Here is a 56636-nt window from a genome sequence, read left to right on the forward strand (position 1 = left end):
CCTGTTCGGCGGCGCCGAGCGTCTGCGGCTCGAAGCCTCCGTCTTCTTCGCGCCGCGCATCGACGGCACCAAGGTCCAGCGCTTCGGCGATTTCGAGCCGACCGATCTCGGCGCCCGCTTCTCGGCGAGCTTCCTGAAACCGGCGCTCGGCGGCAGCCGCAACGACTTGCTGATCGATGCGACCGGGGTGCGCGAGCGTGTCGGCACCAACCGCTATGGCGGCTACACCGCGCGCTACGCCAATATCACCACCGCGATCCGCCATCGCTTCAGCGACGTCTTCTCGATCCAGGCGGGCATCGAGGCCGAGCGCGGCCAGACCAGCGACGTGCTCGGCCAGGTCGACTACACGCTGGTCGGCGTGCCGCTGTCGCTGCGCTACGATTCGACCGACAATCAGCTCGATCCGACCCGCGGCATCAGGGCCGTCGCCTCGGTCACGCCCTATGCCGCCTTCGGCGACAACGCCGCGCCCTTCGTCCAGAGCAAGGCCTCGATCTCCGGCTATTACGCGCTCGACGAGGATGCCCGCTACGTCCTCGCCGGCCGGGTCGGGCTGGGCTCGATCGTCGGCGCCGACCTCGACGAGGTCCCGGCGACGCGGCGCTTCTATGCCGGCGGCGGCGGCTCGGTCCGCGGCTATGCCTATCGCACCCTCTCGCCGCTCGGCCCGCTCAATCACCTGACCGGCGGGCGCAGCCTGTTCGAGGCCTCGGTCGAGGCGCGCATCAAGATCACCAACACGATCGGCATCGTGCCCTTCTTCGACGCCGGCATGGCCTTCGCGTCGGAATTCCCGAACTTCAAGGAGAAGGTCCAGTACGCGGCCGGTCTCGGGCTGCGCTACTACACGCCGATCGGGCCGATCCGGCTCGACGTCGCCGCTCCGCTCAACCCGCGCAAGGGCGACAAGCCCGTCGCGCTCTATATCAGCATCGGGCAGGCCTTCTGATGGGCGCGCTCCGCATCTCGCGCCTGCTCGCCGGCCTCGCGGCATTCGTCATCGCCGCGGCCGTGGTCGTCTTCACCGGCCTTGGCGGCTTTGCCCAGAACGCCGGCGAGCGCGGCGTGCTGGCCGATCTGATATCCAAGGCGCTCTCCACCGACGGCAGCCAGGTCTCGATCGGCGCCGTCGACGGCGCGCTCTCCTCGGACGCCTCCATCCGCGACATCGTCATCTCCGATCGCGACGGCCCCTGGCTCCGGCTCGATCGCGCCCGGCTGGTCTGGACCCGCTCGGCGCTGCTGCTGCGCCGTCTCGAGGTCAACCGGCTGGAGATCGGCAAGCTCGAGATCCTGCGCAAGCCGGTGCGGGAGCCGGGCGCACCGCCGCCGGCCGACAATTCGCCGATCCTGCCCGAATTGCCGCTCAAGGTGATCGTCGAGGCGTTCCAGCTCGGCGAGCTGGCGCTCGGCCCGACCGTGATCGGCGCGCCGGCCCGGCTGTCGGCGACCGGCGCGGCCCGCCTCGGGCCGCCCAATGAAGGCCTCGATTTCCGGCTTGCCGGGCGTCGGCTCGACATGGGCGGCACGCTCGACGTCACCCTGCGCTTCGTGCCGCAATCGACGCAGCTCCAGCTCGCGGTCAAGCTCGACGAGCCGGCTGGCGGCCTGATCTCGACCATCGCCGACCTGCCTGACCGGCCGCCGGTCAAGCTCGACCTCACCGGCGACGGTCCGCTCGACCGCTTCCGCGCGACGCTCGCCTTCACCGCCGGCCCGACCATCGGCGCCAATGGCACCGCCGATCTCACTCGCCAGGGCGCGGGGCGGCGGCTCCTGCTCGCACTCGATTCGCGCATTGCCGGCCTGATGCCGCCGCCGGTCGCGCCGGTCTTCGAGGGCTCGACCCGGCTCGACGGCACTGTCGGGTTGGCCGATGACGGCGCCGTCTCGGTCGACCAGATGGCTCTGGTCTCGGCGCTGGCGCGGCTCGACGTGAACGGCCTCTACGGCGCCGACAAGAACCTCGACTTCAAGATCACCGCCGCCGCGCGCCCCAATGCGGAAGGGCGCACGGTCGCCTCGGGCGCAGAGATCGCCAAGCTCGCCTTCGACGCGACGATCAACGGGCCGGCGGCCGGCCCGCGCGTCAAGGCCAGCCTGCAGGCGGAAGGCGCGAGCGTTCCGGCAGGCAAGCTCGGCAAGCTCGACTTCAGCTTCACGGCAACGCCGACCGGCGCCCTCAATGACCCGGCGACGCGCACCGTGCTCGTCTCCGATGGCGAGGCGTCCGGCGTCGCGCTCGCCGATCCCGGCCTGGCGCGCTTCATCGGCGACCGCCTGCGCTTCACCTTGCGCGGCACGGCCTCGGAAGGCGGTGGCGGTGAGTTCGAGACGCTGAAGCTTTCTTTCGGGGGGGCCGAGCTCGCCTATGCCGGCCGCCTCGATCCGGCTCGCATCCTCGGCAAGGTGCAGGCGCGGCTGCCGGATCTCTCCCGCCTCAGCACGCTCGCCGGTCGTTCGCTCAAGGGCGCGGCCAATGTCGGCGCCGATGTCGATGCCGAGCCGAAGAAGAAGCTCTATGCCGTCAAGCTCGATGGCGGCGCCGAGTCGCTGACGCTCGGCCAGGAGGCGCTCGATCGCCTGCTCGCCGGCAAGCTCACCCTCGGCGGCGAGATCCGGGTGCCCGCCAGCAGCGGCCTGGTGGTCAATGGCCTGCGCGTCGCCGGGGCCCATGTCGCGGCGACCGCCGACGGCGCGCTCGGCGCGCAGGGCTCCAGCTTGCGTGCCAACATCGCGATTCCCGATCTGCGCCGGGCCGATCCGAAACTCTCGGGGCAGGGTGCGTTCGACGCGACGCTGACCGGGCCGCTCGACAAGCTCGACGCGACGCTGAAGGCCGGGATCAGCAACGCCACTGCGCTCGGCCGGCCGGTGCCACGCTTGGCGCTCGATGCAACCTTGCGCGATCTGCAGGGTGCGCTCTCCGGCGACGCCAAGCTTTCCGGCGAGGTCGACGGCCGCCCGGCCACCGGTGCCTTGCGCTTCGCCAAGCGCGATCCCGGCGGCTGGGCGCTGCCGCAGCTCGACATCGCCATCGGCTCGGTGACGCTGAACGGTGCGCTCGATCTCGACGCTTCCAATCTCGCCGAAGGCAATCTCAAGCTCGCCGCCCGCAATCTCGATGATCTCTCGGCCTTGGCGCTCGCCAAGCTCGGCGGCCGGATCGAGGCCGATGTGAAGCTGGCACGCCCGACCGGTGGCCAGAATCTCGATCTGAAGGCCAGCGCGCAGAAGCTTGTCGCGCCTAGCGTTTCGCTCGATCGGCTCGATGCCGACATCGCCATCGTCGACGCGCTGCGCAAGCCTCTGATCAACGGGACGGTCCAGATCGATCGCGCCGTCATCGCCGGCGAACCGGTGAGCGCGATCCGCCTGGTTTCCAGGGGTGGGGCCGACGCCAGCGACATCAGCCTCGATGCCAATGCGCGCGGCTTCTCCCTCGCCTCGAAGGGCCGGCTTTCCGTCTCTGATCCCCTACGCTTCGACCTCGCCAGCTTCACCGCGACCCGCGACGGCCGCAAGATCGCGCTCGCCAAGCCGGCGAGCTTCACCGCGATCGATGGCGGTGTTTCCATCCGCGATCTCGCCATCGCGCTCGATGGCGGCAGGATCACGCTCGACGGCCAGGCCGGCAAGGCGCTCGACCTGCGCTTTGCCGCGCAGAATGTGCCGTTGTCGGCCGCGCGCCTGGCGTCGCCGACGCTCGACCTCTCCGGCACGCTCGATGCGGAAGCCACGATCAAGGGCACGCCCGAGGCGCCGACCGGCCCTTGGCGCCTCCGCATCGCCCGCCTCGTCGCGCCGCAGACGCGCTCCGCCGGGCTACCGCCGATCGAGATTTCGGGGCAGGGCGCGCTCAATGGCCGGCAGACCAGCCTCGACGCCAGCCTGAATGCCGGCCGCTTCGTCAGCCTGACGGCCAAGGGCACCGCGCCGCTCGGCGGCGAGGGCGCGCTTGATCTTTCCATCCAGGGCCGCGCCGATGCGGCGCTCGCCAACACCCCGCTCGCCGCCGACGGCCGGCGCCTGACCGGCCAGCTCGCGCTCGACCTGCGCGCCGGCGGCACGCTCGCCGCCCCGCGGCTTTCTGGCGGTGCGACGCTCTCCGGCGGCAGCTTCAGCGACGCGCTCCAGGGCGTGAAGCTGACGGGGATGGAGGCGCGCATTGCGGCCAATGGGCCCGAGCTCGTCATCGAACGCTTCGCGGCGCAGACGCCGGGCGGCGGCACGCTCTCGGCCCGCGGCAACGTCAAGCTCGATCCGGAGGCCGGTTTCCCGGGTACGATTCGCATCGAAGGCCGGCGCGCCCAGCTCGTCGACAGCGGACTGGTCCGGGCGGTCACCGATCTCAATCTCGACCTCGCCGGCCCGCTGGCACAGCGGCCGCGCATCGGCGGGCGCATCGATGTCGTCACCATCGAGGTCGCCGTGCCCGATCGCCTGCCATCCAGCTCGCGGCCGGTCGACGGCATCCGACACGTCAACGCCAAGGGCCAGGCCGCCGCCCGCCTCGCGGCCGAGCGCCGGGCGCGCGCCGTCGCGAATCGCAAGGGCGCCCGCGCGCCGGCCTTCGACGCGGTGCTCGACATCACCGTCTCGGCGCCGGGGCGCGTCTTCATCCGTGGGCGCGGCATCGATGCCGAGCTCGGCGGCGACCTGCGCGTCGGCGGCACCTCCGGCGCGCCGCAGCTGACCGGTGGCTTCGATCTCAGGCGCGGGCGACTCAATCTCGCCAGTCAGCGCCTCGATTTCAGCAAGGGCCGCGTCACCTTCTCCGGCGACGTCATGCCGACGCTCGACTTCGTTGCCGAGACCCGGGCTGCCGACGTGACCGCGCGGATCATCGTCTCCGGCGAAGCCTCTGCGCCCGAGTTCACTTTCACCTCCTCGCCGGAGCTGCCGCCGGACGAGGTGCTGTCGCGCCTGCTCTTCGCCCGTGCCTCCGGCTCGCTCTCGCCGTTCCAGGCCTTGCAGCTCGCCCAGACCGCGGCCCAGTTCTCCGGCGCCGGCGGCGACGACGTCTTCGAGCGCATCCGCCGCTCGCTCGGCGTCGACAACCTCGATGTCCAGATGGGGCCGGGCGGGCCGACTGTCGGCGTCTCCCGCTCGATCTCCGACAACATCACCCTCGGCGTGAAGGCTGGCGCCAAGCCCGAGGACAGCGGCGTCTCGGTCGGCATCGACGTGACCCGCCGCCTGAAGCTCCAGGCCGAGACCAATGCCGACGGCAGCGCCGCGGTCGGCGTCGGCGCCGAGTGGGAATACTGACGTCCCGCATTCGCTCCGGCGCGCCGGAGCCTCCTTCGTCATTCTCGACAAGCGGCGCAGCCGCGATGGATTCCGGCGCTTCGGCCGGAATGACGGTGAGATTTGTTCTGGTATGCGGCGCCGTCAGGCGACTCAGGGGCAGGCCCGGACGCGCGAGATTCGCCGGCGAGGCGGCCCGTAAAGCTCGCAAACGGCCCTGTTCGGTTAACGCTCTCTTAAGTTCGCCGGTCAAAGCGTGGCTCGACTGCAACACCGGGGGGTAAAGCGGGTCCTTGGCGGGGACTGTGGCGTGATCGTGGTTGATCGGCGGCCGGGCATTCGTAATGGTGACTGTGCGGCGGGACGTTCCCGGTCGCTGTTTTTCGTCTTCGCCTCCGAACGGTTCGGGGACGCGGGCGAAAGACCGGGAATAAGCGAGTTCGCCGGATAGGTCTCCTGGGGCTGCCGGTTAAGGAACGCGCCGAAGCCCGAGGGTCTCGAAACTCTTTTGGAGGTAATCAAATGAAGCTCGTCAAGAGCCTCCTCCTCGGTTCCGCCGCCGGCATCGCCGCGGTTGCCGGGGCTCAGGCCGCCGACCTTCCTTCGCGGAAGGCCGCTCCGGTCGAGTACGTTCGCGTTTGCTCCGCTTATGGCGCGGGCTTCTTCTACATCCCGGGCACCGACACCTGCCTGCGCGTCGGTGGTCGTGTCCGTGCTGAGTACACGGTCGGCACCCGCTACGGCAGCAGCCAGGACGCCTACGGCACCCGCGCTCGTGGCCGTCTGAACATCGACGCCCGCACCGCGACCGCCTACGGCACGCTGCGTACGTTCTTCCGCTACGAGCTGACCAACAGCTCGGGCTTCTATGCCGGCACCATCGGCGGCAACCAGGGCATCATCGCCCCGGGTCAGGCTCGTAACGGCGCCGGCGGCGCTGGCACGGCTTCGCTCGTCGACCTGGCCTTCGTCCAGTTCGGTCCGATCACCGCCGGTCGCGCTCAGTCGTTCTTCGACTTCTATGCGAACGACCTGACCTTCTCGACCTTCCGTACGGCTGACTCGCGCCTCAACCTGTTGGCCTACACCGCCACCTTCGGTTCGGGCTTCTCGGCCACGGTTTCGTTGGAAGATCGCAACACCGGTACCGGCCAGCGTGAAAACGGCGCCTTCGGCCGCTTCACCGGCGCTGGTCTGGCTCTCGCCGGTCAGGACTTCCCGGATGTCGTCGCCTCGCTGCGCGTCGATCAGGGCTGGGGCTCCGCTCAGCTGTCGGGTGCTCTTACCCAGCGTAAGGTCCTCTCGACCGTCGACGGTCTCGGCAACATCGTCCAGAACAGCGCGGACGAGTACGGCTGGGCCATCCAGGGTGGTGTGAAGATCAACCTGCCGATGCTTGCGGCTGGCGATCACATCTTCCTGCAGGCCGCCTATGCTGACGGCGCTCTTGGCTACCTCGGCTGGGGTGGTCAGTACGGTTCGGGCCGCCTGAGCTCCTCGGTCGCTGGCAACCAGCTCGTGATCGGCGACATCGGCGTGACCGCGCTGGGCAACACCAAGAACTCGACCGGCTGGTCGGTCGTGGCCGCCCTGCGTCACTTCTGGACCCCGACCCTGCGTTCGGAGCTCGTCGCTTCGTACTCGGAGCTGAAGCTGGGCTACACCCAGGCTGCTGGCTTCTACGCTGCCGGCGCCCCGATCCGCTCGCTTGATCCGAAGGAGCTCATCGTTGCTGGTAACCTGATCTGGTCGCCGGTTTCGGGTCTCGATATCGGTGTCGAGGTGCTCTACACCCGCACCGAGCTCGCCTCGCGCGTTCTGCCGGTCGACAACAACGGCGCTCGCGTCGCTGGCTTCGGCATCAAGAACGACGACGCTTGGGCTGGTCGCCTCCGCATCCAGCGCGACTTCTGATCGATCTTCCGATCGTTCAAGGGAAGCCCCGGGGAAACCCGGGGCTTCTTTCGTTTTGGGGCTGAGCCTCACAGCGCGGAAACCCGATCTGATCACCACAAGGGCAGACGGTCCCTTGCTTGACTCAAGGATGCGATGGGGCGTGATTGGAATGGGTTTGCAGGCATCGGGATTCGGTGCGGGCGGCCCTTGGACAAGGCGGGGATTTCGGCATGGCGCGGCAGGCCAGTTGGCTCTGGGGGCTTGTTCCGCTGTCCCTGGTCTGGGTAGCCGCCAATGCGCTGAATACCGAGCCTGTTCGCCGCGACATCGAGGCGAGGGCACTCGCCGCGAGCGCGGTGGCGGGATCCGCATCGGGAGCGCGCGGCGTCTCGGTGCGTGTCAGTGGGCGCGACGTCTATCTCGACGGCGAGGCCGTCACGGCCGATGGCGCCAGCAAGGCGCTGGCTCAGCTGCAATCGGAATTCGGCGTCCGGCGCGTGCTCGGCGGGCTGACACAGGTCATCGCCCAGAAACCCTATAGCTGGTCGGCGATGCGGCAGGGCAATCTCGTGACGCTGTCCGGCTTCGTGCCGGACGAGGCGACCGCCATGGCGACGCTGTCGGCGGCGCGGGCACTGGCACCGGATCTGAAGATCGACGACCAGCAGAAGGTCGCTTTCGGCGCTCCGGTCGGTTTCGCCGAGCTCGCGGGCGCACTGATGGGCGATCTCGGCCGCCTCTCCGCCGGCAAAGTCGCCCTCGACGATGCCCGTTATTGCGTCGAAGGCACCGCCGCGACGCCAGAGAGCTTCCAGGCCTTGCGCGAGGCCGCTGCGGCTGCCGCTCCGAAGGGCTTCACGCGCGTCGACTGCATGCTCGCTCCGGCGACGGTGAGCCCTTATCGCTGGAGCGCTGAGAAGAGCGCATCCGGCGCGATCTCGGTCAGCGGCTATTACCCGTCCGATGCGATGCGTCGCGAAATCACTGCGCTGCTCGGCCGGGCTTTCCCTTCGGGCGCTGCGGTGAGCGATCGCATGCTGCTGGCGGCCGGCGAGCCGCCCGCCTTCGCGACCAGGGTGACGCGCGCCATCGCCGATCTCGCGCGCCTGCGCAGCGGCAAGGCCGAGATCGAGGGCGACGCCTATCGCATTTCCGGGCAGGGTCCTGCAGATCACGAGGCTTGCGAGGCGCTGAAGCTGAACATCGCGCAGGGTGACGGCCCCGATTCGGTCGCGCTCGCCAGCATCGCATGCCCACCGCCTCCGCCACCGGCGCCCAGGAGCGAGCCGGTGCCCGCTCCAACGACCGATGCGCCGCCGACACCGAACGCTCCGACACCGAGCACGCCTGCACCGGCCAGCCAGCCTTCGGCTCCGATCGCTCCGGTCCCCGCCGCGCCGAGCCCGGCTGCAACCACCGAGCCGCAGCCTGCGCCGCCTGTCGTACCGCGGCCGCTGCAATGGCGCGCTGAGAAGTCCGAAACCGGTATCGTCCTCTCAGGCGCCGCGCCTGATGCCGCGGCCAAGGCGGCCGTGCTAGCGGCGGCGCGTGCGGCGCTGTCCGGCGGCGAGGTCGTCGACCGGACGGTGATCGAGGCGAGCTCGCGCGGCGGTCCCGACTATGGCGAGGCGACGCGCTTTGCCCTCGGTCTTCTCGGCAAGATGGCACAAGGCAGCGTCTCGCTGGCCGGATCGGCGCTTAGCCTCACCGGCGCGGCGGCGGACAAGGCCGGCTGGCAGGTTTTGGAGGATGCGCTGAAGGCTAAGGCGCTGCCGGCGGGGCTCTCGCTCTCGGGCCGGCCGGCGCTCACCTTGCGCAGCTATGGCTTCAGTGCCTCGATCGACAAGTCCGGCGGCTATCTCAACGGCTACCTGCCCGATGCCGCGGCCAAGGACGCGATCGCGGCCTTGATCGAGGCGTCGCCCTTGCGCGGGCGTGTCAGCGACGAGACCGAAATCCTGCCGGCGGCGCCGACCGGCTTCGGGGTCGCGGCGCGCGGCGTGGTCCAGGATCTGCTGCGGCTCGACCTGGGCTCCGCCAGCGTGGTCGATCGCGAGGTCAATGTCCGCGGGCTGACCTGCCGCGGGCTGATCCGCGACGAGGTCGCGACCAATCTGGCCAGCGGCCTGCCGGACGGCTTTTCCGGCAGGGCCGAGGTCGGCATGCGCCAGACCGGCTGCGTCATCGATCCGCCGAGCACCTGCCAGAACGAGCTCGATGCGCTGACCCAGCGCTATTACGTGATGTTCGGCCAGGGCACCGCGGTCGTCACCCTCGATCCGGTGACCGAACGGGCCATGACCGAAGCGGCCGCCATCCTCAAGCAGTGCCCGGTCTCGCGCGTCACCATCGAGGGCCATGCCAATCTCGATGGCGAGCGCAGCGGCTTCAACAATCTCGACCTGTCGAACCGGCGGGCATTGCGGGTTCGCGAGGAGCTGATCCGCCGCGGCATCGGCCCCACCCAGCTCGAGGTCAAGGGCTACGGCACCGACCGTCCGCTGGTCGCCCATGGCGATCCGGAGGCGCGGGTGAAAAACCGCCGCGTCCAGTTCACCGTGGCGAAGTAGGAGACCGGCGATGCTCTATCTCGCGACACAGTTCGCCTGGTTTCTCCTCGCCGCCTTCGCCATGGGCCTGGTCTTTGGCTGGCTGACCGGCCGGGGCGGCCCGCGCGGCTTCGCCAGCGGCCCGGTCGTTGGCCTCGCCATGCTCTGGGCCGCTCTGGCTGCGCTGGTCTGGCTCCGGCTGGTCAACGATCAGGCGGCGTTCTGGATCGAGACGGCGCTGCTCTATCTGCTCGCCTATGCCGCCGGCTGCCTGATCGGCAGCCTGTTCGCCGGCGAAGGCGAGGCGCTCCCGGCGCTCGCTGCGCCGGCACCGCGCCTCGCCTTGCCGCAGCCGGCCCCGGCGCTCCCGGCACCTATGGCGCAGGCGAAGACCAGCGAAGCAGAGGCCGGCGAACCGGCCCCGATGCCAAAGGTCGACGGCGAGGACGCGATCGCCGGCAGACGCCCCGCCGGCTTCACCGCCGCTCGCGGCGGGCAGGCGGACGATCTCAAGCTGATCAAGGGGATCGGCCCGCAGAACGAGACACGCCTGCATGCGCTCGGCATCTGGCATTTCAGCCAGATCGCTACCTGGACGCCCGAAAACGTCGAATGGGTCGGCACCTATCTCGCCTTTCCCGGTCGGATCGAGCGCGAGGACTGGGTGGCTCAGGCAGCCGCGCTGGCGCGAACCGCAACCACGGTCGAGCCTGTGACGGCGGCTCCGCTCTCCGGCGCAGCGCTCGAAGGCAAGCGGCCGGGCAACCTCCTGCCGGGCGCGCGCGGCGGCAAGCCGGACGATCTTGGGCTGATCGACGGAATCGGCCCGGCGATCGCCGAGACGCTGAACACGCTCGGCATCTGGCATTTCGACCAGATCGTCGCGCTCGGACCGGGCGAGTTGCGCTTCCTCGCCCATCACACCGGCTTCCCGGGCCGTGACGTCGCGGAGCAATGGCAGGCCGAGGCCAAGATCCTCGCCGGTGGCGGCGAGACCGAGCATTCGCGGGCCGTCAAGGCGAAGAAGCGCAAGAGGAAGCGCTGAGTTTCGCGTCATGGTCGGGCTTGTCCCGACCATCCACGTCTTCACCCTGCCGATCGAATGCGGTGTTCATGACGTGGATGCTCGCCACAAGGGCGAGCATGACGGAGAACGGGCCGAAGCCGTCAAGCCGCCTGCTTCTCTGCCTTCGCGATCAGCCGGCCGATGCGGCGGACCATGTCCTTGCTGCCGAGCAGGGGGGCATGGCCCTGGCCTGGCGCGGTGAAGATCTCGCAGCGAGGATGGCGCTGCCCCATCTCCTCCAGCGTCTTCTCGGCCAGGAGATCGGAGTTCTCGCCGCGGATCGCCAGTACCGGGACATGGTTCAGCGCCGCGAAATAGGGCCAGAGCTCTGGCAATGGCGCTTCAAGGTCGAGCTCCTCCAGCGTCTTCAGCAGGCGGGGATCATAGTCCGGCACCAGCGCGCCATTGCGCTCGGTCCAGGTTCGGCGCGCCATGATCTCCCATTCGGCCTCGCTGAAGAGCGGGAACTGCTGGTCGGAGAGCCGTTTCAGGATCTCGGCGCCTTCGGCGAAGCTGCGCGGCGTCGGCAGCTTGCCGACATAGCCGCGGATGCGCAGCAGGCCGCGCGCATCGATCACCGGTCCGACATCGTTGAGCACTGCGCCGCGGATCGCCGCCGGTTGCGCCGCCGCCAGCGCCATAGTCAGGAGCCCGCCGCGCGAGGTGCCGACGAAGACGGCTTCCTCGACACCGGTGGCGGCGAGCACCTGCATGAGGTCGTCGAGCTCGACGCGGATGTCGTAGTCGTGCCAGTCCTTGGCGTAGTCGGAGCGGCCGCGGCCGCGATAGTCGAGCGCGAGCACTCGCCGGGGACCTTCCTCCGCGAGGGCAAGGGCGAGCTCGTGGAAATCGGCCGAGGTGCGGGCGAGGCCCGGCAGGCAGATGATCGGCAGGTTCGGCGCCGCCTGTGGCCCGTATTCGCGGACATGCAGCTTCAGCCCGTCACGGGCGCTGATGAAGTGGGGGCGGAAGCCGGTATCGGAGTTCATGCGGGGGGAGACTCGAGGGGCAGGGCGTCGTTTCGCACCTAACCATGGCGATGATTGAGGCGGAAGGCAGGTTCTCCTCAGCCCTCATCCTGAGGAGCAGCCGCAGGCTGCGTCTCGAAGGATGTTCCAGCTATCTCGGGAGCCTCCTGAGCATCCTTCGAGACGCCGCTTTGCGGCTCCTCAGGATGAGGGCTGAGGGAGTTCAAAGAGCCCTACGACGCACCCCAGCCCTTCAGCTTGGCGATGCAATGGTTGAAAACCGCGAGTTCTTCCTGTGTCAGGGCGGAAACGAAATCGCGCTCCATGACCTCGCCGAGGCGGTCGGCCTCCTGCCGGACGCTCTCGCCCTTCGCCGTCAGGCGCAGCGCCACGCGGCGCGCATCGGCGCTTTCGAGGTCGCGCCGGATATAGCCCTCGGCAATGAGCTTGCGCAGATGCTTCGACACCAGCGTCTGCTCGATGAAGCTGGCCTCCGACAGCGCCTTGGACGACAGGCCAGGCTGGTCGCCGATCGTCCTGATCACGCGCAGCTCGCGAATGTTCAGGCCGAGCTTCTCCTTGTAGACCCGCGAGGCTTTCGCCATCGCGGTCTGGTTGACCTGGTCGATCCGAAAGGTCAGGAACGGTTCGGGCAGGTCGATGCTCCTTCTGGCAGGCTGATGACCGTCCTACCCGATTTCGCCGGCCCGGCTCAACGCCGGGCCTCGCCACGATCGGCCTGCCAGAGCGCGAGCAGGGCCAGGACCGTGCAGGCGATCAGATAGTAGGACGGCACCATGTCCGAGCCGGTCTTGGCCACCAGCCAGGTCAGGGTGAAAGGCGCAAGCCCGCCGAACAGCAGCACCACCATGTTGTAGGCGATCGACATGCCGGTCGAACGCACGGTAGTCGGGAACATCCCGGCCAGCAGCCCCGGCGTCGGCGCCCAGATCGCCGCGATCGGCAGGGCGCAGATCGCTTGCACGATCAGCAGCCGCTCGAAGCTCGGCACCGTCACGACATAGGACAACAGCGGATAGGACAGCAGCGCGAAACCGAGCATGCCGCAGAGCCAGACACGGCGCGGGTGCCAGCGATCGGCGAGCTGGCCCATGATCGGCACGAAGATGAAGAGCAGGATGCCGCCGATCAGCGAGCTCAGCATCGCGCTGGTGAAGGGCAGCTTCAGTTGCCGCACGACATAGCCGGGCAGGAAGATGAACCAGACATAGTTCGAGGCGGTACCGGGGATCATGATGGCGCAGCTGCGCAGCAGGGCGCTGCGATGCTCGGCCAGCACGGTCAGGAACGGCGTCTGCCTGACTTTCGGGCCGCTATCCTTCTCGTATTCCGGCGATTCATCGACGAAGCGGCGGATATAGAAGCCGAGCGGCGTGATCAGCGAGCCCAGCAGGAAGGGCACGCGCCAGCCCCAGCTCTGCAGCGCTTCGGGCGTCATCAGCGTCGAGAGAGCATAGCCGGAGAAGGCCGCGAGCGCGAGCGCCAGCGCCTGCGAGCACATCTGGAAGCTGCCATAGAGCATCTTCTTCCGCGGCGGCGCGTATTCGACCAGCATGGCGGTGGCGCTGGCGAATTCGGCGCCGACCGAGATGCCTTGCAGGATGCGCGCGACGATGACCAGGATCGGCGCCAGCATGCCGATCGTGGCATAGCTCGGCGTCAGTCCGATCAGCACGGTCGAGAATCCCATGATCAGGATCATCACCGTCAGGATCGGCTTGCGGCCGAAGCGGTCGGCATAGGTCGAGAGCAGGACCCCGCCGACCGGCCGGACCAGGAAGGAGATCGCGAAGGTCGCCGCCGTCAGCAGTGCCGAGACCAGCGGGTCGGAGCTCGGGAAGAAGACCTGCGCGATGATCGTCGAGAAGAAGCCGTAGACCAGGAAGTCGTACCATTCGAGCCCGTTGCCGATCACCGAGGAGATCACGGCACGGCGAACCATCGAGGCCGAGCGCGGCTGGGCGGATTCGATCGTGGCGGCGGTCATGCGCTCGCCCCTTCCATGGCCTGGCGCGTGGCGATGCGGGCAAGGATGCTGGCGCCGACCGGCAGCAGGCGGTCGTCGAAATCGAAGGTCGGGTGGTGGCACATCGCGCCGGGCTGGCCGAGGAAGATGTAGGCGCCCGGCCATTGGTCGAGCATCAGCGCGAAATCGTCGGAGAAGGGCAGGGGCTTCAGGTCAGTCTGGACATTGCCAGCGCCGAGCACCTCGCCGGCTGCGGCCGCTGCGGCCGCAGCCGCGCGCGGATCGTTGACGCAGGGCAGGCAGCTCGCCTTCTGGCTGCAGACGATCTTGCAGCCCGACATCACCGCGAAGCCCTGGCAGATCGCGTCCAATTTCTGGAGGATCACTGCCTCGACCGCCGGATCATAGGTCCGGATCGTGCCGCTGAGCTCGGCCGAGGCGGGAATGATGTTCGGTGCGGTACCGGCCGTGAGGCGCCCGAGGCTGATCACCGCCGGCGCCAGCGGGTCGACATGCCGGCCGACGATCGAGGAGATCTCGGTCGCGAGCCGGGCCGCGACCTGCAGCGGGTCGATCGTGGTGTGCGGGGCTGCGCCATGGCCGCCGACGCCGTCGATCCTGATCTCGAAGGCGGCGATGCCGGCGAGCGTCGGGCCGGGCCGCACCGCGGCGGTGCCTTCGGCATAGAGCGGGATGGTGTGGAGCGCATAGACCTCCGAGCAGGGGAAGCGCTCGAACAGACCGTCCTCGATCATGCGCTTGGCGCCGAGCCCGACCTCCTCGGCCGGCTGGAAGATCAGGTGGACCTTGCCGCGCTTGGGCGGATTGGCCGCGAGGTGCCGGGCAGCGCCGAGCAGCATGACCGTGTGGCCGTCATGGCCGCAGCCATGGAAGCGGCCGGGCGCGGTCGAGCGGTAGTCGGCCCCGGTCTCCTCCTCCATCGGCAGGGCGTCCATGTCGGCACGCAGGCCGATGGTCGGGCCGGGCGCGGCGCCCTCGATCACGCCGACGAGGCCGGTGCCGCCGAGGCCGCGATGGACGGTGACGCCGAACGAGGCCAGCGTCTCAGCCACGAAGGCCGAGGTCCTGACTTCCTCGAAAGCGGTTTCGGGATGGGCATGAAGGTCGCGGCGCCAAGCCTGCAAAGTCGGCGCATGCGCGGCAATGTCCGGCAGCATCTGAACTCCTCCCTTGTGCGTTTGGAAGGGCAGATACTTGAAAGTTTCAAATATTGCAAATGGCAGGGATGATTGTTGCGGGGAGGGCACTTGCGACGCAGCGAAGCGCAAGGTGCGGTTCAGGACACGGAGTGCGATGGGACGAGGAGCGCCATTCCCTCTCCCCCTGCGGGAGAGGGCTAGGGTGAGGGGTCGCACGACCTTTCCGTCATGCTCGCCCTTGTGGCGAGCATCCACGTCTTGAACACCGCATTCGTCAAAGGAAGACGTGGATGGTCGGGACAAGCCCGACCATGACGGAAAGGCCAGCGCGACCCCTCATCCGTCAGCACGTCGCGCTGCCACCGTCGCCCGCAAGGGGGGAAGGGAATGCTCAGTCCCGCTTGCCGCCCCGCTTCAGGTCGTAGTCGATCATATAGGCGGTGCGCTGGTTGAGGCGCTGGCGGTAGACCTGCAGGTTCTCCATCACCCGCTGCACGTAATTGCGCGTCTCGGTGAAGGAGATGCGCTCGACCCAGTCGACCGCGTCGACCTCGGGCGTGCGCGGATCGCCATAGGCCGCGATCCATTTCTTCACATTGCCGGAGCCGGCATTATAGGCGGCGAAGGTCAGGATGTAGGAGCCGCGCCAGTCGCCGAGCAGGTCGTTGAGATGGGCCGCGCCCATCTTGGCCGAATAGAGCGGGTCCTTGGTGAGCTTGTCGAGCTCGAACGGCAATTGCGCCCGCTTTGCCGTCTCGCGCGCGGTCGCCGGCATCATCTGCATCAGGCCGAGCGCGCCGGCATGCGAGACCGCGGCCGGATCGAAGGCGCTCTCCTGCCGGGCGATGGCGTGGACGATGGCGCGCTCCATCGGATCGCCGACCGACGGGAATTCCGGCACGCCGAAGGTCGGGAAGGCGGCTTCGTCGAGCGGGAAGCCGCGCTGCAGCGCGAGCTTGCCGATGGTCAGCAGGGTCTTGGCGTCGCCGCGCTGGCGGGCGATGTCGGCGATCGCTTCGAGCGCGGCGGCGTCGTGCAGGCGCTGCGACAGGTCGATCAGCAATTGCCCAGCAAGATCGGGCGCCTCGATCGCATAGAGCAGCTTGGCCGCCTTGAAGCCGGGCAGATGCGCCAGCGGCGCCGCGATGGTGCGCCGCACCGGCAGGTCGGTGAGGCCGAGCCGGGCACGGGCGAGCTGGCCGTAATAGGTGATCGAGTGTTCGGCGGCGCGGGCGTAGAAGGTCTTCGCCTCGTCGGTTTTGCCGAGCGCGTCGGCGGCGCGGCCTTGCCAATAGGTGGCGCGCGCCACCGAGATCGGCGTCTCGGCGATCTTGGCGGCCTCGGCGAAATGCTTGGCCGCCCGCTCGGCATCCTTCTCGAAGCGCAGCGCGATCCAGCCGGCATGCCATTCGGCATCGATGCGCTCGGCCGTATCCTCGGCGCCATGGCCGGCGGCGACCGCATAGGCGCCCTTGGCGTCGCCCTCGTCGAGCAGCTTGCGGGCGATCAGCCGGCGCTCCTCCCACCAGCCATCACCATCGCCGAGCACAGCCGGGTCGCGCGGCACGTCGGCGATCGCCTTGGCGGCGTCGGCCGGCTTGCCGGAGCGGCGGGCCTGCTGCGCCTGCAGGAAGGCGAAGGAAATGTCCTTCTTGAGGGGCGCCGGTACGGCGTCGATCTGCTTCTGCGCGATCGGTCCCTTGGCCTTGGCGCTGGCGAGGCGGACCTTCGCGAGGGCGACATAGTCCTGCGAGACGCGGGCGGCGTTGCGCAGCGCCTCCTCGCTCTTTCCGGCGAAGAGATAGCGCTCGGTGCGCAGGCGATGATCGGCGGTGCTGAGCTTGTCGCCGAAATTATCGAGCACGATCTTTTCGAGCCCGGCGCCGAGATGGTCCTTGAGCCAGGTCCGGCGCGCGAGCGCCAGCGCCTCGTCCGTCTTGCCCTCGGCGGCGAGGGCCCGCGCCAGCGCGACGCGTCCGGCCGGACTGATCGGCTCGCGGCCATGGAAGAAGGCGCGGACAATCTCGGGTGAGCGCCGGTCGTTGACCAGCGCGGCTTCGGCCCGCCGGCGGAACGGCGTCGTGCCGGGGTAATTCGGGAAGGCGTCGAGGAATTCGGCGATGCGCTCGAAGCTGACGACGTTCGACAGGCTGCGCAGCGCCACCCATTCGAGCATGCCGCGCACCGCCTTGTCGTCGATGCCGCGGGCGATGGCGTCGCCTTCCTCGAGCTTGCCGGCGCGATAGGCCGCGACCGCCTTCTTCAGCGGTTCGAGATCGATGCGCTCCTCCGGCCGGAGGAGCGCGGCCGGCGGCACGGGCGATGCGGGCGGCTCGCTCTGCGGCGCGAGCGAGGCCGTCACGCCGACATCGACGCTCGCTGGTCCGGTATCGTCGCTCGTGTTGACGCGCGCCAGACGCTCGATCTGCAGCGGATGCGAGCCGTCAGGGCCCGCAGAGCAGGGTCCAACCGCAACAAGGATAAGCGTCAGGCCAGCTCCGAAGAACCGTCGGCCCGGCGATAGCGCCATCAAGGGGTCCCCCCAAGCAAGCCGGATCGTAGCAGTAGGCCATGCTCCCGCAGGGAGCTTTACGAAGTCCTAACTATGCGGCCACGATTTTTGATGGGTTGCCGGCTTTGCGGACTGCAGCTGAAAGGCTATGTCTGTCGCCCGTTTCACGCTGAACTTTGTCGTTTTCAGGACCGTCCATGACCAAGCATGCGCCACTCACCGGTTCGATGCCCGCGCTGGTGACGCCGTTCAAGGGCGGAAAGATCGACGAGGCGACGTTGCGCGCCCTGGTCGACTGGCAGATCGAGAGCGGCTCGACGGCGCTGGTTCCCGTCGGCACCACCGGCGAAAGCCCGACGCTCAGCCATGACGAGCACGGTCACGTCACCGAGATCGTCATTGACCAGGCCAAGGGCCGGGTGCCGGTCATCGCGGGCGCCGGCTCGAACAACACCACCGAGGCGATCTCGCTGGCGAAGCATGCCGAGAAGGCCGGAGCGCACGCGGTGCTCGTGGTCACGCCCTATTACAACAAGCCGACCCAGGAAGGCATGTACCAGCACTTCAAGGCGGTGAACGATGCGATCGGCATCCCGATCATCATCTACAACATCCCGCCGCGCTCGGTGGTCGACATGTCGGTCGAGACCATGGCGCGGCTCTATGAGCTCAAGAACATCGCCGGCGTGAAGGACGCGACCGCCAATCTCGCCCGCGTCTCGCAGCAGCGCCATGTGCTGGGGCCGGACTTCATCCAGCTTTCGGGCGAGGACATGACCGCACTGGCCTATATGGCCGCCGGCGGCCATGGCTGCATCTCGGTCGTCGCCAATGTCGCGCCGAAGCTCTGCGCCGATCTGATGGCCTGCGCGCTGAAGGGCGACTATGCCGGTGCCCTGAAGCTCCAGGACCGGCTGGTGCCGCTGCACGACGCCATCTTCAAGGAGCCCGGCCTTGCCGGCGCCAAGCACGGGCTGAAGCGCCTCGGCCGGATCGAGGAAGAGGTCCGCCTGCCGCTGCTGCCGGTGACGCCAGCGACCGGCGAAGTCATTCGCAGCGCCATGGTTCACGCCGGCCTGCTGAATGCTTAAGTGAGGTAGCCGGCGATGCCGACTACCGGAGAGTTTCGATGAGCAAGCCAGATCCAGAGCGCTACAAGCTTGCGGCCGACAACCGCAAGGCGCGCTACAGCTATGCCATCACCGAGACGCTTGAGGCCGGCATCGCCCTGCAGGGCACCGAGATCAAGTCGCTGCGTGGCGGCAAGGCGACGATCGGCGAGAGCTATGCCGGGCCGATGGGCAACGAGCTCTTCCTGTTCAACGCCCATATCCCGGAATATCTCGAAGCCAACCGCTTCAACCATGATGTCCGCCGGCCGCGGAAGCTGCTGCTGCATCGCCGCCAGATCAACAAGCTGATGGGTGCGATCCAGCGCGAGGGCTTCACCGTCATCCCGCTCAAGGTCTATTTCAACGACAAGGGTCGGGCGAAGGTCGAGCTCGGCCTCGGCAAGGGCAAGAAGCTGCACGACAAGCGCGAGACCGAGAAGACCCGCGACTGGAATCGCGACAAGGCGCGAATCCTGAAGACGGGCGGGTGAGGGTGCTGGAGCATTTTCGAGCGAAGTGGATCCGGTTCGCGTGAAGAAAATGCGATAAAGCAGGAATCTAGGGCAATTCCACGATTCAGAGAATCGTGAGATTCCTCTAGCCCGCCGCCGCTGTCAGCTGACTTCGCCGGACTCCACGAAGCCTCCATCCGGAGCGGAGTGAGGCAGGGACCAGCCGAAATAGACCTCCACCTCGACGATCTTGCCGTCGCGGATCGTCAGGATCTCGGTATTGCGGAAGCCCTTGCCGTCGCTGGCCTCGCCGTCATAGGTCACGAAGACCGTCTCGCCGATCGCGATGAGATGCTTGAACGTACAGGCGCGAATGCGTTCGCTGTTCGGCCAGCACCGCTCGAAATAGGTCTCGCGATCGAGCCGGTTGTCGAGCGGGCTGGTGAAATGGAAATCCTCGGCGATGAGAGCTTCGAGCGCGGCCCGGTCCTTGTCGACATAGGCCTGATAAGAGGCGCGCGCGATCTCGCTGACATCGTCCGGCATGGCCGCTCCTGGCTTTTCCCGCTGCAACCACAACGGGAAAAGCCGAGGAAGGTTCCGCCGGTCAGCCGTTCGCCTTCTTGAAGTTCTCGTTCGCCTTGTCCCAGTTCACCGTCTTCCACCAGGCAGCGAGGTATTCCGGCCGGCGGTTCTGGTATTTCAGGTAGTAGGCGTGCTCCCAGACATCGACGCCGAGCACGGGCTTGGCGCCGAGTTCCAGCGGCGTGTCCTGGTTCGCGGTCGAGATGACGGCGAGCTTCTTGTCCTTGCCGACGACGAGCCAGGCCCAGCCCGAACCAAAGCGCGTGGCGCCGGCCTGATTGACCCGTTTCGTCAGCTCGTCGAGCGAGCCGAAGGCGCCGTCGATCGCGCTCTTCAGCTCCGCGCCGGGCTGCTGCGCCCCGCCCGGCGTCATCAGCTCCCAGAAGAAGCTGTGGTTCCAGTGGCCGCCGACATTGTTGCGCACGGCGGTACGGACGGCTTCGGGCGCGGCGCTGAGATCGGCGAGTACCGTCGCGATCGGCGTGGTGCGCAGGGCTTCCCATTGGCCGGCGGCGGCATTGGCGCCGTTCACATAGGCCTGGTGATGCAGCGAATGGTGGATGCGCATGGTCTGCGCGTCGATGGTCGGCTCCAACGCCTCATAGGCGTAGGACAGCTTCGGCAGGGTGAAGACCGGCGGCGGGGCGGCCGGAGCCGGTGCAGTCTGCGCCAGTACCAGCGCCGGGCGGGCGATGATGAGGGCGGATGCGGAACCGGCCACAAGGCCGGTGAGAAAGCTGCGGCGTTCCAAGGCATGCCCTCCGGATGTCGTTGCGGAAGCAGAGGTTGCGCGAGTGGCGGTCGGGGTCAAGTACCCGCCGGGCTGCGCGACCGGCTCACACATCGACAACGCGGCAGGGCAGGGTCGGTTCAGCTCTCCGGCGTCTCGTCGCCCTGGCGGATGCCGTAGCGACGCTCCAGCCCGGGATTGCCTTGCCCCGGGGCGCGGGCGGCCCGCTCGGCCGGGTCGCGCCCGACCTTCTGCATCAGGGTGGCGAGCTCGACGAACTCGTCGCATTGCCGGCGCAGATCATCGGCGACCATGGGCGGGTTGGTGTTGATGGTCGAGACCACCGAGACCTTGACGCCCTTGCGCTGCACCGCCTCGACCAGCGGGCGGAAGTCGCCATCGCCCGAGAACAGGTAGATGTGGTCGAGATGGGGGGCGAGCTCGAGCATCTCGATGGCGAGCTCGATGTCCATGTTGCCCTTGACGCGCCGGCGGCCGGTCGCGTCGGTGAATTCCTTCGCCGCCTTGGTGATGACCCGGTAGCCGTTGTAGTCGAGCCAGTCGACGAGCGGCCTGATCGAGGTATATTCTTCGCTCTCTACCAGTGTCGTGAAGTAGAAGGCTCTGATCAGATTGCCGCGGCCCTGGAATTCCTTGAGCAGACGTCGGTAATCCATGTCGAAGCCGAGCTGCTTCGACGTCGCGTAGAGGTTGGCTCCGTCGATGAAGAGCGCGATGCGCGGTTCACCTGCCATGTAATGGCTCCTAGCTTAAATACGGTCGATCAATAAGAATCGGCACGGATCAAGGTTGAATAATGTCAGGCTGATGCTCCAAATCGAGCGGTCCTTCGGTGTTTATGTGGTGAATGCGACGTGCCGCGCAAGATTGTGATCGAATTTTGCCATTTGCGCGTGCGGACACGCAGGTATTCAGCTTTTTGGAAAGTCCAGCCCCATCTCGCGATAGCGCTCCGGATCGTCGCTCCAGTTTTCGCGAACTTTGACGAAGAGGAAGAGGTGGACCTTCGCCTCGGCCGCTTCGGCGATCTCGACGCGAGCCTTTTGGCCGATCGCCTTGATCGTCTGGCCACCTTCGCCGAGGACGATCTTCCGCTGGCCCTCGCGCTCGACATAGATCGTCTGCTCGATCCGGACCGAGCCGTCCGGGCGCTGCTGCCAACTCTCCGTCTCGACGGTCGAGCGATAGGGCAGCTCGTCATGCAGCCGCTCGAAGATCTTCTCGCGGGTGATCTCGGCGGCGAGGAAGCGCAGCGGCGCATCCGAGATCTGATCCTCCGGATAGAGCCAGGGGCCGGGCTTCAGCCGGGTCTCGAGCCAGCTGAGGATATCCTTGACGCCATAGCCGGTCAGCGCCGCGACCATGAAGGTCGTCTCGAATTTGGACTGCTCGTTCACCGCTGCGGTGATGGCGAGCAGCTTCTCCTTCGGGATCGTGTCGATCTTGTTGAGGATCAGGAACTTCGGCTGCTTCAGCTGGGCGAGCCTTTCCAGCAGCGCGGTGTTCTCCTCATGGTCGAAGCGGCCGACATCGATCAGCACGCCGATCAGGTCGGCATCGGTCGCGCCGCCCCAGGCGCTGGTCACCATGGCGCGGTCGAGCCGGCGCTTGGGCGCGAAGATGCCGGGCGTGTCGACGAAGATGATCTGCGTCGGCCCCGACAGGGCGATGCCGCGCACCTGGGTGCGCGTCGTCTGCACCTTGCGCGAGACGATCGAGATCTTGGCGCCGACGAGCTGGTTGAGCAACGTCGACTTGCCGGCGTTGGGCGCGCCGATCAGCGCGACGAAGCCGCAGCGGGTTTGCTGGTCGCCTTCAGCCATGGTCGGCCTCCGCCCCTTCGTTCCACAATCCTTGCCGTCGCAGGAAGGCTTCGGCCGCCGCCTGCTCGGCCAGCCGCTTCGAGCGCCCTTCGGCTTCGGCTTCCGCCAAGGAGCCGATCCGAACCGCGATGCGGAAGATCGGCGCATGGTCGGGACCGGAGCGGCCGCGCTCGGCATAGGTCGGGGTCGGATGGCCCTGGCCCTGCGCCCATTCCTGCAGCGCGGTCTTGGCGTCGCGCAGCGGCGTCGCCGGCGTCAGCAGCCGCTCGCCGAAGCCGGCCTCGACCAGCTTGCGCGCCGCGCCATAGCCGCCGTCGATGAAGACCGCGCCGATGATCGCCTCGCAGGCATCGGCCAGGATCGCCCTGTTCTTGCGGGCTCCCGAGAGGATCTCGCCCTCGCCGAGCCGTAAGTGCGGGCCGACATCCCAGGCGGCCGCGACCGCGGCGCAGGTCTCCTTGCGCACGAGATCGGCGAGGCGGCGCGACATGTCGCCTTCCTCGGCCTGCGGATAGGTGGTGAACAACATGTCGGCGACGGAGAGGCCGAGCACGCGGTCGCCGAGGAATTCAAGCCGCTGGTAGCTCGCGAGCCGGCGCGGATCGGCGCTCATATGGGTGAGTGCCGTCTCCAGCAGGGCCCGGTCGCGGAAGCGGTGGCCGAGCTTGTCCTCGAGCCGCGAGAGCTCGGGCAGCTTGCGGCCGCTATCGGTCGTCTTGCTCACTTGATCGTCGAGAACATGCGGTTCCAGCGCACTGTCCAGGGCCATTCCCAGATGCGCCAGGCCGACGCGCCCTCGTCGATCGAGAAGAAGATGATCTCGGCGCGGCCGACGAAGTTCTCGAACGGCACATAGCCGACGCTGCGGTCGCGCGAATCGAGCGAGTTGTCGCGATTGTCGCCCATCATGAAGAAATGGCCGGCCGGCACCGTGTAGACCGGCGTATTGTCGAAGGTGCCGGTGTCGCCCTCGCGCTCGATGATCTGGTGGCTGACCCCGTTCGGCAGGGTCTCGCGATACTGGATCGCGGGGGTGGCGCGGCCCCAGGCATCGGTGGTGACGAAATCGGCGATCCGCTCGCGCTTCACCGGCGTGTTGTTGATGTGCAGGACGCCGTCGATCATCTGGATGCGGTCGCCCGGCAGGCCGATGACGCGCTTGATGTAATCGGTCGAGCCGTCGCTCGGCAGCTTGAACACGGCGATGTCGCCGCGCTTGGGCTCGGCGGCCCAGATCCGGCCCTGGAACAGCGGCGGGCTGAACGGCATCGAATGCTTCGAATAGCCGTAGGTGTATTTCGAGACGAACAGATAGTCGCCGATCAGCAGCGTCGGGATCAGCGAGCCCGAGGGAATGTTGAAGGGCTGGAACAGCAGGGTGCGGATCACCAGGGCGATGAGCAGGGCCTGGACGACGACCTTGACCGTCTCGAGGATGCCGCCTTCGTCCTTGGTCTTGCTCTTGATCTCGGCGTCGTTCGCCACGCGCGGGCTCCTGCTGGCTGCGTTTCAAGTGCGCGGTCTAGCCGACTATCGTGCGTCGGACAACGAAGGCGCGATCTGGCAAGGCAATATGGGTGGGATGGACGGCCCTTGCATGGGCCGAAGGCACGCCGTGCCGATACTCCTATCGGCCGGCGCCGAAAAGCCCCGCATGGTGCCCGCAGCGCAGGGCGCCCCTGCGGGCGCTGCCGAAGGCAGGCCCGGTCGCAGACGGAGGCAGCGCAGAACCGCGGCCTGCGGCGACCTGTGACGATAGGGAGGCCGCCCTGCATCGGCGCGACTTGCCCTTACGTCTGCGCCAGATTGACGCTGGGTTGCGCCGCGATCACAGTCCTGTGATCGCAACCAAAGGGCGAATCGACATGAGCACGAGAAACTATGTCGCAGAGGTGATCGGGACCTTCTGGCTGACCTTCGCCGGCTGCGGCAGCGCCGTGATCGCGGCGGGCTTTCCGCAGGTCGGCATCGGGTTGCTTGGCGTCTCTCTCGCGTTCGGTTTGACCGTCGTCACCATGGCCTATTCGATCGGCCATATCTCCGGCTGCCACCTCAATCCGGCCGTCACGATCGGCCTCGCCGCCGGCGGGCGCTTCCCGGCCGGCCAGGTGGTGCCCTACATCGTCGCCCAGGTCGTCGGCGCCATCCTCGCCGCCACCGTGCTCTATTTCATCGCGGTCGGCGCGCCCGGCTTCGACCTCGCCAAGGGCTTCGCCTCCAATGGCTATGGCGAGCATTCGCCCGGCAAATACGGACTGGCCTCGGCCTTCCTGACCGAGGTGGTGATGACCATGATGTTCCTGTTCATCATCATGGGCGCGACCCATGGCAAGGCGCCGGCCGGCTTCGCCCCACTCGCCATCGGCCTCGGCCTTGCCTTGATCCACCTCGTCAGCATCCCGGTCACCAACACCTCGGTGAACCCGGCCCGCTCGACCGGCCCGGCGCTGTTCGTCGGCGGCTGGGCCCTGCAGCAGCTCTGGCTGTTCTGGGTGGCGCCGATCATCGGCGGCGTGCTCGGCGGCGTCATCTATCGCTGGCTGAGCGGCGAGTCGCAGGACCAGGTCACCGGCTGACGCAAGACCGCGCGATATCCGCGCTCCGAGGTCAGGCCTTGATGGGCCTGGCCTCGATCACCACGAAGGCTTGGGCCAGAGGCGGATCGTCGGTCAGTGAGACATGCACGACCGCCTCATGGCCCGGCGGGAGCATCTCGGCAAGTCGCGTCGCAGCGCCGCCCGTGAGCCGCATGGTTGGCCGCCCGCTCGGCAGGTTCACCACCTCCATGTCGCGCCAGAACACGCCGGAGCGGATGCCGGTGCCGAGCGCCTTCGAGCAGGCCTCCTTGGCGGCGAAGCGGCGAGCATAGGATGCAGCGCGCGTGGCGCGCCGATCGGATTTTGCCTGCTCGCCCTCGGTGAAGATGCGCTGCGTGAAGCGCTCGCCGAAGCGGGCGAGCGAATTCTCGATGCGGCGGATGTCGCAGAGATCGGAGCCGATGCCGAGGATCATGCTGCGGCTTTAGAGCATACCGGCTCGGCTGAAAACATCCCGTCATTGCGAGGAGCGCAGCGACGAAGCAATCCAGGGGCGGCAGAGCTATACGCCTGCTGGATTGCTTCGCTGACGCTCGCAATGACGATCAGCTGGCGGCGCGGCCTTCGTCCATCGCCCGCCGCATCACGGCGATCGCCGTCTCCAGCCCGACGAAGATCGCTTCGCCGATCAGAAAATGGCCGATGTTGAACTCGACGAAGTCAGGGACGCCGGCGAGCTTGCGGGCGGTGTCGTAGTCGAGCCCGTGGCCGGCATGGACCTCGAGGCCGAGCGAGGCGGCGAAGGCCGCGCCATGGGCGAGCCGCTGGAACTCGGCTTCCGCTTTCTCGGCATGGCCGTCGGCGACAGCATGGCACCAGGTGCCGGTATGCAACTCGACCACTGGCGCGCCGAGCTTGGCCGCCATTGCGATCGGCGCCTCGTCAGCCTCGATGAACAGCGAGACGCGGCAGCCAGCCGCCTTCAGGCGGGCGATCGGGGCAGCCAGCGCCTGCGCCTGGCCGACCACGTCGAGCCCGCCCTCGGTGGTGCGCTCTTCGCGCTTCTCGGGCACGAGGCATGCGGCATGCGGCTTGAACCGCTCGGCGAGGCCGATCATCTCCGCCGTGGCGGCCAGCTCGAAATTGAGCGGCTTGGACAATTCGGTTGCCAGCCTTGCCATGTCGGCGTCGCGGATATGGCGCCGGTCTTCGCGCAAATGGGCGGTGATGCCGTCGGCGCCGGCGGCCACCGCGAGAAGGGCGGCGCGCACCGGATCGGGCAGGGCGCCGCCGCGTGCGTTCCGCACGGTCGCGACATGGTCGATGTTCACGCCCAGGCGCAAGCGGTTCTCAGTCATCGTCGCCCCTCCGTTACCTGCCGTCTACGCCGCAGCCGGCGACGGTTCAAGGCAAGCAATGTGATCGACACTGTTAGCGTTCTTGATCAATCGATGCGCGTAATGCGTGTAGTCGTAAAAAATGCACGAAATATGCGGTATGGCCGTTGTTAAGTCCTGGAAACTAGCCTCCGAAATCTCCCCGAGGCGTTTTCCGACCTGTCATGCAGCTTCCCGCGAACCATCGGCAGTTCGAGAGCGAGATCACCGCCGATCGGCGTGATCCGAACCGGCCGGCCGACCGTGCGCTCGGCCGCGTGATCGCCTGTTCCGGCTCGCGCGCCACCATCGCGGCGAGCGCATCCGGGGGAACGCTTGACGGCTGCGCCATCGGCCGCCTGCTCTCGATCAATCTCGGCAGGAGCCGGATCGTCGGGCTGGTCTACGAGATGCGTGCGCTGGACCGGGCCTGGAACGAGGCCGGGCCCAATTCCATCGCTGTCGAGGTCGAGCTGCTCGGCGAGGTCGTCGACGGCGAGAGCGGAACCGCTCGCTTCGACAGCGGCATCACCAGCTATCCGCCGATCGGCGCGCTGGCGCATCGCATCCGCTCGCGCGACCTGGAGCACATCCACGATCTCGGGCAGCGCAAGGGCGTTGCCTTGGGCAGCCTGACCCAGGATGCCAGCGTGTCGGCGAGCGTCGACATCGAGCGTCTGTTGTCACGGCATTTCGCCGTGCTAGGCACCACCGGCGTCGGCAAGTCGAGCGCCGTCGCGCTGATCCTGCGCAAAGCGATCGCGGCCAAGCCAAATCTGCGCGTGCTGATCCTTGATCCGCATAACGAATACGCCCACGCCTTCCCCGAGAACTCCGCCCGGATCGATGCGAGCATGCTGGACCTGCCGTTCTGGCTGTTCCGCTTCGAGGAGTTCGCCGACATCGTCTTCCGCGGCCGCCCGCCGTTGGAGGACGAGGCCGAGATTCTGCGCGAGGTCATCGCCGTCGCCCGCGGCCGCTACCGCGTCGTCTCCGCCCACGACATGGCGCGCGATCTGGGCAGCAGCGTGCTGAAGCGGCCGCTGGAACCCGGCGCGCGCAAGCCGGGCGAAAGCAGCGGAACGGCGGAACTGGCCGCGCCCTATCGCCTCGCCGACCTGTTCGCAGCGATCGACGAACTGATCGGCCTGCACGAGCTGCGCTATCCGCGCACGACGCTGCGCGCGCTCAGGGTGCGGCTGGAGACGCTGCATGGCGACCCGCGGTACGGTTTCCTCTTCGCCCATGCCAACAGTATGGAGACGATCGCCCCGGTGATCAGCCAGGTCTTCCGCGTGCCGCATCGGGGCCGGCCCATCACTGTCTTCCAGCTCGCCGGGCTGCCCTCGGAGGTCGTCAACGCGGTCGCGTCCAGCCTCGCGCGGCTCGCCTTCGACCTCGCCATGGCGAGCCGCGGCAGCTACGAGATCCTGCTGCTCTGCGAGGAGGCGCATCGCTATGTGCCGCAGGACCAGGCGCTCGGCTTCGCCCCGACGCGCCAGGCCATCGCCCGCATCGCCAAGGAGGGGCGCAAATACGGCGCCTATCTCGGCATCGTCACCCAGCGTCCGGGCGAGCTCGACCCGACCATCCTGTCGCAATGCTCGACCGTTTTCGCCATGCGCCTCGGCAACGACCGCGACCAGGAGATCATCCGGGCCGCGATCGCCGATGCCTCGGCCAGCACCATCGCCTTCCTATCCTCTATCGGCAATCGCGAGGCGATCGCCTTCGGCGAGGCGGTGGCGACGACGATGCGCATGCGGTTCTCCGAGCAGCGGCCGGAGGAACTGCCGGCGATGGCGGGCAGGACGCCGGCGCAGGCCGAGCAACGCGAGCCGCTAGTCGAAGAACTCGTCGTCCGCATGCGTGGGCTCTGACGGTCTCGTTAGCCGGACGCGATCAGCGAGCCGTTCGTGAACTCGACATATTGCGGCAAGGTGTCGGTGATCTCGAACCACGGTGCCTTGGAGCCGACGAAGATATGCGCTGTCGGCCTGATTCCGGGCGTATCGGTCAATGTGCCCAGGGTGACATGGACAAAGGCCCCTTGGCGGACCACAGAGTACAGCAACGAGCCACAACAGCCGCAATGGACGTCGTGGGTTTCGTCGCTGCCATAGCGCAGCACGGCGTCGGCCCCTTGCGTGATGTCGAGTTCCCGCCTCGCAATGCCGGCGAATGGCTTGAAGGCTGATCCGGTGCTCCGGCGACACTGCGAACAATGGCAGTTCATGGCGTAGTCGAACGCGTCGGTGACGCTGTAGGACACCGCGCCGCAAAAGCACCGGCCGGACAGGCTTCGGAGGCGAGAGCGCGAGGAGCTGGTCAAATCGAGGCCTCTGGCTAAGACATTTGGCTGGCCGCATTCAAGCAAGGACCGAGCGCACGCTTGGCAGGAGCGAATTCCTTGCATCTCAAGCGCTCAGCCTGTATGAGCCCCGTTCAACCTTTCCATCGCATCGCGCAAGATCAGAAGGAGCCGCGAATGGCTCGCGTCACCGTTGAGGATTGCATCGACAAGGTCGAGAACCGCTTCGAGCTGGTTCTCCTTGCGAGCCATCGCGCCCGCATGATCGCCTCGGGCTCCTCGATCCTCGTCCAGCGCGACAACGACAAGAACCCGGTCGTCGCCCTGCGCGAGATCGCCGACGAGAAGCTCACTCCCGAGGATCTCAAGGAAGACCTGATCCACTCGCTGCAGAAGCATGTCGAGGTCGACGAGCCCGAGCCCGACACCGTGCCGCTGCTGACCAGCAGCCAGCCGAGCGCCGCCACTCCGGATTCCGAGATCCAGTTCGACCGGATGAGCGAAGAGGATCTGCTGCGCGGCCTCGACGGCCTCGTTCCGCCGACCGAGAGCGCCGACGACGAGGACTGAGCGCTTCCGCTTGTCGGAAAGCGTTGACGATATCTGCTAAAGCCCGGCCCTGCCGGGCTTTTTTCATGCCCGCCCCGTGCGGATTCGCCTTGCCGGGAACTGGCGCCATCGTCGATATTAGAGACTGGGCCCATCAGCTTGCGTTGCAAGTTGATAGGCGCAGTCTCTCTTTTGAGTGGGAGACGGATTCACCGATCAGATTGTTCCAACCTGATCGGATCCGGCTCCGACGAATCCAACTGAACTGAGCGGCGGAGTACGGCCCGCATGGGCATGATGCGGCAATATGAGCTTGTCGACCGGGTCAAGCGCTACAACCCGAATACCGACGAGGAGCTGCTCAACCGCGCCTATGTCTACGCCATGCGCGCGCATGGCACGCAGAAGCGCGCCTCGGGCGATCCGTTCTTCGCCCATCCGCTCGAAGTCGCGGCGATCCTGACCGAGCTCAAGCTCGACGACGCCACCATCGTCGCGGCCGTCCTGCACGATACCGTCGAGGACACCGAGGCGACGCTGGAGGAGATCGAGACCCTGTTCGGTCCCGATATCCGCCGCCTCGTCGACGGCCTCACCAAGATCAAGAAGCTCGACCTCGTCTCGAAGAAGGCGGCGCAGGGCGAGAACTTCCGCAAGCTTCTGCTCGCCATCGTCGACGACATCCGCGTGCTGCTGGTCAAGCTCGCGGACCGGCTGCACAACATGCGCACGCTGCACTACGTGCCGCCCGAGAAGCGCCTGCGCATCGCCGAGGAGACGATCGAGATCTATGCGCCGCTCGCCGGCCGCATGGGTATGCAGGAATTGCGCGAGGAGCTGGAGGAGCTCGCTTTCCGCCACATCAAGCCGGAGGCGCACGAGACCATCACCAAGCGGCTGGAGGAGGTGACCCAGCGCGAGGGCAAGGTCATCGGCGAGATCGAGAGCGACCTCAAGGCCAAGCTCGCCGAGCGTGGCATCGAGGCGCAGGTCTATGGCCGGCGCAAGCGGCCCTATTCGATCTGGAAGAAGATGGAGCGCAAATCCGTCTCCTTCGAGCAGCTCTCGGATATTTTCGGCTTCCGCGTCATCGTCGACAAGCCGGAGGATTGCTACCGCGTGCTCGGTATCGTCCACATGACCTGGCCGATGGTGCCGGGCCGCTACAAGGACTACATCTCGACGCCGAAGCAGAACGACTACCGCTCGCTGCACACCACAGTGGTCGGACCCGGCCGCCAGCGCGTCGAGCTGCAGATCCGCACCGACGGCATGGATCGCGTCGCCGAATTCGGCATCGCCGCCCATGCCCGCTACAAGGACGGCCGCACGGCCGGCGTCGTCGCAGCAGCCGATGAGAGCCGCGCCTATCAATGGCTGCGCCGCACCGTCGACCTGCTGGCCGAGGGCGACAATCCCGAGGAGTTCCTTGAGCACACCAAGCTCGAGCTCTTCCACGACCAGGTCTTCTGCTTCACGCCCAAGGGCCGCCTCATCGCCCTGCCGCGCGGCGCGACGCCGATCGATTTCGCCTATGCCGTCCACACCGATGTCGGCAACACTGCTGTCGGCGCCAAGATCAATGGACGGATCGCGCCGCTCCTGACCGAGCTCCAGAATGGCGACGAGGTCGAGATCACCCGCGCTGAAGGGCAGGCTCCTCCAGCCGCCTGGGAATCGCTGGTGGTGACCGGCAAGGCCCGTGCTGCCATCCGCCGCGCCACCCGCGTCGCCGTGCGCCGGCAATATGCCGGGCTCGGCCGCCAGATCCTCGAACGCGCCTTCATGCGGGCCGAACGCCCGTTCTCCGACGACAAGCTCAAGGCTGCGCTGAAGCGCCTCGCCCGCACGGCGGTCGACGACGTGCTGGCGGCGGTCGGACGGGGCGAGATGTTCTCCGGCGACGTGGTGCGGGCGGTCTACCCCGATCTCGAACCGGAGAAGCGCGGTGCCACCGGCGACGCCAAGGCCAAGCCCTCCGGCAAGGGCTGGTTTGAACTGCGCCAGGGCGAGAATCTCAAGTTCAAGCTGCCGAACGAGACGCCGGGTAGCGATGCGATCCCGATCCGTGGCCTCGGCGGCGACCTGCCGGTCCGTTTCGCGCCGGGCGGCGGCGCCGTGCCGGGCGACCGCATCGTCGGCATCCTGACGCCGGGCGAGGCGGTGACGATCTACCCGATCCAGTCGCCCTCGCTCGCCGCCTTCGACAATGAGCCGGAGCGCTGGCTCGACGTGCGCTGGGACCTCGACGACAAGCGCCCGCAGCGCTTCCCGGCGCGCATCCAGCTCAACTCGATCAACGAGCCCGGCTCGCTTGCCCAGATCACCACCACGATCGCCGAGCATGACGGCAATATCGATGCGGTCTCGATGGTGCGCCCGACGCCGGATTTCACCGACGTCACCATCGACCTGACGGTCTGGGACCTGAAGCATCTCAGCGCGATCATCAGCGAACTGCGCGAGAAGCGGGTGATCAGCCGGGTCGAGAGGGTGGTGGCGTAAGCATTCCCGTCATGGTCGGGCTTGTCCCGACCATCCACGTCTTCCTTCGAACAATGCGGTGTTCAAGACGTGGATGCTCGCCGCAAGGGCGAGCATGACGGTTCGGGATGCGGCCTGCTCACCCCGCCCGGAACGCTGCCGCGAGCTCCCTGACGAACGCGTTGGCGCGCGGCGTCGCGACATTGCTGCGCAGCACGACGTCGAAGGTGTCGAGCGCGGGCAAGCCCCAGTCGGGGCCGAGATCGACCGCTCCGCGCGGCGCGATCCGGGCCGCCAGCGGCGAGACACCGAGGCCGCCTTCGACGGCGGCCAGAACCGCCGCCATGCCGCCGCCGATAAAGGCCTCGCGCCAGGGCAGGCCGGCGCTGTCGAGCGCGTCCATGGCGTGGCGGCGCAGACCGCATTCGGGCATCAGGCTGACCAGCGGCACCGGCCCGTCGGGCTTCGTCAGCGACGGCGTCCCGAACCAGCTGAAGGCATCCCGCCGCAGCACCTCGCCGGTGCGCCCCGGCCCGAGCCGGCGCACCACCGCGACATCGAGTTCGCCGCGCTCGAAAGCCGTGTCCAGCGCGGCCGAGGGCTCGATGCGCAGGCCGATCATCAGCGAAGGGTCATGGCGAGCCAGCCGCGCCAGCAGGGCAGGGGCGTCGGCCCCGACTGCCTGCTCGCTGATGCCGATGCTGATGCGCTCCTGGACCTGCTGGAACGAGGTCCGCGCCCGCTCATGCGCTGCCATCAAGTCGCGCGCCGCCGGCAGGAAGCGCTCGCCCTCGGCGGTCAATCGCACCAGACGCGGATGCCGCTGCAGCAGCAGCTGGCCGAGCGCCTCCTCCAGCTTCTTGATGCGCGTCGAAACCAGCGACTGCGCCGTGCCGAGCGCCTCGGCGGCCCGGGTGAAGCTGCTGAACTCCGCTGCGCGCAGGAAGGCGGCGACGCCGTCGAGGTCGAGTGTGTTGCTCATGATAAATCTCGTTTTGAGATTATTGATATCATCAAAAATACGGTTTTCAGATCGTCGTTTCAAGCCTAGTTTCAAGGCGTCGGCGGCAGAGACCGCCCCCGTCCTATGGAGCCTGTCATGCCTCTGATCCGGATTTCGATGCGCCGCGGCCGGCCGGCCTCACACCCCGCCGCCATTGTAGACGGTGTCTATCGCGCCCTGCGCGCCACCTTCGAGGTGCCGGAGAACGACCTCTTCGCCGTGGTGCACCAGCACGAGGCCGAGGAGTTCATCTTCGACAACAATTATTTTGGCTTCAACCGCAGCGACGCTCTGGTGATTATCCAGCTTACCGTCGCCAACACCCGCGGCGTCACCCAGAAGAAGGCGCTCTACGCCGCCATCGCCGAGAACCTGCAGAAGGAGCCGGGCCTGAAGCCCGACGACATCTTCATCAACCTCGTCGAGGTCAAGCGCGAGGATTGGTCCTTCGGCGGCGGCATCGCGCAGTACGTGGCGTGAGCTGACCCCGTCGGGCAAGGCGCGGGGAACCCTCTCCTGGAAGGAGAGGGCAGGGTGAGGTGTAGGCGGTCAGACCAGTTCCGTGAGTGCTCACCGCGCGGTCGGGTTCAGGCTCACGATATCTCTCCCGAGCACCTCACCCCTACCCCTCTCCTTCCAGGAGAGGGGATCCCGCGCTTCTGCTGACACTGTTGCGCGCAACAGCACTGGAAACATCACCCGCATTCGCCCTAACTCTCCCCGCATGGAATGGAGCGACGAGGGCACGATCATCGGCGTCAGGCGGCATGGCGAGAGCGCCGTGATCCTGGAGGTGATGACGCGTGACCATGGCCGCCATCTCGGCCTCGTGCGCGGCGGCCGCTCCAGCAAGCAGCAACCCGTGCTGCAGCCCGGCAATCTCGTCTCGCTGACCTGGCGGGCCCGGCTCGACGAGCATCTCGGCGAATACAAGGTCGAGCTCCTGACCTCGCACGCCGCTCGGCTGATGGCGCAGCCGGTCGCGCTCTACGGGCTCGCCAATGTCGCCGGCCTGCTGCGCCTGCTGCCCGAGCGCGATCCGCATCCCGGCCTCTATGAGGGCCTGTCAGTGCTGCTCGCCCATCTCGACGAGATCGCGATCGCGCCTGCGCTGATGGTGCGCTTCGAGCTCGCCATGCTCTCCGAGCTCGGCTACGGGCTCGCGCTCGAACGCTGCGCCGTCACCGGCCTGCGCGAGGACCTCACGCATGTCTCGCCGAAATCAGGCAAGGCCGTGAGCCGCAAGGCAGCCGAACCCTATCTCGACCGGCTCCTCGGCCTGCCGGCCTTCCTGAGCGAGGGCCAGGGCGCGCGCCGGCCGGCACCGGCCGAGATCGCCGCGGGCTTTGCGTTGACCGGCTTCTTCCTGCGCCGCGACCTCTACGAGCCGCGCGGCCTGCAGGAGCCGCCCGAGCGGGCGCGGCTGCTGGAGCTGGCGGCGAGAATCCACTGATTTCCGCTGGTTTTCGGGCTGCGGCGCTTTGCGTCGCTTGCATCGCGGCTGCATCGTTGCATCAAGTGATTCGGGCCCTTATTCCCTCGTCCTTGCGAGGTATGGACCGGTGTCGGCCCTTCAGCTGGGCCGCTTGTCGAACTAGGTTGGTAGAAGCATGGGCAAACCCGTCGAGCCGCCTCCGGAGGAGGAAGCCGAACGCGTCGATCTGAAGAGCGCGCTCGAAGAGCGCTATCTCGCCTATGCGCTCTCGACGATCATGCATCGCGCCTTGCCGGATGCGCGCGACGGGCTGAAGCCCGTCCACCGCCGCATCCTGCACGCCATGCGCCTGCTCCGGCTCGACCCCGGTCAGGTCCACAAGAAGTGCGCCCGCATCGTCGGTGACGTCATCGGTAAGTTCCACCCGCATGGCGACCAGTCGGTCTATGACGCGCTGGTGCGTCTCGCCCAGGACTTCGCCCAGCGCTATCCGCTCGTCGACGGCCAGGGCAATTTCGGCAACATCGACGGCGATAACGCCGCCGCCTACCGCTACACCGAAGCGCGCATGACCGAGGTCGCGCGCCTCCTGCTCGACGGGATCGAGGAGGACGCGGTCGATTTTCGTGAGACCTATAATGGCGAGGACGAGGAGCCGATGGTGCTCCCGGCCGCCTTCCCGAACCTGCTCGCCAACGGCTCGCAGGGCATCGCGGTCGGCATGGCGACCTCGATCCCGCCGCACAACGCCGCCGAGCTCTGCGACGCCGCGCTCTATCTGATCCAGCATCCGGACACGACGTCCGAGCAGCTGATGACCTTCGTGCCGGGGCCCGATTTCCCGACCGGCGGTATCATCGTCGAGTCGCGCTCTTCGATGGTCGAGACCTATCGCACCGGCCGCGGCGCCTTCCGGACGCGGGCGCGCTGGCATGTCGAGGATCAGGGCAGGGGTACCTGGTTCGTCGTCGTCACCGAGATTCCCTACGGGGTCCAGAAGGGCCGGCTGATCGAGAAGATCGCCGAACTGCTCAACGAGCGGAAGCTTCCGCTGGTCGCGGACTTGCGCGACGAATCCGCGGAAGACATCCGCGTCGTCATCGAGCCGCGCGCCCGCAATGTCGACGCCAACCTGATGATGGAATCGCTGTTCAAGCTCTCCGAGCTGGAAGCGCGCATTCCGATGAACATGAACGTGCTGACCGGCGGCGTGGTCCCGCGTGTGCTCAGCCTGGCTGAAGCGCTGCGGGCCTGGCTCGACCATCGCCGGGAGGTCCTGCAGCGGCGCTCGCGCTTCCGTCTCGGCCAGATCGAGAAGCGCCTCGAAATCCTCGCCGGCTTGCTGATCGTCTATCTCGATCTCGACCGGGTGATCAAAATCATCCGCGAGGAGGACGAGCCCAAGATCGAGCTGATGAAGGCCTTCGAGCTCAACGAGGTCCAGGCCAACGCCATCCTCGACACCCGCCTGCGCGCCCTGCGCAAGCTCGAGGAAATGCAGCTCAAGACCGAGTTCGAGGAGTTGACGCAGGAGAAGGGCCAGATCGAGGGCCTGCTCGCCTCCGAGGCTCAGCAGTGGAAGACCATCTCCTGGGACATCCGCGAGGTGAAGAAGCTGTTCGGTCCAGAGACGGCAATCGGCAAGCGCCGCACGACCTTCGCCGACATGCCCGACACCGCCGATATCGATCTGACCCAGGCCATGGTCGAACGCGAGCCGGTGACGGTGGTGATTTCGAAGAAGGGCTGGATCCGGGCGCTCAAGGGCCATGTCCAGGACCTCTCGACCTTATCCTTCAAGGGCGATGATGGCCTGCACACGGCCTTCTTCAGCGAGACCACCGCCAAGATCCTGGTGATGGCGACCAATGGCAAGGTCTTCACGCTGGAGGCTTCGAAGCTGCCCGGCGGGCGTGGCTTCGGCGATCCGATCCGCTTGATGATCGAGCTGGAAGAGAGCGCCGACATCGTCGCGGCCTTCCCCTACAGGGCCGGCTTGAAGCTGCTGGTTGCGACGACCGAGGGGCGTGGTTTCGTCGTGCCGACCGATGACGTCGTCGCCAACACCCGCAAGGGCAAGCAGGTGCTGAACGTCGACGCGCCGGTCGCGGCGATGCTGGCGGTGCCGGCCGAGGGCGATCATGTCGCGATCATCGGCCAGAACCGCAAGCTGCTCTGCTTCCCGATCTCCGAGGTCGCGGAGATGAGCCGCGGCAAGGGCGTCAAGCTGCAGCGCTACAAGGATGGCGGCCTGTCCGACGCCAAGACCTTCAAGCTGGAGGACGGGCTGACTTGGCTCGACACGTCCGGCCGGACCTGGACGGTAGCGCAGGCCGAACTGCTCGAATGGCTCGGCCACCGCGCCGAGGCCGGCCGCCTGCCGCCCAAGGGCTTCCCGAAGAATAACAAGTTCGGGGGATGATGCGGGAAGGCGCCATCCTGAAGCGAAAGGGCGCGAGGAACCCTCTCCTGGAAGGAGAGGGTAGGGTGAGGTGTATGAGATCAGACCAGCCCTGCGAGCGCTGACTGCGCGGTTGGGTTGAGGCTCACGTTTTCAGTCCGAACACCTCACCCCTGCCCCTCTCTTTCCAGGAGAGGGGTTCTGCGGCGCGGTTCTCTTGGAAATTCTGTGACGTCAAAGACTTACGCCGGCAGCTTGAATCAAGCCCGCAGCAGCTTGAATCGCTTCCTCAGCGGATGGCGGACCCGACCACTCCGACTTCGAGCCCGAGCGTGATGTTGTTGGTCACGGCCCATTCGATGCCGGCGCGTGCTTCCGGCCTGACGGCGATGTCGGAGCGCGAGAACGGCGCCGAGAACTGCGTCGCGCCATAGCGGAAGGTGTCGTTGGCCGCGGCCAGGCCGACCGTGGTGTAGAGCAGCACGTCGGGCGTCGCGAATACGCCGGCCTTGAGCTGGAAGATGCCGGCGATGTCGCGGGTGTAGGTCGCCCGGTTGAAGCCGGGATTGGCGTAGCCGCCAAAGGCAGGCGCGAATTCGAGCGCGCCGGAGATGCCGTAGACGAAGTCGCCGTCGCGCCACATCTTGCCGGCTTCCAGCCCGATCACCGGACCGGCAGACGTCCCGAAATGCTTCGAGCTGGTGACCTGGAAGCCGCTCGAGATGCGGGCATAGGAGCCTTCCCATTTGACGCCGCCGGGCGACAGGGTCGGCTGCGACCAGGCGAAGGAGGGCAGGATGCCGAATCCCGAGAGCGGCAAGAAGGCCTGGGCCTGCGCCGGGGCGCCGGTCGCCAGCAGCGCGGCCAAGGCCGCGCCGGCTGAAAGAAACGTGGTGCGGGCGGTCGCGATGGCCGGGATCATGCTCATGGCATAGCAGGTGAGGGCGCGATTGTCGCGCTTTTGTGGCGCGACATCCGGTCGTCAGCCCAGCTTTGTCTTGAGACGCAGGAACCGCATCGTCCGCTCGGCGGTGGCCGTGTCGAGCTCTCCATAGGCCTTGAGATCGTCCTCGATGTCCTTGGCCTTGAAATAGAGCCGGCGCCCGCGCAGCTGCAGGATGGCGTTGAAGCTGTCCTTGCCGAGACCGAGCATGCGCGCCACCACGGCGATGCCGCTGACGTCGCGCTGCATCAGCACGCGCAGGGCCTGCTCGTTGGTGATTTCGGCGCTGGTGGCGATCACCTGGGCGAGATGGAAGGCGCGATCCTCCTCCGACAGCATGTCGACGACTTCGCCGAGGCTGCGAGTGCCGGCCTGGAGATCGGCGATCAGCAGCCGGACCTCGCGGCGCTGCTGCCGTGCCTGCCGCGCCATCGCCGCGGCCTGATGCGAGCCGGTCTCGGCGTTGGGGTCGGACATCTGCTCGACGATGCGCAGCACGCGTTCGGCCCGCTGCGGCGACAGGTCGGAGCGGCGCGCCAGCGCCTCGCCCACCCCGGTGTCGTCGCCGCCGCGCTGCAGCAGCCGGTCGAAGCCGCGATCCGAGAACTGCGCGCCCTCATTGCCCGAGACGGTGCGCAGCACGGCGCTGTCGCCGCGCTCGACCAGGATGTCGGTAAGGCCTTCCGACAGGCGCGCGCGCTCGGCGATGGCGACGAGATGCGCCTGCGTCTGGCTGATGGCGATGGCCGCGAGGTCGGTGTCGGTCAGCACCGGGGAGAGCTTGAGCACGAGCCGTGCCACGCCGGCATCGGCGTCGTTCGCCAGCGTGACCGCGACCGGTCGGGGCAAGGTGCCCGTCGCAGCGACCGAGTCGGCATAGTCGCGGCGGCCTTCCGCATCGAGATGCGGCAGCGAGCGCAGGGCGATGTCGCCATAATGATCCTTCGATTCCTCGCTCGGATCGGCATCGAGCAGGAAGAGGTCGGTCACCGCGTTGAGGAGCTTGCGGCGGGAGTCGGATGACATCTCCGCCGGCATGCGGGTCAGGGTCTGCAGCATGGATTCTTCCACAAGGCTCCGGCGGCATTCTGACGCCAGTCCTCGCAATCTGCCGCAGCGCCGTTTGATTTAGTCTTAAGCCGGCCGACGATTCTTCAGTATATCCAGTATTTCTTCCCGCAACCAATGATTGTATCATCATATAGGTTCAATTATTCAGTCGCATCTGCGCATCGTGCAGTGGAACTTCATCCCCTGCGCCACGTTGCCGAACCGCCAGCTGCGATGCGACGCGCGGCGCCAGCAACAGCGCGGAGCCCAAGGTGAGCACGATCCGGCCTGACCATCGCGATGAGCTTCGCCAGCAAGCAGGGCCGCTGCTGGCCGAACCGTCGCGCCGCGTCATCCTTGCGGCTCTGGCGTCGGCTGCGGCACTTTCTTCACCTGCCGGCGCCCAGGACGCAGGCCGGCCTCCGGCCACGCCGAACAACGCGTCAACCGAGCCCAGGCGCGGCAGTTTCAGCTATGAAGCTGTGGTCAAGCAGGCCCAGGAGCTTGCGGCGCGGCCGTTTGATGCGACCGCTCCCGACCTTCCGGAGGCGCTGAAGGCGCTGACCTATGACAGCTATCGCGAGATCAGGTTCCGGCGCGACAAGGCGCTCTGGCGCGAGGGCGGTTCTGACTATCGTCTCCACCTGTTCCATCTCGGCTTTCTGCATGACCGGCCGGTGCAGATCCATGACGTGGTCGACGGCAATGCGATCCCGATCCCCTACAGCATGGCACTGTTCGAGTTCGGCAAGGCGCAGGTGCCGCAGAAGCTGCCGGTTTCGCTCGGCTTCGCCGGTTTCGCGGTCACCACGACCCTGAACGACCTCAAGCGCCAGGACGAGCTGATCTCTTTCCTCGGCGCGAGCTATTTCCGCTTCCTCGGGCGTGGCCATCGCTATGGCCTGTCGGCGCGTTCGCTCGCCCTCGATGTCGGTGGCGAGCAGCCCGAGGAGTTTCCGTTCTTTCGCGCGCTCTGGCTCGATCGGCCGAATGCGGAGAGCGTCGATCTTGTCATCTATGGCCTGGTCGACTCGCCTTCCGTCAGCGGCGCATTCCGCTTCATCGTTTCGCCCGGCCAGCAGACCAGCGTCGCCGTGACCGCGACGATCATCCCGCGCAAGCCGATCGCGCGGCTCGGCATCGCGCCCCTGACCTCGATGTTCCTGGCCGGCGAGGGCGATCGCGAGCAGCGCACCGATTTCCGGCCGGAAATCCATGATTCCGACGGGCTCATGCTGAACACGGGGAGCGGCGACTGGATCTGGCGGCCGATCCGCAACCCGAAGGCGCTGAGCATCTCTTCCTTCCAGGATCGTAATCCGCGTGGCTTCGGCCTGATCCAGCGCGATCGCGAATTCGGCCACTACCAGGACCTCGAAGCGCATTATCACGCCCGGCCCGGTTACTGGATCGAGCCTGCTGGCGAATGGGGCGAGGGACGCGTCGACCTGATCGAGATTCCGACCCAGAACGAGGCCTTCGACAACATCGTCTGCTGCTGGACGCCGAAGGAGCCGCTGCCGCCGGGGCAGCCGAGCGAGTTCCGCTATCGCATCCGCACGATCTCGACCACCGAGACCCTGCACGCGCTGGGGCAGGTGCAGAGCAGCTTCGCCGCCGGCGAGGTGGTCGACGAGGCTGCCGGCCAGGTCCGGAGACGCTTCATCGTCGACTTCAACGCCGGCGATCTCGAATATTACCTCTCCGACCCGAAGCGCGTCACCGTCGCCACCTCGGTGTCGCGCGGCTCCGTCGCCGGCACGATCGTCGATGCCAACGTCGCGGCGAAAGGTTTCCGGGCCATCGTCGATGTCGCGCTGCGTCCGGGCGAGAGTACCGATCTCAGCCTGTTCCTGCGAACGGCGAAGCACACGCTCACGGAAACCTGGACGACGTCCTGGGCCACGGCAGCCCCTGCGCCGGCGCCTCCTCAGCCGGCGTCCGTACCGCCGGCCGGGGCCCCGGACCCGGCCGCATCGCGTAATTGAGTCCGGTCAAGCCTTGGCAATCTCGGGAATGAGGTGCTGGCGCTATGGAGTCGCAAAGAAATTGCTCGGCAGATTGCCGGGCCGCGTCGTCGACTCGGTCCGCACCGGCTCTCTCGCACCGGCCCCGTAGCCCCTGTCGAAGGCAGTGCCGTCCTGCTCGTTGCAGGTCGGCCGCTGCGGGTTCTTGGCGATGGCTGCCGATTTCGGAAAGGCGGTGTTGTCGACCGCATCGGTGGTCGGCTGGCCGATATCGATGCGCGAGGTCACCATGCTGACGGTCGGCTTGGCGGTCGGCGTGGTCCAGCCCAGCGTGCCATGCCAGATGATGTGCCAGCCGATCCGCGCCAGATGATGCACCGTCGAGCCGCGTTCCCTCGCGACGAAATAGGCGATGAAGCCTTCGTCGCGCCGGGCCGTGTGGAGGAAGTTCGGCGCAGGCACCTTGCTGTTGGTCTGGCGCAGGGGAAACGGGTTGTTGGGATGATCGCCGAGCTTGTAGGTCACCAGGAAGCCCTTGGTGCCGGTGATCTGGTCGGTGATGACCTGATTGCTCGGGTCGAAGATCATCTCGTCGACGGTCGGCAGGTCGCCGTCGCCGTCCAGCGACGGATTGGTGCCGAAGGCGGATTTGAGGTTGACGACGATGCTGCCCTCATTGGCCATCCGCCCGGCATAAAGCGCCTCATAGACCACGAGGTCGGAGACGAGGATCATCCCGAACTCCCAATTGGTCGTCAGGTCGACCTTGTCCTGCCGGTTGGCCGGATCGCCCGACATCAGCACGGTGCCGGTGCAGGTGATCATCGGGCCGGTATGGCCGGGGTGCCCCGCCGGATCGTCGGCGGCGGCGCGGCGAGCATTGGTCGTGCAATGAAGCAAAGCGTGCTCGGTGCCGACATGGATGTCGGTCCGCGAGCCACCCTTATTGGCGGTGATTGTGGCGGTGCCGGGTGCGATCGCGACAACCATGGCTTCTCCTGCGGTTATCCGGCTGTCTGATGTCTTCGGGCGGGGCGCGTCGATCTAGCGAACCGCTGCACTGTGCGTGCGCGCCTTGGCAGCTTCGGCGCGGCGATTGAGGGCGCTCACCGCGATGATGGCGCGCTCCAGCGCCGCCATGGTCAGCGGCCCGACGATGGCGTCGGCGACGAGACCGTTGGCCGTCTGGAAGCTGCGCACCCGGTTCGCCGTTTCCGGGCCGAAGATGCCGTCGGGCAAAGTCCGGCCCTGGCCGGTCGAGTTCGGCATCGCCATGCCGAGATCGATCAGAGCGAGCTGGATGATGGCGACAGCATCGCCGCGCTCGCCCTGCTTCAGCGGCGGCGCGTTCTCGGCGGCCTTTCTGAGCCGGTCATTCTTCGAAAAGCGCGGCGAGCTGAGCGGCATGGTCTTCGATCCTGCCCGTCCCCTGTGACCCAAGGTTAGTTCGGGCTCGGAGGAGGGGTCAAGGACCGCGCAAGGCTCTCTCGGTTTACGCCGCGGGCAGGCAGGCCGGGCCGAGCGGCTCGAAGCTCTTATAGGTCAAGATGAACTCCTGGTGGCCGAGCTCTTCCGACTTGGTTCGTCCGCCCTGCGCCAGCGAGACGACGAGGTCGCGGATCTCGGTGCCGACCTCGTCGAGGCTGGCTCGGCCTTCGAGGATGCGGCCGGCATCGACGTCCATGTCGTCGCTCATCCGGCGATAGGTCTCCGGATTGGCGCAGATCTTCACCACCGGCGAAATCGCCGAGCCGACCACCGAGCCGCGGCCGGTGACGAACAGCACGCAATGCGCGCCGCAGGCGATCAGCTCGGCGATCTCGGCATTGTCGTTGATGTTGGGGAAGCCGAAGCGGACCTCGCCATCCGGCACCACGTCGAGCAGATAGAGCCCGCCGCGCGGCGGCACGTCGCCGGGCTTGAGCAGGCCGGAGATCGGGGAGGCGCCCGACTTGGCATAGGCGCCCATCGACTTCTCCTCGATGGTCGAGAGCCCGCCCTCGGCATTGCCGGCGGCGAAGGAGCCGTAGCCGAGGGTCGCATAGTAGCGTGCCGCCTTGGCGACCGATTTCTCCAGCTCGACGCCGAGCTCGGGCGTGATCGCGCGGGCCGCCATGATGTGCTCGCAGCCGATCAGCTCGCCGGTCTCCTCGAAGATGCAGGAGGCGCCCTCGGCGATCAGTTGGTCGAAGGCGCGTCCCGCTGCCGGGTTGCCGGTGATGCCGGAGGTGCCATCCGAGCCGCCGCAGACGGTGCCGACCACCAGTTCGCTGACCTGCATCGGCACGGTCTCGGCGGCATCGAGTGCGATGCGCTGCTCCTCGACCCAGGCGCGGCCTTCCTTGATCGAGGCGCGGGTGCCGCCGGTGCCCTGGATCACAATGGTCTTCACCGGACGGCCGGTGGCCCGCACCACCCGCTCCAGCGCGTATTTGTTGAAGCTCTCGCAGCCGAGCGAGACCAGGAGCACCGCCCCGACATTGGGATGGGTGCAGAGCTGCTCCATCATCCGCTCGGCATATGGGTTCGGGTAGCAGCCGGGGAAGCCGATGGCGTGGACCTCGTGCTCGCGCCAGGGCAGGGCGATCTCGCGCGCGACATGGTGGGCGCACTCGACCAGATAGGCGACGGCGACGACGTTGCGGATGCCCTTGCGGCCGTCGCTACGGAGGTAGCCTTGCAGATGTGTCATTGGGCTCGACCTTCTCCCTTCCCCCTTGTGGGGAAGGGTTGGGGATGGGGGTGGTGCCGCTTGGTGAGCGTTGCGTTCAAAAGGGCATTGGCATCGGCGACTGTGCCAGCACGTTCGATCGATCGCTCTGGCTTTGCGACCCCCACCCCTTCTCCTCCCCACAAGGGGGAGGGGTTTCGGGCAGCGGCTCCTGCACTCACCGACAATTGCGCTTCAGTCCTTCGCATCCGCCCGCTCGTCTTCGAGATGATAGGTCGGCGTGTAGTCGCTCTTCATGTTCTGGACATGGACGTGGTGGCCGGCGGCGATGGCGACCGTCGCCACGCCGATCGGCGCGCCGTATTTCAGGATCTTCTCGCCGGGCGCGATCGCGCGCCGGGCGACCTTGTGGGCAAGCGCGATGTCGCGGTCGATCACCGCCGGGCCCGTGCCGGTCTCGATGGGCTCGCCCGCCGGCAGGCGGGTGCGCGCGACGAAGACATTGTCGCGCGGGTCGAGCAGGATCAGGCGGGGATCGTGCTGGGACATCAGAACTTGCCGAATTGCAGATAGGCCTGCTGGGGGTCGGTGCCGGCGAGGATCGCGGTGCGGACCTTGTTCTCGGCCGAGATCGCGGTCTCGGACTTCTCCAGCACTTCCTCGATGATCTCCAGGGGAATGCGGACGACGCCGTCGCGGTCGGCGAGAATGTAGTCGCCGGGCCGGATCCAGACTTCGCCGATCTTGATCGGCTCGTCGACCGCCTTGGGCAGCCAGACGCCGACGATGTCGCGCGGCGTATAGGCCTTGAAATAGGCCTGGAAGCCCATCTCGACCATGAATTCGGTGTCGCGTGACAGCCCGTCGATGACGCAGCCGCGCACGCCCTTGTTCTTCAGCGTCTCGGCCGAGAGCTCGCCCATCAGCGCGACCTCCTCGGTGTTGGGCTGGCAGACCCAGACATGGCCGGGCTTGGCGGCGGAGAGCAGGCCGGTCCAGCCGAGCAGGGTCTCATGCGCGTCGAAGTCGCCGGTCTTGCCCTCGACGGTGAAGGCGGGGCCGGCCAGCTTCACGCCGGGCAGCAGCGGGCGCAGCGCTGGCGGTAAGGTGAAGTCCTTCAGCCCCATGGCGCGCATCGTGTCGTGGATGATGCCGGTGTAGCAGCGTTCGAGGCGCTCGGTCAGCGTATCCGTCATGGTTCCTCCGGTGTGGCCGCTCCGGCGGCCTTGAGGGCACCTTGCGCAGAGGGTGCCCTTACGAGCAAGTGCGGATTTTGCAGCGCTGGCGTGCGTATTAAACGATTTAAATTGCGATTCTCGTCATGCTCGGGCTTGACCCGAGCATCTCGGAAACCAGCTATCTGGTCCTGAGATTCCCGGGTCTGCGCTTCGCTTCGCCCGAGAATGACGCGCCGAAAGCCTCAGCCGACCCGCTCCCAGCCCTGCGGCATCAGCCGCTCCTGCGGCAGGAAGCGCGCCTTGTAGGCCATCTTCGGCGAGCCCTCGACCCAATAGCCGAGATAGACATAAGGCAGGCCGAGCTTGCGGGCGCGCTCGACATGCTCGAGCACCATGAAGGTGCCGAGCGAGCGCGCTTCGAGCGCGGGATCGTAGACCGAATAGACCATGGAGAGCCCGTCGCTCAGCCGGTCGGTCAGGGCGAAGGCATAGAGGTCGCCCTGACCACGGCCGGTGAAGCCGCTGTCGGGCCCGCGCCTGCGATATTCGATCAGGCTGGTCTCGACATGGGTGTCCTCGACCATCATGGCGAAGTCGAGCGCCGACATCGTCGCCATGCCGCCTTCGGGGTGGCGATCATCGAGATAGCCGCGGAACAGCGAATAATGCTCGGAGCGCGGCTGCGGCGGCAGCGCCTCGCCGATCAGGTCGCTGTTGCGGGCGAGGATCTTGCGGAAGGTGCGCGAGGGCCGGAAATCGGCGACGACGATCCTGACCGAGATGCAGGCCCGGCAGGTCTCGCAGGCTGGGCGGTAGGCGATGCTCTGCGAGCGCCGGAAGCCGCCTTGCGAGAGCACGTCGTTGAGGTCGCGCGCCCGTGCGCCAACGAGGTGCGTGAACACCTTGCGCTCCTCGCGGCCCGGCAGATAGGGGCAGGGCGTCGGCGAGGTCAGATAGAATTGCGGGGCATCCCGCAAAGGACGTGTCACGTGAGGCAGGCTCCGGAACCGCCGAATTCAACCTGAGTTTAGCAGTCGGCGCGGCGGCAACAAGCGGCAAGCCTGCGGTGGCGCCACCGCATGGGATAACCCTGGCGTCGGTGCTAGTCTGCTGGCGCGGAAAGGCCGGGAAGCCCCCGGAGCAGGGGGATGCGATGCAGACCGAAGCGGTCGCGTTGACCCAGGAGAAGGAAACCCTGCTGATCACGCTCTGGGCCAAGGCCGGCGAGAGCCTGCTGCCCGATTCCCTGCTCAAGGACCGTTTCGCCGCCGAAGCCGCGGCCCGTCTCGACTATGATTTCGCCCGCCTCAAGATCGACCGCGATTTGATGGTCGGCCTTGCCATGCGCGCCCACGCGCTCGACGGCTGGACGCGCGCTTTCCTCGCCGAACACGGCGACGCCATCGTGCTGCATCTCGGCTGCGGGCTCGACAGCCGCGTCTTCCGGATCGATCCGCCTGCTGGCATCAACTGGTACGATGTCGACTATCCGGAGGTGATCGCGCTCAGGCGGAGGCTCTATCCAGCGCGTGCCGGCTATCAGCTGATCGGCTCGTCGGTCACGGAACGGGGCTGGCTCGAGGCACTCCCGCAGGACCGCCCGGCGATGATCATCGCCGAGGGGCTGCTGCCTTATCTCCCCGAAGAGGAGGTGCCGCTGCTGCTGGAGCGGCTCGTTCGACATTGCCGCAGCGGCGAGATCGTCTTCGACGCCTATAGCCCGCTCGGCCTCAAGCTGATTGCGCTGCAGCCTTCGATCAAGGCGACCGGGGCGGTGCTGCGCTGGTCGCTTGGCGATCCCGCCGAACTGGAGCGGCAGGTGCCAGGCCTCGAACTCGTCACCGAGCTGACGGCCTATGACCCTGATGGTTACGACCCGGCCCAGATCGCCCGGATGTCCTGGCCGGCGCGCTTTGCGATGCAGTTCTTCTCGCTGATCCCGCCGCTGGCGCGCATCGGCCTGCTGCTGCGCTATCGGTTCTGAGGCGGTGCTTCTTTGAGAGGGAACCTCACCGTCATTCCGGGGCAGGCCGATAGGCCTGAGCCCGGAACCCAGAGCCGATGCGATCTCCAGAAAAGTGCGTCGATCTCAGTGCCAGCATCCCGACCGGTATCGGCTCTGGGTTCCGGGCTCTTCGCTGCGCGAAGCCCCGGAAAGACGCTCCGCACCGACGGAGCCGACCTCAGGCGCGCACCACAACGAGCCCGGTGAGGATGTCGTGACCGAGGCGCCGGTCCTCGCGCACCAGCCCGCAGGCGACGTCGAGGAACCAGAGGCCGACTGTGCCGGCCGCGACATAGAAGAACAGCGCATGTACGGCCGCTGCGAGTGCATCCGGCCGGCCGCCCGAGGCGGTCTCGACTCGCAGGCCGGCCATGCGCATGCCGAGCGTCGCCTGTTTGCGCCCGCCGATGGTGATGGCGGCATAGCCGAGTGCGACGGCGATCGTCGCGCCGCCCATCAGCAGCCAGGTCAGCCCGAAGGTGACGATGCCCAGGATGGCGAGCAGGAACCAGACCATGCTGCCGAGGATGAACAGGACGACGACGTCGCCGATCCAGGCGAACAGGCGCGAGCCGAGCACGCCGCGCGTATCCTGCAGCGGCCGGTCCTCCAGCGCGATGATCGGCGGCTGGCGATAGGACGGGTTCGACATCGACGTTGAATTCCTCATTGCTCAGTGGCCGAGATGGCCCACCGAGCAATAATGTTTGATCAGCCAGCCGGTTCCGCAAGGCCGCGAGGGTAAATCCGGCGCGGCGCGAAGCCTTCCTGGCGCAGGGCCGCCTCGATTGCTGCGGTATGGGCCTCGTCGCGGGTCTCGATGGTGACGTCGAGCATCACGCCCTTGGCCGGGACGTCAAGGAAGAGCCGGCCATGGCTGACTTCGAGGATATTGGCGCCGAGCGTGCCGAACAGGCTCGCGACCTTGCCGAGCAGGCCGGGCCGGTCGCTGGCTGTGAGGCGGAAGGCGGCGATGCGCTGCTCGCGTTCGAGCTCGCGCACCATGATCGCGGCGAGCAGGCGCGCATCGATATTGCCGCCGGAGAGCACGAGCCCGACCCTGCGGCCGCGGTAGCGCTCAGGCTCCTTCAGCATCGCCGCTAGGCCAGCGGCGCCGGCACCTTCGGCCAGCGTGTGCTGTAATGTCGCGCAGGCATTGACGGCGCGCTCGATCAGGTCCTCGCTTACCAGCACGATGTCGGAGACCAGCGCCTTCACCACCGGCAGAGTCTGCGCGCCGACGGTCTTGACCGCGATGCCCTCGGCGAGCGTCGCCCCGCCGATCGGCATGGTCGCGTCGTGCACGGCATTGTGGAAGGAGGGGTAGAGCGCTGCCTCGACGCCGATCATCTCGATCGACGGTTTCAGCGCCTTGGCGGCGATGGCGTTGCCGGCCATCAGCCCGCCGCCGCCGAGCGGGATCAGCAGCGTGTCGAGTTGCGGCTCCTGTTCCAGCATCTCCAGCGCGACCGTGCCCTGGCCGGCCATCACCGCCGCATCGTCATAGGGGTGGACGAAGACCAGGCTCTTCTTCGTGGCGATCTCGCGTGCCTTCTGCGTGGATTCGTAGAGCGTCTCACCGAACAGCACGACCTCGGCGCCATGGGCGCGGGTGTTCTCGACCTTCACCAGCGGGGTCGTCTCCGGCATGACGATCGTCGCCGGGATGCCGAAGCGCTTGGCGTGGTAGGCGACAGCCTGGGCGTGGTTGCCGGCCGACATGGCGATGACGCCGCGGCGCCTCTCGTCCTCGCTCAGGCTCAGCAGCTTGTTGACCGCGCCGCGCTCCTTGAAGGAGGCCGTCGCCTGCATGTTCTCGTGCTTGACGAAGACCTCTGCGCCGGTCAGTGCCGACAGGCGCGGCGCCGGCATCAGCGGCGTCTTCAGCACATGGCCTGCGATGGTCTGCGCAGCCGCCTCGATATCGGCGAAGCTGATCGCGAAGCCGCTGCCCATCCGGTCCCCCAAATCATTCAGACCTGGCGCGGCGTCAGCGCGCCGTCGCCGAAGAAGCCGCCGGGGCGCAGGATCAGCGTCACGGCGAGCAAGCTATAGACCGCGATGTCGCGCTGTTCGAGCGGCATCGTCGCCGACCACAGCACTTCGAAGGCGGCGATGGCGAGCCCGCCCAGGCAGGCGCCGGGCACCGAGCCGATGCCGCCGAGCACGGCCGCGACCAGCGCCTTCAGGCCGAGCGTGAAGCCGCCGGAAAAGCCCATGCCGCCATAGATCACCGTGACGATGACGCCGGCCGCGCCGCAGATCGCGCAGGCGATGATCAGCGCCCGGTCGTGCACCGCGCCGGGATCGATTCCGAACAGCGAGGCGGTCTTGGCGTCGTCGGCGACGGCACGCCAGGCCCGGCCATAGGACGAGCGGGCGAGATAGAGGATGAGGCAGGTCGCGGCCGAGAAGCCGAGCCCCGCCATGGCGAGCGAGACCGGCGTCGCCGTGACGATGAACTGCTCGGCCCGCACCAGAGGCAGCGGCTCGTTGAACACCGGCGGCAGCCAGCGCAATTCGGCGCCCTGCGCGAGGCGCAAGTATTCGGACAGCGCGATGGCGAGCCCGATCGTCGCGATCAGCACCTGCTGGCCATTGCTCTTGTCGAGATGGCGCAGCACGAAACGGCCCATTGCGAAGCCGTGCAGCGCGCTGACCGCGATCGCGACGGCAAAGGCGATGAACAGGCCGGAGACCGGCGTCGAGACCGAGAGCGACAAGGTCAGCGCCACGCCGACCACGGCCGCGAGCGCCCCCAGCGCCGAGAATTCGCCGAAGGTCAGCAGGATGCGGCCGTTGAGCCCGTAGATCAGCGCATAGGCGCTGGCCAGCAGCGCGTAGATCGCGGCCGAGGGCAGGGCGGCCAGGCCCTGCTGCAGGCCATAGGCGAGGCCGGGCGGCACGGTGATGAGGTCGGCGCCGGGCGACATGCCGGGATCGACCGGCGGCTCGGCCTTGTATTCGAGATAGAAGCGCCGCAGCAGCAGGAAGCTGGCGTCTGTCATCGGCACGCCGTCGGAGGCCAGGCCCGCCAGCGTGCCGCGTTGCAGCGTGGTGCCTTCACCGGCGAAGATGCAGTCGATCGTGCGCCGCCGCGGCTGCTCGTCCGGCGCCTGCGCCCGGTAGACGATGCGCAGGATATCGGCGCGCGGCCCGCCGCCGGTGCCCTCGATGGTGATGACGGTATCGGTCGGGTTCAGCGCCGGGATCGCCAGCCGGCAGGCGCGAATCTGGTCGGTGTCGAAGCGCCCGCAGGAGGCGAGCGCGAGGCAGAGCAGAATCGACGTGAGCAGGGCGCGCATCGCGGCGCACGCTAGCGCGAGAACCGGGGCGTTGGAACTCGCTGCGATGCTGCCTGCATGCGCAATCGTGGGGCTTGATAAATCGGGAAGGCCGGGCACATCGGATCGGGCGGGCAACGCGACAGGACAATGGTCATGCAGCAGGACGAGATCTGGGGCACTGAGGCGGCCAGGACGTATGACACGCCGGGAACCGGGATGTTCGCGCCGGAGGTGCTGGAGCCGGCGGTCGAACGACTGGCACAACTGGCGGAGGGTGGCAGGGCCCTCGAATTCGCGATCGGGACCGGCCGCATCGCGGTGCCGCTCAGCCAGCGGAACGTGCCGGTGGCGGGCATCGAGTATTCACCCGCGATGATCGCCGAGCTGCGGACCAAGATCGACGAAGCGACGATCCCCGTCGTCCTCGGCGACATGGCCACCGCGACCGTTCCCGGCCGCTATGCGCTCGTCTACCTCGTCTACAACACGATCTCGAACCTGCTCACGCAGGCTGAGCAGGTCGCCTGCTTCCGCAATGCGGCGCGCCATCTCTCGCCCGGCGGGCGTTTCGTGATCGAGCTCTGGGTGCCGGAGTTGCGCAAGCTGCCGCCCGGGCAGCAGGCGGTCGTATGGCAGTCGGAGGCAGGCTATATCGGCCTCGACACCTATGACGTGCTGAACCAGCAGGTGGTCTCGCACCATTTCCGCTTCGGCGAGGGCACTCAGGCGGAGTTGTTCCGCTCGCCCCACCGCTATATCTGGCCGGCGGAACTCGACCTGATGGCTGAGCTGGCCGGCTTCGAGCTCGAAAGCCGGCATGCGGATTGGAACGGGGCGCCCTTCACGGCGGAGACGCGCTCGCACGTCTCCGTTTATCGCCTGCCCAGCTAGCTCAGCCGCGTTCCTTCAGCATCCTGGCGACCTTCGGCGCGAAATAGGTCAGCACGCCGTCGGCGCCGGCGCGCTTGAAGGAGAGCAGGCTCTCCAGCATCGCCTTGTCGCCGTCGAGCCAGCCATTATTGGCCGCCGCCATGATCATCGCGTACTCGCCGGAGACCTGATAGGCGAAGGTCGGCACCGAGAAGGTCTCCTTCACTCGCGCGATGATGTCGAGATAGGGCAGGCCGGGCTTGACCATCACCATGTCGGCGCCCTCCTCGAGATCGAGCGCGACCTCGGCGATCGCCTCGTCGCTGTTGGCCGGGTCCATCTGGTAGGTGCGCTTGTCACCGATCAGCGTCGCATTGGTGCCGATCGCGTCGCGGAACGGGCCGTAATAGGCCGACGCATACTTGGCCGAATAGGCCATGATCTGCACGTCCTCATGGCCGCTGGCGTCGAGTGCGGCGCGGATCGCGCCGACGCGCCCGTCCATCATGTCGGAGGGTGCGATCACATCGGCACCGGCGTCAGCGAGCGCCAGGGCCTGCTGGACGAGGATGCCGACGCTGGCATCGTTCAGGATCCGCTCGCCATCCATCACGCCGTCATGGCCGTGCGAGGTATAGGGGTCGAGCGCCGCGTCGCAGATGATGCCGATTTCCGGCACCTCCGCCTTGATCGCGCGGACCGCCCGGCACATCAGGTTGCGGCTGTTGAGCGCTTCCGAACCGGTCTCGTCGCGCAGGGCGCGGTCGACATAGGGGAAGGGCGCGATCGCGGGAACGCCGAGCTTCGCCGCAGCCTCCGCCTGGCGCACGGCCTCGTCGATGTTGAGCCGGTCGACGCCCGGCATCCAGGCGACTGGCGAGATCGGCTCGGCGGAATCGATCAGGAAGATCGGCCAGATCAGGTCGTCGGTGGTCAGGCGGTTCTCGCGCACCAGCCGGCGCGACCACTCGGCCTTGCGATTGCGGCGCATGCGGCGGGTGAGGCCGAGCGAATCCGCCGTGGTGGTTGCGGCCCGCGGCATTGAGAGGGGCTGTACCCGGGAAGTCATCGACGCCTCCGCCATGAATGCGCTAGTGGCTAGCCGGCGATCCCTTAGCACATGAGCTCGCTCCCAAAACAGGCGCGATGGTCGCAGCCGCGAGAGCCGGCCAGAACAGCGCAAGCCTGCCTGGGGCGGGCGATCCTGCGGTCATGGAAGGGGATACAATGCGGTCAAAGCTCTTGGCTTTCACCATGCTGGTGGGAGTGCTGACTGCCACGACGGCGCCGGCTGAGGTGACGCGCCGCGATGCTATCGAAGCGCAGACCGCGACGGCGCTCGCCTCCGCCGACTATGCCGAGCGGCATTGCCCGTCCCTGCGCGTCGGCCAGGACAAGCTCGACAGGAATCTGCGCGAGATCAAAGGCACGCTCGCCGGCCTGCGCGCCACCGAGAGCTATGCCGAGCAGGTTGCGGCGCTGGCCTCGATCGAGCAGAGCCATGGCCGGGCGATGGTCTGCGTCGCTCTGCCCAAGGCTCATGGCGGCTATGGCCGCGGCATCGTCACCGTGCGCTAAAGTCCGGACGGGACCGGGCCGGCGCTCGCGTTGACAAGCCGGGGCCCGCCTTCCAGAACCGCCTGACGGACCGGGGTCGAGGCGGACATGGCGCAGGATCAGGACATCATCTGTGAAATCCGCGGCAGTGCCGGCTTCGTCCTGCTCAACCGCCCGAAGGCGCTGAACGCGCTCAATCTCCCCATGGTGCGCGAGCTGGCCAAGGCGCTCGACGCCTGGGAGCACGATCCCGCCGTGACGCGCATCGTCGTCACCGGAGCCGGCGAGAAGGCCTTCTGCGCCGGCGGCGACATCCGCAGCCTGCACGATCTCGGCAAGGCCGGGCAGTACGACGAGATGCTGACCTTCTGGCGCGAGGAATACATCCTCAACGCCCGCATCCAGAGCTATCCCAAGCCTTATGTCGCGTTGGTCGACGGCATCGTGATGGGCGGCGGCGTCGGCCTCTCGCTGCATGGCAACCACCGCGTCGCCGGCGAGCGCTGGCTCTTTGCCATGCCCGAGGTCGGCATCGGCTTCTTCCCCGATGTCGGCGCGACCTATGCCTTGCCGCGCCTGCCTGGCCATGCCGGCATCTATCTCGCCCTGACCGGCGATCGTGTCGGCCAGGCCGATGCGCTGGCGCTCGGGCTGGCGACGCATGCGGTTCCCTCCGCGCGCATGGCGGAGCTTGCCGAGGCGCTGACCGGCTCAGAGCCCGTCGACGCCACGATCGCGCGTTTCGCCGCTGATCCCGGGCCGGGCAAGCTCGCGCCGGAGCGCGCGACCATCGCGCATTGCTTCGGCGCGGCGACGCTGACGGAGGTGCTCGGCCGGCTCGACGCCAAGGCGGCTGCGGGCGATACCTTCGCCGCCAAGACGCTCGCTACGATCCGGGCGAAGTCGCCGACCAGCGTCGCCATCGCCTTCGAGCAGATGCGCCGCGGCGCCTCGCTCGGTTTCGCGGAGGCGATGCAGCTCGAGTTCCGCATCGTCTCGCGCATTCCGCACGGCCATGACTTCTACGAGGGTGTGCGCGCCGTGGTGATCGACAAGGACCAGGCGCCGTCCTGGCGGCCGCAGACGCTGGAGGAGCTCGATCCGGCGGCGGTGGCGGCCTATTTCGCCCCGCTCGGCGCGACCGAGCTGGCGCTGGGCAGCTGAGATGACGGTGCGCGACGGCGAAGTTCTGCGCGGCCCGGGCCAGCCGGGCGAGATGAAGCGCCGGGTTCGCTGGCGCCTGCTGCTGGTCTGGCTGCTGCGCCTGCTCTCGGTGGTCTGGATTGGCAAGGGCCTGATGCACTGGATGACCATCCTCGGCCTCGGCCTGGTCTTCGAGCCCGGCCCCGCCTTCGAGACGCGCCCCCTGACCTTCCAGGCGATCACGGTCTATTTCGCAGTCTTCGATCTCGTCGCCGGCGTCGGCCTCTGGCTGACCGCGACCTGGGGCGGCGTGCTCTGGCTGCTCGCCGCCGTCAGCCAGTTGCTGCTGGGCTTCTTCTTCCCGCGCTGGCTGACGGTTTCGCCCGCCTTGATCGGCACTTATGTCGCGCTGATGCTGGCCTATTTCCTCGCCACCTGGGCGGCGGAAAACCAGGACGGCTGAGGCCTCCGGTCTGTCTCGAATGCAGCGGGCGATGGTAAGAATCGCTTTAGCTTAAGAGACTTGCGGTTCATTTTGGATTCACCCAAATGGGTAAATCCCTGATTCATCCTGATATTTAAACTCGTTTTCATCCGGCCCGCCTATGGTGTCTCTCAGAAGCGGACCGGGAGACAATCCTGGCCGGTAATCAACAGGCGGGATATTACCATGAAGAGCAATGTAAAGACTGTGGAGCCGGCTGCGTCCGAAGGTGTTGAGCTCAAGGTGAAGCCGCTTTATCTTGAGTCTCTCACCTTGGTCGAGCGGCTGCATCGCCGGCTGCTCGACGTGATCAAGGACGAGTTCGAGCGCCGCAACCGCGACGACGTCAACAGCGTGCAGGCGCTGCTCCTCTACAATATCGGCGACGCCGAGCTCTCGGCCAGCGAGCTGCGCACCCGCGGCTACTATCTCGGCTCGAACGTCTCCTACAACGTCAAGAAGCTGGTCGAGCTCGGCTTCCTGCACCATGCCCGTTCGCGGATCGACCGCCGCTCGGTGCGCATCAGCCTGACCGACAAGGGCCGCGAGGTGCACAACATCGTCAAGGGCGTCTACGACAAGCATGTCCGTACGGTCGAGCAGATCGGCGGCATCGCGGCCGATGATTTCGAGCGCATGAACAACGCCCTGCTGCGCCTCGAGCGCTTCTGGACCGACCAGATCCGCTACAAGCTCTGAAGCCCTGGGCCACAGGCCCGGTCTTGGAAGTATCCCCGCAGCGCGCTTCGGCTTCCCGGCCGGGGCGCGTGCGCCTGTTTCTTTCGAGCAACAGTGATTTCGCTTCGGCCGCAGCGATCAAACCCGCGTGAGCGCGACGCATCGCCGCCCCAAAAATGCCGCGCTCATCATACCGTGTTAACTGTGGTAAGGGATCGTCCCCAGCGACCGGCCGTGGCAGATGCCCGGCCGAAGGGGCGGGTCGCGTCCCGCTCCGGTGATACTGGGAAGTCCAAGGGGTACGATCGATGCCGAATATCCGCCTGACCCGCCGCGAGACGGTTCTGGCCATGCTCTCGACTGCTGCCGCCGGCGTCAGCCTGCCGGCTTTCGCCCAGCAGGCCGAGTGGCGCCAGAGCTATGATGCCGGTTCGCGCAACGCCGTCCAGCGCTCCTCGACGCCGATGCTCTCGCCGGCCGCTCTGGCCGCGACCGAGCAGGCAGTCGAAGCTTATCGGGCGCTCGCCGCGCGCGGCGGCTGGCCGACCCTGCAGGTCAGCGAGCGGCTTTCGGTCGGCTCGCGCGGCCCGAGCGTGGTGGCGCTGCGGCAGCGGCTGATCATCACCGGCGATCTCGACGCCTCCGCCGGCGACAGCAACGTCTATGATTCCTATGTCGAGGGCGGCGTGCGCCGCTTCCAGTCGCGCATGGGCCTGTCGACCACCGGCAGCATCAACCGCGCGACGCTGGCTGCGCTCAACGTGCCGGTCGACCGGCGTATCCGCCAGCTCGAGACCAATATCGTGCGCCTGCGCACCTGGTCGGGCAATCTCGGCAACCGCTATGTCGTGGCGAACATCCCGGCCGCCGCGGTCGAGACGGTCGAGAACGGCCATGTCGCGACCCGTCATGCCGCCGGCGTCGGCAAGATCGACCGCCAGTCGCCGCTGCTGCAGACCAAGATCCCCGAGGTCAATTTCAACCCGACCTGGACGGTTCCCGCTTCGATCATCCGCAAGGACCTGATCCCGAAGATGCAGAAGGAGCCGAGCTACCTGACCGAGAACAAGATCCGCATCATCGGTCCCAATGGCGAGATCCCGCCCGACCGCGTCAACTGGCGCTCGGACGAGGCGACCCGCTACACCTTCCGCCAGGATCCGGGCGGCGAGTTCAACTCCCTCGGCTTCGTGCGCATCAACATCCCGAGCCCGCACGGCGTCTACATGCACGACACGCCGTCGAAGGGCATCTTCGGCGACGATTACCGCTTCGTCTCCTCGGGCTGCATCCGCGTCCAGAACGTGCGCGACTACATCGCCTTCCTGCTCAAGGAAACGCCCGGCTGGGATCGCGCCAAGATCGACGAGACCATCGCCTCGGGCGAGCGCGTCAACGCCCGCATCGCTAATCCGGTGCCGTGCTACTGGGTCTACGTCACCGCCTGGGCGACGCCCGATGGCGGCGTGCAGTTCCGCGACGACATCTACAACAAGGATGGCCTCGGCCCGGCGGCGGTCGCCGCCTTGCAGGGCGACCAGGACATCTGAGGCCGGCTTACGCCAAGGTCTGCGTCATTGTGAGCTCCCGGCGAAGGCCGGGAGCTTTTTTGTTGGCCTGGCAGATCATTGCAGCCCGTCTCTGGCCCGTCGCCTGACCTTCGTGACGGTATCGAGGATCGCCACCGCCCGCCGCAGCGCGGCATAGGTCGGGTCGGGCCTTGCCCCAGGCTTGAGCAGGTCGGTGGCGGCGAGGTGAATGCGTTCGAAATAGGGGGCGAGCTCCCCTGAGGACGCGCCGGCCCGCTTCGCGATCTGCGCGAGCGCCTTCGCTGTCTGTGGGGAGGGCCATTTCTGAAAGTCGGATGCGAGCTGCTTGATCGAGGCGACGGAATGATCGGCAGTCGGCATCTGAAGGCTCCGGCCGCGCCCCGGACCGGGAGGCGCTCCTTTTCAATGCGCCAGCCCCCAAGGCGTTCCCGCTGCCGCCATGATCGTCGCGGGACGGCCGGTTGCGTCTGCGTCAGGCCGCCTTCGCCACCTCGGCGAGATTGGCGACGACGCAACTGGCGAACGCTCGCGTGCCGAGCGTGCCGCCGAGATCGCGCGTGCGCAGCTCCGGCGCCTTGATCGTCAGGTCGATCGCCCGCTCGATCGCTTGTGCAGCCTGCAGCAGGGTGGGGGCCTGCCGCCGCTCGCCGAGCCAGGCGAGCAGCATCGCTGCCGAGCCGATCAACGAAGCGGGATTGGCGAGGTCGCGTCCGGCGATATCAGGCGCCGAGCCGTGCTGCGCCTGCGCCACCGCATGATCCTCGCCGGCATTGAGCGAGGCGGCGAGGCCGAGGCTGCCGGAGATCTCCGAGGCCTGGTCGGAGAGGATGTCGCCGAACATATTGGTGGTGACGATCACGTCGAAGACGCTGGCGTCGCGCACCAGCAGCGCGGCCATGGCGTCGATGATCTTCTCCTCGTATTCGACATCGGGATAGCGCTCGGCCACCGAGCGCACGCATTCCAGGAAGAGCCCGTCGGAGATGCGCAGCACATTGGCCTTGTGCACGGCCGTGACCTTGCGCCGGCGCTGGCGGGCGAGC

Annotated in this window: 51 protein-coding genes (2 of these 51 running past the window's edge); 22 read left to right on the forward strand and 29 right to left on the reverse strand. The window is 67.3% G+C overall.

What is annotated here, in order from left to right; all coding sequences use genetic code 11:
• The 5 genes from AC3WLC_RS21275 to AC3WLC_RS21295 all read left to right on the forward strand — a co-directional run.
• A protein-coding gene (locus AC3WLC_RS21275) for an autotransporter assembly complex protein TamA (RefSeq protein ID WP_493685912.1) crosses the window boundary here: on the forward strand, positions 1-952 show its 3' end. Its footprint begins 1019 nt before the window's first position; the window shows 952 of its 1971 coding nt (coding positions 1020-1971); its start codon lies beyond the left edge, outside the window; the stop codon is at positions 950-952.
• Complete coding sequence (locus AC3WLC_RS21280; RefSeq protein ID WP_493685913.1) at positions 952-5274, forward strand: translocation/assembly module TamB domain-containing protein; 4323 nt, start codon at positions 952-954, stop codon at positions 5272-5274. The genes AC3WLC_RS21275 and AC3WLC_RS21280 overlap by 1 nt, the downstream gene beginning before the upstream one ends.
• A gap of 501 nt (positions 5275-5775) precedes the next feature.
• On the forward strand, positions 5776-7167 hold the full coding sequence (locus tag AC3WLC_RS21285; RefSeq protein WP_493685914.1) for a porin: 1392 nt from the start codon (positions 5776-5778) through the stop codon (positions 7165-7167).
• A 212-nt stretch (positions 7168-7379) separates the two neighbouring features.
• Positions 7380-9719 (forward strand): OmpA family protein, encoded by a 2340-nt coding sequence (locus AC3WLC_RS21290; protein ID WP_493685915.1) that lies wholly within the window; start codon positions 7380-7382, stop codon positions 9717-9719.
• A 10-nt stretch (positions 9720-9729) separates the two neighbouring features.
• Entirely contained in the window at positions 9730-10743 is a 1014-nt protein-coding gene (locus AC3WLC_RS21295) for a helix-hairpin-helix domain-containing protein (protein ID WP_493685916.1), read from the forward strand.
• A 122-nt stretch (positions 10744-10865) separates the two neighbouring features.
• On the opposite strand, the gene AC3WLC_RS21300 is transcribed toward AC3WLC_RS21295, so the two are convergent.
• The 5 genes from AC3WLC_RS21300 to AC3WLC_RS21320 form a co-directional block, all read right to left on the reverse strand.
• Entirely contained in the window at positions 10866-11753 is an 888-nt protein-coding gene (locus AC3WLC_RS21300) for an alpha/beta fold hydrolase (RefSeq protein ID WP_493685917.1), read from the reverse strand.
• Positions 11754-11965: 212 nt separating this feature from the next.
• The gene (locus AC3WLC_RS21305; protein WP_493685918.1) at positions 11966-12337 is read right to left on the reverse strand and encodes a MarR family winged helix-turn-helix transcriptional regulator; all 372 of its coding nucleotides are present in this window, start codon (positions 12335-12337) and stop codon (positions 11966-11968) included.
• A gap of 107 nt (positions 12338-12444) precedes the next feature.
• Positions 12445-13740 carry an MFS transporter gene (locus AC3WLC_RS21310; RefSeq protein ID WP_493685919.1) on the reverse strand — a complete coding sequence of 432 codons (1296 nt, stop codon included), beginning with the start codon at positions 13738-13740 and terminating at the stop codon, positions 12445-12447.
• On the reverse strand, positions 13737-14897 hold the full coding sequence (locus AC3WLC_RS21315) for an amidohydrolase (RefSeq protein WP_493685920.1): 1161 nt from the start codon (positions 14895-14897) through the stop codon (positions 13737-13739). Before AC3WLC_RS21315 ends, AC3WLC_RS21310 begins: the two co-directional genes overlap by 4 nt.
• A gap of 373 nt (positions 14898-15270) precedes the next feature.
• Positions 15271-17409: a lytic transglycosylase domain-containing protein gene (locus tag AC3WLC_RS21320; protein ID WP_493685921.1), complete on the reverse strand. Its 2139-nt coding sequence runs from the start codon at positions 17407-17409 to the stop codon at positions 15271-15273.
• 179 nt (positions 17410-17588) lie between these two features.
• On the opposite strand from AC3WLC_RS21320, the gene dapA reads away from it, so the two are divergent.
• Complete coding sequence (gene dapA, locus AC3WLC_RS21325; protein WP_493685922.1) at positions 17589-18482, forward strand: 4-hydroxy-tetrahydrodipicolinate synthase; 894 nt, start codon at positions 17589-17591, stop codon at positions 18480-18482.
• A gap of 38 nt (positions 18483-18520) precedes the next feature.
• On the forward strand, positions 18521-18994 hold the full coding sequence (gene smpB, locus AC3WLC_RS21330; protein ID WP_137883819.1) for an SsrA-binding protein SmpB: 474 nt from the start codon (positions 18521-18523) through the stop codon (positions 18992-18994).
• Positions 18995-19117: 123 nt separating this feature from the next.
• On the opposite strand, the gene AC3WLC_RS21335 is transcribed toward smpB, so the two are convergent.
• The 6 genes from AC3WLC_RS21335 to lepB form a co-directional block, all read right to left on the reverse strand.
• Positions 19118-19501, reverse strand: coding sequence for a nuclear transport factor 2 family protein (locus AC3WLC_RS21335; RefSeq protein WP_493685923.1), 384 nt, complete (start codon positions 19499-19501; stop codon positions 19118-19120).
• A 61-nt stretch (positions 19502-19562) separates the two neighbouring features.
• Positions 19563-20291, reverse strand: coding sequence for a superoxide dismutase (locus AC3WLC_RS21340; RefSeq protein WP_493685924.1), 729 nt, complete (start codon positions 20289-20291; stop codon positions 19563-19565).
• A 119-nt stretch (positions 20292-20410) separates the two neighbouring features.
• Positions 20411-21025 carry a LabA-like NYN domain-containing protein gene (locus tag AC3WLC_RS21345; RefSeq protein ID WP_291680336.1) on the reverse strand — a complete coding sequence of 205 codons (615 nt, stop codon included), beginning with the start codon at positions 21023-21025 and terminating at the stop codon, positions 20411-20413.
• A 177-nt stretch (positions 21026-21202) separates the two neighbouring features.
• Positions 21203-22114 carry a GTPase Era gene (gene era / locus AC3WLC_RS21350; RefSeq protein WP_493685925.1) on the reverse strand — a complete coding sequence of 304 codons (912 nt, stop codon included), beginning with the start codon at positions 22112-22114 and terminating at the stop codon, positions 21203-21205.
• Positions 22107-22838 (reverse strand): ribonuclease III, encoded by a 732-nt coding sequence (gene rnc / locus AC3WLC_RS21355; protein WP_493685926.1) that lies wholly within the window; start codon positions 22836-22838, stop codon positions 22107-22109. The genes era and rnc overlap by 8 nt, the downstream gene beginning before the upstream one ends.
• Positions 22835-23599 (reverse strand): signal peptidase I, encoded by a 765-nt coding sequence (lepB, locus tag AC3WLC_RS21360; protein WP_493685927.1) that lies wholly within the window; start codon positions 23597-23599, stop codon positions 22835-22837. Before lepB ends, rnc begins: the two co-directional genes overlap by 4 nt.
• 380 nt (positions 23600-23979) lie before the next feature.
• Here lepB and aqpZ point away from each other — a divergent pair, with 380 nt between their 5' ends.
• Positions 23980-24690 (forward strand): aquaporin Z, encoded by a 711-nt coding sequence (gene aqpZ / locus AC3WLC_RS21365; protein WP_346364475.1) that lies wholly within the window; start codon positions 23980-23982, stop codon positions 24688-24690.
• Positions 24691-24721: 31 nt separating this feature from the next.
• On the opposite strand, the gene acpS is transcribed toward aqpZ, so the two are convergent.
• Both acpS and AC3WLC_RS21375 read right to left on the reverse strand, forming a co-directional pair.
• Positions 24722-25126: a holo-ACP synthase gene (gene acpS, locus AC3WLC_RS21370; RefSeq protein ID WP_493685928.1), complete on the reverse strand. Its 405-nt coding sequence runs from the start codon at positions 25124-25126 to the stop codon at positions 24722-24724.
• 130 nt (positions 25127-25256) lie between these two features.
• Positions 25257-26009, reverse strand: coding sequence for a pyridoxine 5'-phosphate synthase (locus tag AC3WLC_RS21375; RefSeq protein ID WP_493685929.1), 753 nt, complete (start codon positions 26007-26009; stop codon positions 25257-25259).
• A gap of 203 nt (positions 26010-26212) precedes the next feature.
• Between AC3WLC_RS21375 and AC3WLC_RS21380 the strand changes: the two genes are divergently transcribed.
• Entirely contained in the window at positions 26213-27907 is a 1695-nt protein-coding gene (locus tag AC3WLC_RS21380; protein ID WP_493685930.1) for an ATP-binding protein, read from the forward strand.
• Between the two features lie 8 nt (positions 27908-27915).
• Here AC3WLC_RS21380 and AC3WLC_RS21385 read toward each other — a convergent pair whose 3' ends face one another.
• Positions 27916-28359, reverse strand: coding sequence for a GFA family protein (locus AC3WLC_RS21385; protein WP_493685931.1), 444 nt, complete (start codon positions 28357-28359; stop codon positions 27916-27918).
• 156 nt (positions 28360-28515) lie between these two features.
• On the opposite strand from AC3WLC_RS21385, the gene rpoZ reads away from it, so the two are divergent.
• Both rpoZ and AC3WLC_RS21395 read left to right on the forward strand, forming a co-directional pair.
• Complete coding sequence (gene rpoZ / locus AC3WLC_RS21390; protein WP_493685932.1) at positions 28516-28908, forward strand: DNA-directed RNA polymerase subunit omega; 393 nt, start codon at positions 28516-28518, stop codon at positions 28906-28908.
• 273 nt (positions 28909-29181) lie between these two features.
• A complete protein-coding gene (locus AC3WLC_RS21395; protein WP_493686102.1) occupies positions 29182-31392 on the forward strand; it encodes a RelA/SpoT family protein in 2211 nt (736 codons plus the stop codon).
• Between the two features lie 118 nt (positions 31393-31510).
• On the opposite strand, the gene AC3WLC_RS21400 is transcribed toward AC3WLC_RS21395, so the two are convergent.
• A complete protein-coding gene (locus AC3WLC_RS21400) occupies positions 31511-32353 on the reverse strand; it encodes a LysR family transcriptional regulator (protein ID WP_493685933.1) in 843 nt (280 codons plus the stop codon).
• A 117-nt stretch (positions 32354-32470) separates the two neighbouring features.
• Between AC3WLC_RS21400 and AC3WLC_RS21405 the strand changes: the two genes are divergently transcribed.
• The 3 genes from AC3WLC_RS21405 (at position 32471) to parC (ending at position 36231) form a co-directional block, all read left to right on the forward strand.
• Positions 32471-32854 carry a tautomerase family protein gene (locus AC3WLC_RS21405; protein WP_126112688.1) on the forward strand — a complete coding sequence of 128 codons (384 nt, stop codon included), beginning with the start codon at positions 32471-32473 and terminating at the stop codon, positions 32852-32854.
• A gap of 244 nt (positions 32855-33098) precedes the next feature.
• Positions 33099-33827, forward strand: coding sequence for a DNA repair protein RecO (recO, locus tag AC3WLC_RS21410; protein ID WP_493685934.1), 729 nt, complete (start codon positions 33099-33101; stop codon positions 33825-33827).
• A 157-nt stretch (positions 33828-33984) separates the two neighbouring features.
• Positions 33985-36231: a DNA topoisomerase IV subunit A gene (gene parC / locus AC3WLC_RS21415; protein WP_493685935.1), complete on the forward strand. Its 2247-nt coding sequence runs from the start codon at positions 33985-33987 to the stop codon at positions 36229-36231.
• A gap of 268 nt (positions 36232-36499) precedes the next feature.
• Here the strand turns inward: parC and AC3WLC_RS21420 are convergent, their stop codons facing one another.
• Positions 36500-37138 (reverse strand): outer membrane protein, encoded by a 639-nt coding sequence (locus AC3WLC_RS21420; protein WP_493685936.1) that lies wholly within the window; start codon positions 37136-37138, stop codon positions 36500-36502.
• Positions 37139-37192: 54 nt separating this feature from the next.
• Positions 37193-38212 (reverse strand): DUF2336 domain-containing protein, encoded by a 1020-nt coding sequence (locus AC3WLC_RS21425; RefSeq protein ID WP_493685937.1) that lies wholly within the window; start codon positions 38210-38212, stop codon positions 37193-37195.
• A 263-nt stretch (positions 38213-38475) separates the two neighbouring features.
• Between AC3WLC_RS21425 and AC3WLC_RS21430 the strand changes: the two genes are divergently transcribed.
• Complete coding sequence (locus tag AC3WLC_RS21430) at positions 38476-40191, forward strand: OpgD/OpgG family glucan biosynthesis protein (protein WP_493685938.1); 1716 nt, start codon at positions 38476-38478, stop codon at positions 40189-40191.
• 42 nt (positions 40192-40233) lie between these two features.
• On the opposite strand, the gene AC3WLC_RS21435 is transcribed toward AC3WLC_RS21430, so the two are convergent.
• The 6 genes from AC3WLC_RS21435 to AC3WLC_RS21460 form a co-directional block, all read right to left on the reverse strand.
• Positions 40234-41160 carry a hypothetical protein gene (locus AC3WLC_RS21435; RefSeq protein WP_493685939.1) on the reverse strand — a complete coding sequence of 309 codons (927 nt, stop codon included), beginning with the start codon at positions 41158-41160 and terminating at the stop codon, positions 40234-40236.
• Between the two features lie 54 nt (positions 41161-41214).
• The gene (locus AC3WLC_RS21440) at positions 41215-41577 is read right to left on the reverse strand and encodes a peptidoglycan-binding domain-containing protein (RefSeq protein ID WP_493685940.1); all 363 of its coding nucleotides are present in this window, start codon (positions 41575-41577) and stop codon (positions 41215-41217) included.
• An 85-nt stretch (positions 41578-41662) separates the two neighbouring features.
• On the reverse strand, positions 41663-42862 hold the full coding sequence (locus AC3WLC_RS21445; RefSeq protein WP_493685941.1) for a UxaA family hydrolase: 1200 nt from the start codon (positions 42860-42862) through the stop codon (positions 41663-41665).
• A 213-nt stretch (positions 42863-43075) separates the two neighbouring features.
• Positions 43076-43390, reverse strand: coding sequence for a UxaA family hydrolase (locus AC3WLC_RS21450; RefSeq protein WP_493685942.1), 315 nt, complete (start codon positions 43388-43390; stop codon positions 43076-43078).
• On the reverse strand, positions 43390-44037 hold the full coding sequence (locus AC3WLC_RS21455) for an RraA family protein (protein WP_493685944.1): 648 nt from the start codon (positions 44035-44037) through the stop codon (positions 43390-43392). The genes AC3WLC_RS21450 and AC3WLC_RS21455 overlap by 1 nt, the downstream gene beginning before the upstream one ends.
• 224 nt (positions 44038-44261) lie before the next feature.
• Entirely contained in the window at positions 44262-45008 is a 747-nt protein-coding gene (locus AC3WLC_RS21460) for an arginyltransferase (RefSeq protein WP_493685945.1), read from the reverse strand.
• A 164-nt stretch (positions 45009-45172) separates the two neighbouring features.
• Between AC3WLC_RS21460 and AC3WLC_RS21465 the strand changes: the two genes are divergently transcribed.
• Positions 45173-46003: a class I SAM-dependent methyltransferase gene (locus tag AC3WLC_RS21465; RefSeq protein ID WP_493685946.1), complete on the forward strand. Its 831-nt coding sequence runs from the start codon at positions 45173-45175 to the stop codon at positions 46001-46003.
• 199 nt (positions 46004-46202) lie between these two features.
• Here AC3WLC_RS21465 and AC3WLC_RS21470 read toward each other — a convergent pair whose 3' ends face one another.
• Genes AC3WLC_RS21470 through AC3WLC_RS21480 form a run of 3 tightly spaced genes read right to left on the reverse strand, consistent with a single transcriptional unit; the run spans position 46203 to position 49329 of the window.
• Positions 46203-46676: an RDD family protein gene (locus AC3WLC_RS21470; protein ID WP_493685947.1), complete on the reverse strand. Its 474-nt coding sequence runs from the start codon at positions 46674-46676 to the stop codon at positions 46203-46205.
• A gap of 59 nt (positions 46677-46735) precedes the next feature.
• Complete coding sequence (locus tag AC3WLC_RS21475) at positions 46736-47980, reverse strand: threonine ammonia-lyase (RefSeq protein WP_493685948.1); 1245 nt, start codon at positions 47978-47980, stop codon at positions 46736-46738.
• Between the two features lie 17 nt (positions 47981-47997).
• Positions 47998-49329 (reverse strand): branched-chain amino acid ABC transporter permease, encoded by a 1332-nt coding sequence (locus tag AC3WLC_RS21480; RefSeq protein WP_493685949.1) that lies wholly within the window; start codon positions 49327-49329, stop codon positions 47998-48000.
• Positions 49330-49464: 135 nt separating this feature from the next.
• On the opposite strand from AC3WLC_RS21480, the gene AC3WLC_RS21485 reads away from it, so the two are divergent.
• The gene (locus AC3WLC_RS21485; protein WP_493685950.1) at positions 49465-50202 is read left to right on the forward strand and encodes a class I SAM-dependent methyltransferase; all 738 of its coding nucleotides are present in this window, start codon (positions 49465-49467) and stop codon (positions 50200-50202) included.
• 1 nt (position 50203) lies between these two features.
• Here the strand turns inward: AC3WLC_RS21485 and hemB are convergent, their stop codons facing one another.
• Positions 50204-51250, reverse strand: coding sequence for a porphobilinogen synthase (hemB, locus tag AC3WLC_RS21490; protein WP_493685951.1), 1047 nt, complete (start codon positions 51248-51250; stop codon positions 50204-50206).
• Positions 51251-51408: 158 nt separating this feature from the next.
• On the opposite strand from hemB, the gene AC3WLC_RS21495 reads away from it, so the two are divergent.
• The 5 genes from AC3WLC_RS21495 to AC3WLC_RS21515 all read left to right on the forward strand — a co-directional run bounded on the left by AC3WLC_RS21495 (position 51409) and on the right by AC3WLC_RS21515 (position 55593).
• Positions 51409-51759 (forward strand): hypothetical protein, encoded by a 351-nt coding sequence (locus tag AC3WLC_RS21495; protein ID WP_493685952.1) that lies wholly within the window; start codon positions 51409-51411, stop codon positions 51757-51759.
• 87 nt (positions 51760-51846) lie between these two features.
• Positions 51847-52902 (forward strand): enoyl-CoA hydratase/isomerase family protein, encoded by a 1056-nt coding sequence (locus tag AC3WLC_RS21500; protein WP_493685953.1) that lies wholly within the window; start codon positions 51847-51849, stop codon positions 52900-52902.
• A gap of 1 nt (position 52903) precedes the next feature.
• The gene (locus tag AC3WLC_RS21505) at positions 52904-53344 is read left to right on the forward strand and encodes a DUF6163 family protein (RefSeq protein WP_493685954.1); all 441 of its coding nucleotides are present in this window, start codon (positions 52904-52906) and stop codon (positions 53342-53344) included.
• A gap of 207 nt (positions 53345-53551) precedes the next feature.
• Positions 53552-54064: a transcriptional regulator LdtR gene (gene ldtR, locus AC3WLC_RS21510; protein WP_092158706.1), complete on the forward strand. Its 513-nt coding sequence runs from the start codon at positions 53552-53554 to the stop codon at positions 54062-54064.
• A 287-nt stretch (positions 54065-54351) separates the two neighbouring features.
• Positions 54352-55593, forward strand: coding sequence for a L,D-transpeptidase family protein (locus AC3WLC_RS21515; protein ID WP_493685955.1), 1242 nt, complete (start codon positions 54352-54354; stop codon positions 55591-55593).
• A 75-nt stretch (positions 55594-55668) separates the two neighbouring features.
• On the opposite strand, the gene AC3WLC_RS21520 is transcribed toward AC3WLC_RS21515, so the two are convergent.
• Positions 55669-55953, reverse strand: coding sequence for a hypothetical protein (locus AC3WLC_RS21520; protein ID WP_493685956.1), 285 nt, complete (start codon positions 55951-55953; stop codon positions 55669-55671).
• 112 nt (positions 55954-56065) lie between these two features.
• Positions 56066-56636, reverse strand: the 3' portion of a protein-coding gene (locus AC3WLC_RS21525; RefSeq protein ID WP_493685957.1) for an isocitrate/isopropylmalate dehydrogenase family protein. Its footprint extends 533 nt past the window's final position; the window shows 571 of its 1104 coding nt (coding positions 534-1104); its start codon lies beyond the right edge, outside the window — the gene reads right to left on this strand; the stop codon is at positions 56066-56068.

The organism is Allobosea sp. GW821-FHT03A12 (assembly GCF_058986765.1).

Bases quoted from the DNA above. Each gene is read 5' to 3' on its own strand.
- AC3WLC_RS21400 (WP_493685933.1), bottom strand. From the start codon at position 32,353: ATGAGCAACACACTCGACCTCGACGGCGTCGCCGCCTTCCTGCGCGCA.
- AC3WLC_RS21470 (WP_493685947.1), bottom strand. From the start codon at position 46,676: ATGTCGAACCCGTCCTATCGCCAGCCGCCGATCATCGCGCTGGAGGAC.
- AC3WLC_RS21425 (WP_493685937.1), bottom strand. From the start codon at position 38,212: ATGCTGCAGACCCTGACCCGCATGCCGGCGGAGATGTCATCCGACTCC.
- aqpZ (WP_346364475.1), top strand. From the start codon at position 23,980: ATGAGCACGAGAAACTATGTCGCAGAGGTGATCGGGACCTTCTGGCTG.
- AC3WLC_RS21345 (WP_291680336.1), bottom strand. From the start codon at position 21,025: ATGGCAGGTGAACCGCGCATCGCGCTCTTCATCGACGGAGCCAACCTC.
- AC3WLC_RS21285 (WP_493685914.1), top strand. From the start codon at position 5,776: ATGAAGCTCGTCAAGAGCCTCCTCCTCGGTTCCGCCGCCGGCATCGCC.
- AC3WLC_RS21465 (WP_493685946.1), top strand. From the start codon at position 45,173: ATGCAGACCGAAGCGGTCGCGTTGACCCAGGAGAAGGAAACCCTGCTG.
- dapA (WP_493685922.1), top strand. From the start codon at position 17,589: ATGACCAAGCATGCGCCACTCACCGGTTCGATGCCCGCGCTGGTGACG.
- AC3WLC_RS21310 (WP_493685919.1), bottom strand. From the start codon at position 13,740: ATGACCGCCGCCACGATCGAATCCGCCCAGCCGCGCTCGGCCTCGATG.
- AC3WLC_RS21375 (WP_493685929.1), bottom strand. From the start codon at position 26,009: ATGACTGAGAACCGCTTGCGCCTGGGCGTGAACATCGACCATGTCGCG.
- AC3WLC_RS21300 (WP_493685917.1), bottom strand. From the start codon at position 11,753: ATGAACTCCGATACCGGCTTCCGCCCCCACTTCATCAGCGCCCGTGAC.
- hemB (WP_493685951.1), bottom strand. From the start codon at position 51,250: ATGACTTCCCGGGTACAGCCCCTCTCAATGCCGCGGGCCGCAACCACC.
- AC3WLC_RS21315 (WP_493685920.1), bottom strand. From the start codon at position 14,897: ATGCTGCCGGACATTGCCGCGCATGCGCCGACTTTGCAGGCTTGGCGC.
- acpS (WP_493685928.1), bottom strand. From the start codon at position 25,126: ATGATCCTCGGCATCGGCTCCGATCTCTGCGACATCCGCCGCATCGAG.
- era (WP_493685925.1), bottom strand. From the start codon at position 22,114: ATGGCTGAAGGCGACCAGCAAACCCGCTGCGGCTTCGTCGCGCTGATC.
- AC3WLC_RS21455 (WP_493685944.1), bottom strand. From the start codon at position 44,037: ATGACGGATACGCTGACCGAGCGCCTCGAACGCTGCTACACCGGCATC.
- rpoZ (WP_493685932.1), top strand. From the start codon at position 28,516: ATGGCTCGCGTCACCGTTGAGGATTGCATCGACAAGGTCGAGAACCGC.
- AC3WLC_RS21495 (WP_493685952.1), top strand. From the start codon at position 51,409: ATGCGGTCAAAGCTCTTGGCTTTCACCATGCTGGTGGGAGTGCTGACT.
- smpB (WP_137883819.1), top strand. From the start codon at position 18,521: ATGAGCAAGCCAGATCCAGAGCGCTACAAGCTTGCGGCCGACAACCGC.
- AC3WLC_RS21475 (WP_493685948.1), bottom strand. From the start codon at position 47,980: ATGGGCAGCGGCTTCGCGATCAGCTTCGCCGATATCGAGGCGGCTGCG.
- parC (WP_493685935.1), top strand. From the start codon at position 33,985: ATGGGCAAACCCGTCGAGCCGCCTCCGGAGGAGGAAGCCGAACGCGTC.
- AC3WLC_RS21335 (WP_493685923.1), bottom strand. From the start codon at position 19,501: ATGCCGGACGATGTCAGCGAGATCGCGCGCGCCTCTTATCAGGCCTAT.
- AC3WLC_RS21480 (WP_493685949.1), bottom strand. From the start codon at position 49,329: ATGCGCGCCCTGCTCACGTCGATTCTGCTCTGCCTCGCGCTCGCCTCC.
- AC3WLC_RS21450 (WP_493685942.1), bottom strand. From the start codon at position 43,390: ATGTCCCAGCACGATCCCCGCCTGATCCTGCTCGACCCGCGCGACAAT.
- AC3WLC_RS21445 (WP_493685941.1), bottom strand. From the start codon at position 42,862: ATGACACATCTGCAAGGCTACCTCCGTAGCGACGGCCGCAAGGGCATC.
- recO (WP_493685934.1), top strand. From the start codon at position 33,099: ATGGAATGGAGCGACGAGGGCACGATCATCGGCGTCAGGCGGCATGGC.
- AC3WLC_RS21405 (WP_126112688.1), top strand. From the start codon at position 32,471: ATGCCTCTGATCCGGATTTCGATGCGCCGCGGCCGGCCGGCCTCACAC.
- AC3WLC_RS21420 (WP_493685936.1), bottom strand. From the start codon at position 37,138: ATGAGCATGATCCCGGCCATCGCGACCGCCCGCACCACGTTTCTTTCA.
- AC3WLC_RS21280 (WP_493685913.1), top strand. From the start codon at position 952: ATGGGCGCGCTCCGCATCTCGCGCCTGCTCGCCGGCCTCGCGGCATTC.
- AC3WLC_RS21440 (WP_493685940.1), bottom strand. From the start codon at position 41,577: ATGCCGCTCAGCTCGCCGCGCTTTTCGAAGAATGACCGGCTCAGAAAG.
- AC3WLC_RS21295 (WP_493685916.1), top strand. From the start codon at position 9,730: ATGCTCTATCTCGCGACACAGTTCGCCTGGTTTCTCCTCGCCGCCTTC.
- AC3WLC_RS21380 (WP_493685930.1), top strand. From the start codon at position 26,213: ATGCAGCTTCCCGCGAACCATCGGCAGTTCGAGAGCGAGATCACCGCC.
- AC3WLC_RS21395 (WP_493686102.1), top strand. From the start codon at position 29,182: ATGATGCGGCAATATGAGCTTGTCGACCGGGTCAAGCGCTACAACCCG.
- AC3WLC_RS21515 (WP_493685955.1), top strand. From the start codon at position 54,352: ATGCCGAATATCCGCCTGACCCGCCGCGAGACGGTTCTGGCCATGCTC.
- AC3WLC_RS21500 (WP_493685953.1), top strand. From the start codon at position 51,847: ATGGCGCAGGATCAGGACATCATCTGTGAAATCCGCGGCAGTGCCGGC.
- AC3WLC_RS21305 (WP_493685918.1), bottom strand. From the start codon at position 12,337: ATGGCGAAAGCCTCGCGGGTCTACAAGGAGAAGCTCGGCCTGAACATT.
- AC3WLC_RS21290 (WP_493685915.1), top strand. From the start codon at position 7,380: ATGGCGCGGCAGGCCAGTTGGCTCTGGGGGCTTGTTCCGCTGTCCCTG.
- AC3WLC_RS21435 (WP_493685939.1), bottom strand. From the start codon at position 41,160: ATGGTTGTCGCGATCGCACCCGGCACCGCCACAATCACCGCCAATAAG.
- AC3WLC_RS21485 (WP_493685950.1), top strand. From the start codon at position 49,465: ATGCAGCAGGACGAGATCTGGGGCACTGAGGCGGCCAGGACGTATGAC.
- AC3WLC_RS21505 (WP_493685954.1), top strand. From the start codon at position 52,904: ATGACGGTGCGCGACGGCGAAGTTCTGCGCGGCCCGGGCCAGCCGGGC.
- AC3WLC_RS21520 (WP_493685956.1), bottom strand. From the start codon at position 55,953: ATGCCGACTGCCGATCATTCCGTCGCCTCGATCAAGCAGCTCGCATCC.
- ldtR (WP_092158706.1), top strand. From the start codon at position 53,552: ATGAAGAGCAATGTAAAGACTGTGGAGCCGGCTGCGTCCGAAGGTGTT.
- AC3WLC_RS21320 (WP_493685921.1), bottom strand. From the start codon at position 17,409: ATGGCGCTATCGCCGGGCCGACGGTTCTTCGGAGCTGGCCTGACGCTT.